Here is a 57,524-nt window from a genome sequence, read left to right as displayed (position 1 = left end):
ATCGGGCAAGATCCTGTCGGGCGGCATCAAGGAAATCGGCGCTGCTTACGTCGCCGATGGCCGCAAGGCCGTTGTCGCGCTGGCTGACGATGCCAATGCTCTGTCGAAGGTAAAGTCGATGCCGGAATTCATCCGCCTCCAGGGTGAGCAGGCCGCACGCAAGCTCGAATCGGTTCAGGCCGCCAACAAGCGCAACCGCGAAGCGCTGCGCGGATTGTTCTCGGGCAAGCTCGCTCCCATGATCAAGGATCGCGTCAAGGCAAACCTTGATCTGTTCCGCAAGGCCGCCTGACCCTGCAGGCACTGAAAACAAGACAGTCGGCCCTTGGGTCGGCTGTTTTTGTTTCGGCCGAGCCTTCTGGCACCCCTGTGCCAATACCACGCTGCGGCCTGGCTCAACCGCTCACAACACCAAACGATCAGTACCGCCTCCCCGGCGCGGGGCCCGCGCCGGCCCGGCGGCAGGCCGCACCCCGCCCCTGGCGCCCCCCCTTTTTTCCGGATCAAGTGCAAGCCGCCGGCTTTACTATGGCTGGTTGACCCTGCATGAAGGGGACCGGTCGCGTAAATCATAAACAAACGGTTGGAATTGCAATTGGAACAAGCAAACCACAACTTGACAAGCCCTTCCGTTTACCACGACTTGCCGCAGTATGGCGCGAGTGAACACCTGATGGGATCTTCAAACAAGGCGTCGGAACTGGCGTTGGATGCGCTTTGCCGCGATCATCGCCGGGCGTCGCAACTGATGAACCTGCTGACCGAACGGCTCGATGGCCTCACTGCCGCGACGTCTTGCGACCTCGAGATCGCCCGAAGCGTTTTCCAGTACATGGTGGACTTCGTGGACGAACGTCACCATGCCCGCGAGGATCAGTTGATAGACCTGATCCGCATGCGTGATCCCGAGGCGGCCGAACTGGTTGGCATGACGGACCTGGAGCACGAGAAACTGCGCCAGGAAGGCAATCGCATTCTCGATGAGCTTTCGCGCACCACCGAAGGTACGTGGAGCACCGATCACCTGGTGGTTCACGCGCTGCATGAATATTCCGACCACCTGCTGGCTCATTTCCGGCACGAGGAGCACAAGCTCTTCGCGGTCGCCAAAAACGCGCTCCGCACCGAAGACTGGCGAACCATCTACGAAACCGGCCTGGCATCAGGAGATCCGGTCTTCGGCGAAGACGTCGAAGACGACTATCGTGCCCTTTTCGACATTTTCGTCAATCAAGTGCGCGAAATAGGATCCCCCGCACCCCGCCACGCCACGGCAACGGCAGCCGTCCTCCTCGAATCGACCACGGCCATCACGAGCGGGATCGGCGCGATCCATTCCGCGCTGCGCAATGGCATGCTCGACGTCATGCGCGCGAACCTGGATGGCGCGCTGTCGCTCTTCAATGCGCGCGATGCGTCAGAATTCCTGAACCGGGCGGTTGGCTGGTCCAAGTCGTCCCTGCGGGAGGCCAACGCCGCGTCCCGGCAGGTCTTCGAGGCCGTGGAACACGCGGCCCGTGCGACGATCGCCCCTGTGGGCGAGGCGATGGATGCGGAATATCGCAGCTTTTCCACCTCCCATCGCACCGATTCGACGGCCGCGAGCTGGCAGGCGCATGTAGTCAATCTGATGCTCCGGGCAACGGTTAAGCGCTTTTCGAGCACGCCGCAGGCCATCAAGTACGAAATTCCCACAAAGAACATCGAAATCCCCCGCACCGCGATCGAACGGTTCATCCCGGAACTCGCCAGCGACGTGCGCGTGGAAACGGTGGAGTTCGATCATTCCTTCGGCGAGTTCATCTCGATCGAGGGGGCAGAGACTCGCTGCACGGTACTGTTCTTCCCCGGCGGCGGGTTCATAATGCGCCCGACCCAGGCCCACCGCCTGATGGCTGCGCGGATGGCGCGCAAGCTTGGGGCAAGGGTCCTGCTCGTTCACTACCGCCTCGCGCCGGAGTACCGGTTTCCAAAGGGGCTCAACGATTGCATCGAGGCTTACCGCTACCTGCTGGCTCAGGGGACGCGGGCCGACAAGATCGTCGTCATGGGCGATTCCGCCGGGGGAGGCATGGCGCTGTCCACGCTCGTGTCGGTTCGCGATGCCGGGCTTCCCTTGCCGCTGGCGGGTGTCCTGCTCTCGCCGGTCTCGGATCTCAGTTACGCCGGCCTGTCGCGGCAACACAACAGCTGGAACGACCCCACACTGCCGAACGACGAGAACCGTTTCATTACCCAAGTCTACCTGGGCGATGAAACGCCTGTCGATCATCCACTGGCATCGCCGCTGTTCTCCGATCTCTCCAGTCTGCCGCCGATCATCATCCAGGTCGGCAGCATCGAGATCCTGCTCGACGACGCCCTGCGCGTGGCCGCCAAGATTCGCGGAACAGGCGGCGAATGCGAATGCGAGGTGTGGCACGACATGCCGCACGACTGGATGCTGTTCGGCATGCTGCCCGAAGCGCGCAAGGCATTGCGGCGAATCGTGAGCTTCATCGAAAAACAGGTCGAGAAGCGGGCGTTGGCGGACTGCGTCGGAAAATAGCCTTCCCGGCTGTTGCCCGCTTCACGCAGCACATGTCGTGCGTCCCGCTTTCCCCGGCGCGGTAACGTGCCCTGTTGCGTCGGAGGGCGAACGCGATGGCGACCCCGGCGTGATTCGAACACGCGACATTCGGTTTAGAAGACCGATGCTCTATCCAGCTGAGCTACGGGGCCCCAATACGCTTCGCAACACGGCTCGCTGGCAGCCCACAGGAGGCTACGTGGGCGCGCGCGAGGCCCCCCATAGCGTGCTTCTGCGCCGGAGCAAACCGCGAGACGTGTGGAAAGTGCGCTTTCGCGGTGCGGCGATGCAGGTTACGCACAGGCCATGAGCACAGCCCCCGACGCACGCCATCATCTTACGCGCATCGACGGCCGGTCCGGCGCGCGCCGTCACTTCCGCTATTTCGACTACGTGATGACCGCCTTCGTGGTGATCCTGCTGCTCTCGAACCTGATCGGAGCGGCGAAGCTTTCGACCATCGGCGGCTGGACGTTCGGCGCGGGCATTCTGTTCTTCCCGGTCAGCTATGTCTTGGGCGACGTGCTGACCGAGGTCTATGGTTATGGCAATGCGCGTCGCTGCGTCTGGGCAGGGTTCTTCGCACTGATCTTCATGGCATTCATGAGTTTCGTGGTCGTCGCCATGCCGCCCTCGTCCGACTGGGGCTGTGCGGCCAGTGCCGATCCGCTCTTCGCCGGCATCGTGGGCACCAACGACGCGGGGACGGTCTGCCAGTCCACCTATGTCTCGGTCTTCGGCAGCACCTGGCGCATCGTGCTCGCCTCGCTGCTCGCTTTCTGGGCGGGCGAGTTCGTCAATTCCTACGTCATGGCGAAGATGAAAGTATGGACAAAAGGCCGGCTGCTGTGGACCCGCACGATTGGCTCGACCGTGTTCGGACAGGCAGTGGACAGCGCGATCTTCTATCCGGTGGCATTCCTTGGCGTCTGGACGTCGCAGTCCATCCTTGTCGTCATGGTCACCAACTGGGCGCTCAAGGTCGCCTGGGAAGCTATCCTGACGCCGTTCACCTATGCCGTGGTCGGCTGGCTCAAGGGCCGCGAGGGCGTGGACGTCTATGACGAGAACATCGACTTTTCGCCCTTCGCCAAGACGGATGCGGTCTGAAACCGCCCACAGGCTCGCATTGGCGGCAATCTGCGGCTAGGCACGCGGGCAATGGCTCTCGACCGCATTCTCCTGTCGCGCTTTCGCAACCACCGCGAAACCCTGGTTGAGGGCACCGCGCAGTTCAACCTGCTGGTGGGCGAGAACGGCGCGGGCAAGACCAATGTACTCGAAGCGATATCGCTCTTCGCGCCGGGACGGGGCCTGCGCCGCGCGGGACTTGCCGACATGCCCGCGCAGGGGCTCGACGGCGGCTTTGCGGTCAGCGCGTCGCTGATGACGCCGGGCGCGGAGCCGGTGCGCCTCGGTACCGGTGTCGCGGCGGAGCGGCCGGGACGCCGCATCGTCCAGGTCAACGGCGCGGAGGCGCCGGCGGTGCGGCTCGCCGAGTGGCTGTCGATCGGTTGGCTGACCCCGGCGATGGATCGGCTCTTCGTGGAAGGCGCGGGCGCGCGGCGTCGTTTTCTCGACCGGCTGGTGCTCGCCGTGCGCCCCGAACATGCGGGCCACGCCACGCGGCTGGAAAGCGCGCTACGCGAACGCAACCGTCTCCTGGCGGACGAAACCGCGCCCGATCCACGCTGGCTCGATGCCATCGAGGCGCAGATCGCCGAAGCGGGCGCCGCGGTGGCTACGGCGCGCGCGGAATTGGTCGGTCGGCTCGAAGCCGTGCTGGCAGTGCTGCCGGAGTCACCTTTTGCCCGGCCTTCGCTGCACTACCAGCCTGGGGGTCCGGTCGAAACCGAGGCGCTTGCCCGCGCCCTGCATGATGGCCGCCCCCGCGACCGCGCCGCGCAGCGCACCCTCACCGGGCCGCATCGAGACGAACTGGCCGTCGCCATGGCCGGAAAAAACCAGCTCGCCGCCGAATGCTCGACCGGCGAACAGAAGGCGATGCTGATAGCCATCGCGCTCGCGCACTCGCAATTGCTCGAGGGGGAGGCAGAGAAACGCCCGCGTCTGCTGCTGCTGGATGAAGTGGCAGCGCATCTCGATCCGCTGCGGCGCGAGGCCCTGTTCGAACGCCTGCGGGCCGGCTCGGCACAAGTCTGGCTGACCGGCACCGAACTCGCCCCGTTCGAAGCGATCGCAGGGGAAGCGGCGATCTGGGAGGTCAGCGCCGGGTCGGTGCGGCGGACTTCATCACCCCCCGCCGACCTCCTCTGAAGCAGAGGAACTCGGGGCAGGCGGTGCCGCGTTTTCCTCCGGCAACGCATCGGCCACATCATCCACCGTCGCCGCGACGATGGAATCGATCCCCAGCGCCGTCGGGTGGACATGATCGGGCTGCATCAGATCAGGCTTGTCGATTACCGGCTGAAGGAAGAACGGCACCAGCGCCGCGTCGTACTTCTGGGCGAGCTGCGGATAGATGGGATTGAACCTGGCCGCGTAGTCCTTTCCCAGATTGGGCGCCGCCAGCATGCCCAGCAGGACCGCCGGGATGTTCTCATCCCTGAGCCGCATCAGGATGGCATCGAGGTTCGCGCGCGTCGTGGCGGGCGGCAGGCCGCGCAGCATGTCATTGCCGCCAAGGCTTATGATGACAAGGTCAGGTTTCTCTCGCTGGCTCTTGAGCGTGAAGTCGAGCCGTTCGAGCCCGGCCGCCGTGGTTTCCCCCGACACTCCGGCATTGGTTATCCGCGCGTTGATGCCGCGCGCGCGCAAGGCCTGCTCCAGCCGGTCGGGATAGCTCTCGCCGTCCTCGAGACCATAACCTGCCAACAGCGAATCTCCGAAGGCCAGGATAGGACGCTCCGGCCCCATGACCGGAACTTGCGGGGGTGCGTCGAGCGCGCTTCCCGTCTGCTCGGGCGAAGGAGACGCGGGCTTGTCGCAGGCGGAAAGGGAAAGCGGGGACAGCAGCAACGCGATTGTCAGGCGGCGCAAGGTTTTCTCCTTGTAGGATCGCGCTTTGCTATCCCATATGGGGCCGGTGACAAGCCCTTCCCATTCCGCAGTCCCCTCGATCGTTGCCAGCGACCTGCGCCTGACCCTCGGGAACGGCGGCGGTGCGGTAGAGATACTCAAGGGCGTCGATCTCACCGTGCCGCAGGGGCAGACACTGGCGCTGCTCGGCCCGTCCGGCTCGGGCAAGTCTTCGCTGATGTCGGTGCTTTCGGGGCTGGAGCGGGCGAGTTCCGGCGCGCTGACAGTGGCGGGCGAGGATTTCGCCGCGATGGACGAGGATGCCCTCGCCCGCGCGCGCCGTGGCCGGATCGGCGTGGTGCTGCAGGCTTTCCACCTCTTGCCGACGATGACCGCTCACGAGAACGTCGCAACGCCGCTCGAACTGGCAGGCATGGACCAAGCCCGCGAGCGGGCGGAGGCGGAATTGACCGCCGTCGGCCTCGGCCATCGCCTCACGCATTATCCCGCGCAGCTTTCGGGCGGCGAACAGCAGCGGGTGGCAATCGCCCGCGCGCTGGCCCCGCGCCCCGCGCTGATCTTTGCCGACGAGCCCACCGGCAATCTTGACGCCGGAACGGGGGCCGCGATCATCGACCTGCTCTTCGCCCGCCGCGAAGAAACCGGCGCGACGCTGGCAATCATCACGCACGATGAAACGCTGGCGCAGCATTGTGAGCGGATCGTGACACTGGCGGACGGAAGGATCGCAAGTGACAGCGGTGGATAAGCGGCCCTCACCGCGCACGCTTGCCTGGCGCACCGCCTGGACTATTGCCCGAAGAGATCTCTCGGCCCGTTTCAAGGGGCTGCGCCTGCTGCTCGTCTGCCTGTTTCTCGGCGTGGGCGCGATTGCCGCGATCGGCACGCTGACCGGCTCGATCGAGCGCGAGCTTGCGGTCAGGGGCAAGCAGATCCTGGGCGGCGACATCGAGCTGCGCGTCTGGCAGCGCGGGCTGACCCCGGCCGAACGCGAGGCGCTGGAGCCGCTGGGCGAAGTCTCCGAAGGCCTCAGAATGCAGGCCATCGCCCAGAAGGGCGACCTGACCGCGCCGGTCGCGCTGAAGGCGGTCGACAAGCGCTGGCCGCTCTACGGCAGGCTCGAACTCAAGGATGGCCGCAATGTCGGCGCGCCGCCCGAAGGAACGGCGTGGATCGCGGAAGGGACGGCGGAGAGGCTCGGGCTCAAGGTCGGCGACACCTTCACGATCGGAGGCCAAGCGCAAAAAGTCGGCGGAATCATCGCCGCCGACCCTGAACAGCTCAGCGAAGGCTTCGCGCTGGGCGACCTTGCGATCTCGACGCTCGATCTGCCCCAGCGTGCCGAAATGACCGCACCCGGCGCGATGTACCGAAGCGCGACGCGGGTAAAGTTCAGCGGCGCGCGCGATCCGGAAGCGGTGGAAAAGGACCTGGAGGATCGCTTCCCCGAAGCCGGCTTCCAGATCCGCACGCGCGACAGGGCCGCGCCCTCGACCGAGCGCTTCGTGCGCCGCATGGGGGAGTTCCTCGTGCTCGTCGGCCTCGCCGCGCTGGTCATTGCCGGCATCGGGATCGGTGGAGGTGTCTCGTCATACCTGGAGGCCCGGCGCACTTCCATCGCCACGCTCAAGGTGCTGGGCGCGACCAGCGGAGACATCGCGCGCATCTACCTGTTGCAGATCGGCGCGGCGGCACTCGCCGGAAGCCTTGCGGGTCTCGCCGCCGGCGTTCTGGTGACACCGCTGCTCGCCGGGGCGCTGGGCACGCTGCTGCCCGTGGCAACCGGCTTTACCGTGTCGCCGGCAGCGCTGGCGACGGCCGCCGCCTATGGCCTGCTCGTCGCGCTCGTCTTCGCCGCGCCACCCCTGGTGCGCGCTCGATCCTTTCCCGCGATGGCGTTGATGCGTGCGCGGGTAGTGCCGCTTGCGGCAGACCGCAAGGCGCTCCTGCTGCCGGTGGGCCTCGGGCTCGGCGCGATCGCGGCGCTTGCTCTCGTGAATGCTGCGCAGCCGCTGGTGACGATGGGCTTTCTCGCCGGGGCCGCGCTGATGCTCGCGGTCCTGGCCTTGCTGGGCCGGGGCATCTCCGCCCTCGCCGCCCGCCTTCCGCGCCCCGCGAACCCGATGCTGCGCGCCGGTCTTGCCAACCTGCATCGCCCCGGCGCCCAGACCGGGGCGCTGGTGACCGCGCTTGGCTTCGGCCTCTCCGCCTTTGTCCTGATCGCCGGTGTGCAGACCAGCCTCGAAGCCAACATCCGCAAGACCGTCCCGGCGCGCGCGCCCGACTTTTTCGTGCTCGACATTCCGCGCGACCGCGCCGGCGCGTTTCGCGATGCGGTGGAGCAGACCGTTCCGGGTGCGGTCCTGCGCATGGTGCCGAACATGCGCGGCCGCATCCTCGCCTATGGCCCCAAGGACCGGATGACCCGCGTCTCCGACCTGGAGGAAATTCCCGAAGGCGGCTGGGCGCTGCGCGGCGAGCGCGGGCTGACGTACTTGGCGAACGTGCCCGAGGGCAGCACCGTCACTGCCGGAAAGTGGTGGAGCGAACTCTATCGGGGCGAGCCGCTGGTCTCGCTCGATGAGGAATTCGCCGATGCCATCGGGCTGGAAGTCGGCGACTACATCACCATCGGCCTGCTCGGCGTCGAGCGCACGGCCAGGGTCGCCGCGCTGCGCCGGATCGACTGGGACACGATGGGCTTCAACTTCGTCCTGGTCTTCTCGCCCAATGCGCTTGCCGATGCACCGCACAATCTCGCCGCGACGATCGAGGTGCCGCCCGGCACGTCCACCGCCGGCCTGCTGCCAAGGCTGGTGCGGGCCTTCCCCGCAACGTCGGTGATCGAAACCGGCGGCATCCTGCGCGACGCCCGCGCGCTGCTGAACCAGATGTCGACCGCGATCCTCGCCGCCGCCTCGGTCGCGGTGCTGGCGGGGCTCGCCGTGCTGTTCGGGGCCATCGCCGCCGCGCGGGCGAGCCGGACCTATGACAACGTGATCCTGCGCGTACTGGGCGCGAGCCGGGCGCAGCTTCTGGCGCTGCAACTGGCCGAGTACGGCTTCATCGCGCTTATCCTCGCCCTTGTCGCGCTGGCGAGCGGCAGCGCGATGGCCTGGGCGGTGATCGTGAAGCTCTTCGAGTTCGACTGGCTGCCCGACTGGCCGCGCATGATCGCCGTGCTCGGCGCGGGCCTCGCCCTGATCCTCACCTTCGCGCTGGCCGGCTCGCTGCCGCTGCTGCGGGCGAAACCGGCACAGGCGCTGAGGGAACTTTAGCGGAACACTTCCTCATGTGAGACGAGCGCGCGCGGATCGCGGGTCTTCCAGACCAGCGTGCCGGCAACCATGTCATGCAGGCCCTGCTTGCGTTCGGTAAAGGCCACCATGATAAAGCCGATGAACAGGATGATCGACGACAGGATCTTGGCGAAATAGCGGCCCGTCGCGCGCCCGAAGCTGATCCGGTTGCCGTTAAGGTCCGTCACCACTACGCCCACCACAAGCTTGCCGAGCGTAGCCTGCAGCGGCGAGCTTTCCATGATCGCGAAATAGAGCCAGGTCAGCACCATGCTGAGCAGGATGCTCATCAGAAGCGCCGCGGAGTAGATGCTCTCCTGGCCGCTTTCCATCATCATCATGCTGGTGCCGATTCCCAACCCGAAAATCCCACTGATGATGCTGATCGCGATGTTCAGAATGATCGTATCGATGATGTAGGCGAGCACTCGCCACCAGAAACCACCATAAGGTTGCATGTTGCCCCCTGTCTTTGCCCCGCGCGAGAATTCGCGCATGGAGGCGGCCGGGTCGTCGCACTGCAGACGCGGCCGCTCCCTGATAGCCAGACAACATAAGGCAAACCCCGCTTCCGGCAAGCGGTGAATTCACGCGAATTTGCGTTTATAATCAAAGGAAAAGGGGGCGCGAGAGCCTCCCGGCCTCGCACCCCTGCGTCAGTCTGCCCGCCCGCGCCTCCTCCCTTGCGCAGGGCCGGCAAGCGCTCCGCCCTCAGAAGCGGTAGCGCGCCGCCACGCCATACGTGCGCGGCTGGTTCGGATAGCCCGAGATCGAGCCGGGCTGCGCCGGGCTGTCGAAGATCTGCAGAATCGTGCGGTCGTCGAGCAGGTTGCGCCCCCAGACCGAAAGTTCGATGCCGTTCGCCATCGCATAGGTCAGCGAGGCATTCACGTCGTTGATGTCCTGCTTGAACTCGCGCGCCGCCTGGATCGCGGCGCTGGCATCGAGGATCGCCCCGGTCGCCGGATCCTTGACCGTCAGGCCTGGCAGGCCCTCGACCAGCATGAAGGGCGCCTCGTAATGATAGTCGCCGCGCAGGATCAGCCTGTCGCCATTGCCGATCTCCTGCGTATACTCGGCCCCGAAAGTCACCGAGAGGGGCGAGTATCCCGGCGGCGTCGTGCCGGTGATGTCGCCCACGCCAGAGGCCGCGAAACTGTCGTATTTGCCGTCGAGGTAAGTCATCGACAGGGTCAGCAGCAGCGGATCGACCGGCCTTGCGGAACCGTCGAACTCAAGGCCGAAGACCGACTGCTTGCCGGCATTGGCAAGGAAGAATCCCGAGCCGGTGAAGATGTTGGACTGGAAGTTCTTGATGGTCTGCTGGAACACCGCGAAGTTGGCCGTGACGAGGCCCCAGTTGCCCTTCAGGCCCGCCTCGTAGACCGTCGAATCCTCCGGATCGGCATAGCGGCTGCCCGAAGTGAGATTGGTGACGGCAAGCCCCTGCGCCCGCAGCGAGGAAAGATCCGCGGGCGTCGGCCGGCTGTCCCGTGAGAGGTTGACCGAGGCCGCCTTGTAGCCAGTCGCAAAGCTCGCATAGACGTTGACCGAGGGCGTCAGGTCATAGGCGAGACGCGCGGTGTAGCTGAAATCGCCATCGCTCACCTTGCCGTCCTCGACCGCGTTGGGCACGTTCATGAACGGCGGAAAGAACTGCAGCGCGCGCAGCGGATTGAGCGGATTGGCCGCTGGATTGTTGGCGTTGGCGGCGGCAAAGGCTGCGGCATCGGCCGGAGGCACGCCTTGCGCCACCGCGCCCTGGAAGAGCAGCGCCTGACGGAACGGTGCGTAGGCCGCTGCATTCAGATCGATACCTGCAAAGACATCGTCGGACGTGGTACCGGTCGCGAAGCGCTTCTTGTCGTGCGTGTAGTTGATTCCGCCCGTCAGCGTCAGGCCCGGCGCGACCTCGAAATCGAGCTGACTGAAGAATGACAATGCCTCGTTCTTGAGGCTGTATTCCTCGGTCAGGCCGGTCCCGGCGGCAAAGAACTGGCCGACGTACCTGGTGGCCAGCGCAGGATCGGCTGCCGCCTGTGCTTCGAGCCCGCCGAATATCAGTTCGAGGTCCGAAGCGTTCTGGTTGCCGATGTTGAGCGCACCCTGCGAAAGGCTCTGCACCAGGATATTGGCGTAAGGGCGCGCGTCGTCGCCCCAGTAGACCTCGTTGTTCTGGTCGATCTTCTCGTTGAAGTAGTAAGCACCCACGAGGCCGCTGAGCCGTTCACCCACTTCGAAGTTGGCGCGCAGTTCCTGGGTGAAGGTCTTGACGCGCAGATCCTGCCAGTTGCGGCCCAGCAGGTCGGCGCTGGTGAAGTCCGAATCCTGATTGGTCAGCGCGTTGGTGCGGCGATAGGCCGTGATCGACGTTAGCTGTACGCCGCCAAGGTCGTAATCGACCTGCCCCGAAAGCCCCCAGTTCTCGATCTTGTTGGAGCTTTCGAAGTTGTAATAGGCAATGTCGTCGAACTTCTCGTCCGGCAGGTTGACGTTGCCGCCGACCGCAAAGATCGCCTGTGTCGGCAGTGCCTGGCGCAGGTTGACCGCCGCGCAGCAGTTCTCGTCGATCTTGCCATAGTCGCCGGTCAGGCGAACTTCGAGATTGTCGAGGTTGTCGAACAGCAGCTGGCCGCGCGCAAACCAGCGGTCGCGCTCATTGGTGCGCTCGCCGGTATTGAGGTTGCGGACGATGCCGTCGCGCTTGTTGATGCCGCCGGCGATGCTTGCCGCGATGTTTTCCGTGATCGGCCCGGTAACGCGGCCCTTGAGCGTCATGCTATCGTAGTTGCCGTAGGTCGCCTCGACGTTGCCGCCCAGATCGAACTGGGGCTTCATCGTCGTGATCGAGATGACGCCGGCGGAGGCGTTCTTGCCGAACAGCGTCGACTGCGGACCGCGCAGCACCTCGATGCGCTCCACATCCGGGAAGTCAGCGATCATCGAGGCCGAGCGCGAGCGGTAGACGCCGTCGACGAAGAGGCCGACCGAAGGTTCGATGCCCGCGTTGTTGGCGCCGTTGCCGAAGCCGCGAATATAGAAGTTGGTGTTCGCGCTGCTCTGCAACTGGTTGACGCGCAGCGAGGGCACGACGGACTGCAGGTCCTTCAGGTCGCGGATCTGCGCCCGCTCGATCGTCTGACCGGTGGTGACGGAGACCGAAACCGGCACGTCCTGCAGCGTCTGCTCACGTTTGGTGGCCGTGACGATGATCTCGTCAAAGGATACGTTTTCCGCAGCCTCGTCCTGCGCCATGGCCGCAGGTGCCCAACCGAACATCGTGATCGCCGCGCCAGCAAGCAGCACCGCGCGCGTCCCGGAAAAAATTACCGGGAATCCCGCCTGCATGTTCTTCATGAATTCCTGCTCCTCAACCGGTCGGGCGGTCTGCGTCTCTGTCCGCGAAGTTCCCACCATCTGTGATAAACGACATTTTAGAATGTCTTGGGGGCAAAACAATCGGCATATGTCTGATGGTAGTGGAGAAGTTCCAGCTTGTGGCAGCCGCGCCACAGGGCCGGTTCGCATCGTGCTGAAACTCGGGAATGCTTGCCGGAACGATCTACATCGGCTAAGGGCGCGCGGATTTTGCGGTGCAACATGAACCGCCGCAAGCAATGCCATTTGGCCCCCTCGAAATGTAAGGCTGCCCATGTCCGCCCCGCTTCCCCTGCGTAATATCGCGATCATTGCGCACGTCGACCACGGCAAGACCACCCTCGTCGATCAGCTCTTCCGCCAGTCCGGCACCTTCCGCGACAACCAGCGCGTGGAAGAGCGCGCGATGGATTCCAACGACCTCGAGAAGGAGCGCGGGATCACCATTCTCGCCAAGCCGACCTCGATCGAGTGGAACGGCTATCGCATCAACATCGTCGACACCCCCGGCCACGCCGACTTCGGCGCCGAGGTGGAGCGTATCCTCTCGATGGTGGACGGCGTGATCCTGCTGGTCGACAGCTCGGAAGGCGCAATGCCGCAGACCAAGTTCGTCACCGGCAAGGCGCTGGGCCTGGGCCTTCGCCCGATCGTCGTCGTCAACAAGATCGACCGGCCCGACGGGCGCGCGAGCGAAGTGCTCGACGAGGTGTTCGATCTCTTCGTCGCCCTCGAAGCCCATGACGAGCAGCTCGACTTCCCGGTGCTCTATGCCTCGGGCCGCAACGGCTATGCCAGCGACGACATCGACGCGCGCGAAGGCAGCCTGGAGCCGCTGTTCCAGCTCATCGTCGACCACGTGCCGGCCCCCAGCCTCGAGGTCGAGGCGCCCTTCAGCTTCCTCGCGACCCTGCTCGACCGCGACAACTTCATGGGCCGCGTGCTCACCGGCCGCGTCCAGTCGGGCGTCATCAAGGTCAATGACCCGATCCGGGCGCTCGACGCCGACGGCAAGGTGATCGAAGCAGGCCGCGCCTCCAAGCTCCTGACCTATCGCGGCCTTGACCGCGTGCCGGTCGACGAAGCCCGCGCGGGTGACATCATCGCCATTGCCGGTCTGGAAAAGGCAACGGTCGCGAACACCATCGCCGCGCCGGAAGTGACCGACCCGATTGCCGCCCAGCCGATTGACCCGCCGACGCTCGCCATGCGCTTTGCCGTCAACGACAGCCCGCTCGCGGGCCGCGAGGGCGACAAGGTGACGAGCCGCATGATCCGCGACCGCCTGCTGCGCGAAGCGGAAACCAACGTCGCCATCCGCGTCACCGAAAGCGCCGACAAGGACAGCTTCGAGGTTGCCGGTCGCGGCGAGCTTCAGCTCGGCGTCGTGATCGAGACGATGCGCCGCGAGGGCTTCGAACTCGGCATCAGCCGCCCGCGCGTGCTGTTCCGCACCGATGAGAGCGGCCAGCGCACCGAGCCTTACGAAACCGTCGTGATCGACGTGGACGACGAATACTCGGGCACGGTCGTCGAGAAGATGCAGCGCCGCAAGGCCGAACTTACGGACATGCGCCCCTCGGGCCTGGGCAAGACCCGCATCACCTTCTCGGCACCCTCGCGCGGCCTGATCGGCTACCACGGCGAGTTCCTGTCGGACACGCGCGGCACCGGCATCATGAACCGCCTGTTCGAGAAGTACGACGTCTACAAGGGCGTGATCGAAGGCCGCCAGAACGGCGTGCTGATCTCCAACGGCACCGGCGAAGCGGTGGGCTATGCCCTCAACTCGCTGGAAGAGCGCGGCATCCTGTTCGTGAAGCCGCAGGAAAAGCTCTACGAGGGCATGATCATCGGCGAGAACGCCAAGCCGGATGATCTCGAAGTCAACCCGATGAAGTCCAAGCAGCTCACGAACTTCCGCTCCACGGGCAAGGACGACGCCATCCGCCTGACCCCGCCGAAGATCATGACGCTGGAACAGGCCATCGCCTATATCGACGACGACGAGATGGTCGAAGTCACGCCGCAGTCGATCCGCCTGCGCAAGGCGATCCTCGACCCGCACGAGCGCAAGAAGGCCAGCCGGAAGAAGGAAGCAGCCTGACCGGGACGCGGCGCGCGGTAAAACCCGGCGTTTTCCGCAGCCGTCCTTCCCGACCCGCTCAGAACGTATAGGCCAGGCCGCCGCCGATCAGCCACTGGTCGGCGTCGCCGCGCAGGGCGGTATAGGGCGTCTCGCTGGCGTCGTTCAGCATGCGCGAGTAGCTGGCGAGAGTGAACAGCGCGAGGCCGCCGTCGCGCAGGTCACCGGACAGGTCCCAGCCGATCAGCACACCGCCAGTGACACTGTCCCATCCGCCCTCGGCCTGGTATTCGGGCAGTCCGCTGGCGGCCGACTGAGCCGGCGTAACCGAATAATAGTAGCGGGCGTAATCGTCGTCGACGTGGCGAGCGCTGGCGAGCAGCGTGACCAGAAGCGCCTTGCTCACCGGCGTCGCATAGGAAATCGACGGCGACCAGATCATGCCCTTGTGGGCTCCCGCCACGTCCCACTGCACGTCGCCGGAAAGCGTCAGTGCATCGTAGGCATTGAGCACCTGATAGGCGCTTACGCCGCCGCTCACACCCAATTCGACGGCGGTGTCGAGCTTGCCTGCGGCGCGGACGACCGGATCCTCGATACGCACCGCCCGGTTGCGCGAGATTGTCGCCACCGGCCCCAGCTGGAAGCCGAAACGGGCGTCCTTCGCGTCGGGAATGAAGTCCAGCGCGACCCCCGCCGGGCGCGGAGATATGGCTATACCGCGGAAACTGCCGCGCACGATCGGTATCGGTGAGACGACATAGTCGTCCGAGCCGTCATAGCTGGGCCCATAGATGGCCCCGGCGCCGACAGTAATATAATCTCCATCGAGCACGCTTTTACCGTCCGCTTCCGACGCAAGGGCCGGGGCGCCGGACATTCCGAACGCCAGGACAAGAGCTGCGAGGCCGGGAAAATGTCGCATGAATCTTTCCTCCCGTATGGCGTCGACAACGTACCGCGAGGAGGGACGTTGCATGCTATCCCGTCCGGCCGCGGCTATGCCCCGTCTTCGGGCAGGCTGTCCTTGCCGTCGCCAAGCTGCCGCTGCATCAGGAAGATGTCGACCCACTGGTCGTGCTTCCAACCGGCACCAGACAGTGTCCCGACCGGCCGGTAACCGGCGCGGGCATGAAGGACAACCGAAGCCGGCTCGCTCGCGGCGATTACCGCGAAGGCCTGACGATAACCGCGCTTCTCGCACTCCTCGACCAGCGAGGACAGCACGCGGCCGCCGATTCCGCGTCCCAGACTATCGGCGCCCACGTAGATCGTCGTTTCGACACTGTAGCGGTAGCCGTTGCGCGGCCCGTAGCGGTGTCCGTAACCGAAACCGATCACGCGCCCGCCCGCATCGTGCACGATCAGGAAAGGGTACCCCGCATCTATGGTATCGCGGATCCGGCGTGCCATTTCGCATTCGTCGGGCGGTTCGGTTTCAAAGGTTGCAGTGCTATTGAGCACATAGTGTGCATAGATCCCGGCTATGGCCGCAGCATCGTCCAGCGAAGCGTCACAGACGGTCAGATCGTCGTTCATCGGCCCGAACATGCCGTAAAGCAGGCACCATGCCAAGTTGCAGTAACCCCGGGGCATTCCTAAACGTGACAACGATGCGACCATTCTCGTGCAATCTGGCGATCCTGGGCGGCGGCCTTGCCGGGGGACTTATCGCCCTCGCCCTGGCGGCAAGGCGGCCTGACCTGCGGGTATTGCTCATCGAGCGGGAGGAGCAACTGGGCGGCGCGCATGTCTGGTCCTTCTTCGCGAGCGATATCGCGCCGGAGCACCGCGCTTTCGTGGAACCGTTGGTGACAGCGCGCTGGCAGGGCTATTCGGTGCATTTCCCCGGCCGTTCGCGCGACCTTGCCTCGGCCTATCACAGCGTGACGAGCGAGCGGCTGGACGCCGTCGTCCGCGCGTCGCTGCCGGCTGGCACCGTGCTCACCGGCAGCGAGGTGCTCGAGGCCACGCCGAAGGAGGTCACGCTTGCCGACGGCACGACGATCGCGGCCGACGCCGTGATCGACGCGCGGGGCGCATCCCGCCTGCCGCACATGGCGGGCGGCTGGCAGAAGTTCATGGGGCAAACGCTGCGCACCGCCGCGCCCCACGGCCTCAAGCACCCGATCGTGATGGACGCGCGCGTGGAACAGATCGACGGCTATCGCTTTGTATATTGCCTTCCCTTCTCCGAGCGGGAGGTCTTCGTGGAGGACACCTACTACGCCGATGGCCCGGCGCTGGACCTGCCTGCCCTGCGCCGCCGGATCGCGGACTACGCCGCGCACCGGGGCTGGCGGGTCGACGAAGTGATCTATGAGGAAACCGGCGTACTTCCGGTGATTGCACAAGGAATTTTCGATGCTTTCTGGAAGGCGAGCGACAACGGCCTGCCCCGCGCGGGGGTACGCGCCGCCCTTGTCCACCCGTTGACCTCGTATTCCTTTCCCGATGCTTTAAAATTCGCCATGCATCTCGCGGCGCTCGACAATCCTTGCGACGAGCGCCTAGGAAAGGTCAGTCATGCATGGGCAGCACAGCACTGGCGCAAGGGGCGCTTCTACCGGATGTTGACGCGCATGCTTTTTGGCGCGGCGCGGCCGCATGAGCGCTGGCGCGTGCTCGCGCGCTTCTACGGCCTGCCGGAAAGCCTGATCGAACGGTTCTATGCCGGCAGATCCACGCCGCTGGACATGGCGCGCGTGCTGGCGGGCAAGCCGCCGGTGCCGGTCGGCGCTGCGCTCGCCAGCCTGGCGGGGCGCGGGAGACCGCTTGCCGACCTCGGCGCCCCGCCCGGGAGCCATGTATGAAGAAAGCCTGCGTGATCGGCGCGGGTTTCGGCGGGCTCGCCCTTGCCTTGCGCCTGCAAAGCGCCGGGATCGAGACGACGATCGTCGAGGCCCGCGACAAGGTGGGCGGACGTGCCTATGCTTGGGAACGCGAAGGCTTCACCTTCGATGCCGGCCCCACCGTCATCACCGACCCGGAGTGCCTGCGCGAGCTCTGGGGGCTTTCGGGCCACGACATGGCCGACGATGTCGAACTGATGCCGGTCTCGCCGTTCTACCGGCTCAACTGGCCGGACGGCACGGTTTTCGACTATTCGAACGACGAAGTGGCCCTGCGACGCGAGATCGCGCGGCTTTCGCCCCACGACCTGGGCGGTTACGAGGAATTCCTGCGTTACGCCGCCGGCGTCTATCAGGAAGGGTACGTCAAGCTGGGGCACGAGGCTTTCCTCAACTTTTCCAGCATGGTGAAGGCCGCGCCGGCCCTGGCCCGCTATCAGGCGTGGCGCTCGGTCTATTCCATAGTTTCGACTTATGTGAAGGACGAGCACCTGCGCCAGGCGTTTTCGTTCCATACCCTGCTGGTGGGCGGAAATCCGATGACGACCAGCGCGATCTACGCCCTGATCCACAAGCTGGAGAAGGACGGCGGCGTCTGGTGGACGAAGGGCGGCACCAACAGGCTGGCGCAAGCCATGGCCGCCCTGTTCGAGCGACTGGGCGGCACCTTGCGGCTTTCCGACAAGGTCGCGCAGATTCACACGCTGGGCGACCACGTCACCGAGGTCGAATGCGAAAGCGGGTGGAAGGAACGCTTCGACGCGATCGCTTCCAACGGCGACATCGTCCATACGTATCGCGAACTGCTTTCGGGCTCCATGCGCGGCAAGACCATGGCGAAGAAGCTGGCGGCAAAGCGCTTCTCGCCCAGCCTGTTCGTCGTCCACTTCGGGCTGGAAGGGGCCTGGCCGGGCATTCCCCACCATACGATCCTGTTCGGCCCGCGCTACAAGGAGCTGCTCGACGATATCTTCGAACACGGCGTCCTGCCGCGCGATTTCTCGATCTACCTGCACCACCCGACCGTTACCGACCCGTCGATGGCGCCGCCGGGCAAGAGCACGTTCTACGCGCTCATTCCCGTAGCCCACATGGGCAAGCTGCCGATCGACTGGAACGAGGTCGGCCCGGAGCTCGAACGCCGTGTCCTTGACGAAGTGGGGCGGCGCCTGATTCCGGACATCTACGACCGCATAGTGACCAGATTCCACTATGCTCCCACGGATTTCGAGGCCGACCTTTCCGCCTTTCACGGCAGCGCCTTCAGCCTGGAACCGATCCTGACGCAAAGCGCCTGGTTTCGCGGCCACAACCGCGACGATCAGCTCAGGAACTTCTATCTCGTCGGCGCCGGCACGCATCCGGGCGCGGGGATTCCCGGCGTCGTCGGCTCGGCCAAGGCGACCGCGAAGCTCATGCTGGAGGAACTGCGTTGACGCCCTCGCCCTCCGGCCCAAGTGTTCCCGCGCAACCGAAGGTTTTCAACTGACATGAAGCGCCTTGCCGTCTACTGCGGCTCCGCAACACCTGCCGATCCGCGCTACATCGATCTCGCGCGCGATGTGGGCGCCGCCCTGGCGCGCGAAGGCATCGGCATCGTTTATGGGGGCGGACGGCTCGGCCTGATGGGCGCGCTCGCGGCCTCCGCGCTGCTGGCCGGCGGCGAGGTAATCGGCGTCATCCCCGAAGCCCTCGTCCGCGACGAGGTCGCCAACCACGATTGCACCGACCTGCACATCGTCGACACCATGCATGAGCGCAAGGCCGCCTTCACCCGCTATGCGGACGGTTTCCTGATCCTGCCCGGCGGCGTCGGCACCATGGACGAGCTGTGGGAAGCGGTCAGCTGGGCGCAACTGGGCTATCACGCCAAGCCGATCGGCGTGCTCAATGCCTTCGGTTTCTACGATGGCCTGCTCGCGTTCAATCTTCATATGGCCGAAGTGGGTTTCGTGCGCCCCGCCCACCAGAGCATCATCATGGCGGAAACCGAACTCGACCTCCTGCTCACGCGCATGCGCGCGCATGAACCGGTCATGCCGATCGTCGGAATGGCGCCGGATACGCTGTGACCGGCGGTGCGAAAGGCTACTGTGCGCTTACCCCGCCCCTCTGAAATGGAGGGGGCTCTGGCGGCGGTCGATCGTTCACAACTCGTCGCTGCGGCCCACCTCTCAATCCGGCGCGGTTCGAAGAGCTTCGCCGCCGCCAGCCGCCTGTTCGACCGCACGACGCGCGAACGGGTGTGGCTGCTCTACGCCTGGTGTCGGGCCTGCGACGACATCGCCGACGAGCAGGACCATGGCGGTCCTGCTTCCCTCGGCCAGGCCGAAACCCGCCTCCCCCCCGAAACGCGCCTGGCGACGATCCGGACGCTTACCCATCGTGCCATGGCCGGGGAGGAGACCGACTCTCCTTCCTTTGACGCCCTCGGCGTCCTGATGCAGGAGGCGCCGTTGACGACGCCGATGGTCGAAGACGTGCTGGCCGGCTTCGCCCTCGATGCCGCCGAATGGCGCCCCCGCACGGAAGCGGACATGCTGCGCTACTGCTATCACGTGGCCGGAGCAGTGGGCGTGATGATGGCCGCCATCATGGGCATTCCCGCCGGGGACGAGGACACGCTGGACCGGGCATGCGATCTCGGCATCGCCTTTCAGCTTGCCAATATCGTCCGCGACGTATGGGAGGACGACGCCGCAGGACGCTGCTACCTGCCCGTCGAATGGCTGGTCGAGGCAGACATCCCGCCCGGCGAAGTGACCAAGCCCCATTACCGTCATGCCCTGGTGCCTCTGGTCAGGCGGGCCTGCGAACTGGCGCGCACATACGAAGCCTCGGCCCGGCTCGGCGCCGCGCGCCTCGCGTTCCGCCAACGCTGGGCCGTGCTGGCGGCGGCGAACATCTACGGCGATATCGCAAGCCAGGTGGAAGCGCTTGGCGCCCACGCGTGGGACCACCGCGTCCACACGAGCCGCGCACGCAAGGCGAAGCTGGTGATCGAAGCATTCCGGCAGGCGAGGCGCGGACCCGATCCGGCTCCGCGCCCCTCCTTGTCACGCCGCGAATTGGCCGCACTCGCCCGTACTTGACGACATCGTCGCAAGCCCCCGCGAGTGCGGGATCGTAGCATTATTTTATTATCACGCCCGACCGATCCGCTATCGCACCGGCCTATCTTCCGGCATCTCGCGGATCGAACCCGAAGGGCCACAACACGATGCGCTAAAGGGCGATTCGCGGTCGCAAGCGCGACATTGTCAGGCAGCATCGAAGGCAACAAGGGCACAGAACAGCGTTTGCCGTCGCCTGCCTCTTGCGTGCGATGGCCTGCTGGGAATTCAACAATATTGGAGCCTATTGGAGCCACCGGCGCGCTAACGCGTTGATTTCCGCACAACTGCCGTGGAGGATATCATGCTGTTCAAGATCGCCGCCGTGTTGGTCGTGCTCTGGCTGCTCGGCCTGATCGTGTTCAAGGTCAGCGGCGCGCTGATCCACGTCCTGCTGGTGATTGCGATCATCGTCGGGCTCGTCCAGCTGTTCCGTGGTCGGCGCGGGCCGCCCTGACCCATGTCTCAGCCCGCGTCTTCGGGGCGATCACCGGGTGCGTAGTAGGCCGCAGGGTAGTTGAGACGACGGAACAGCCGGCCTCGCTCCGAATAGAGAACGCCGCCCAACGCCACGATGCCCGCCACGGTCATCGCCGCGAAGATCGGTACCGCGGTCCCGTCGTAGGCCCGGCCGATGAGGGCACCCAGCGTGGCGCCCACCAGCAGACGCAGGAACGATACCACCGAGGCTGCCGCTCCCGCGGTACGGGCGAAAGGCTGAAGGCTGATCGCCTGGAAATTGGCGCCGATGAAAGACATCATGCACATCCCGATGGTCATGAGCGGCACGAACACCCATAACGTCTCGCTGCCTTCCATCGAAATTCCGAGATGGATCGCGGCGACAACAATGTAGACGATTAGCGCCGTCTGCGAGACGCGGCGGGCGCCGAAGCGCTCGACGATGCGCGAATTGATGAAGTTCGTGCTCGCCATGACCAGCGCCATGCCGCCAAACACCGCCGGGAACATCGTGCCGGCGCCGAAGTGCTCACCCACCAGCTGCTGCGCGCTGTTGATGTAACCAAACAGGGCCGCCTGGATCAGCGCGGCCCCCATGATGTAGCCGACCGCCTCGCGCAAAAGAAGCGCCGAGGTCATGTTACGCGCTACGACAAGCGGCCGGATCTCCTGCCGGAAGTCGGTGTGCAACGTCTCCGGCAGGCGCAACAGCGTCCATATGAGGACAGCCGTTCCCAGTACCGCCATGACTCCGAATATCCAGCGCCAGCCGGCGACAAGCTGGATCGCCTGCCCTAGCATGGGCGCGATCATCGGCACGATCATGAAGGTCATCGCCACCAGAGACTGCGTACGCGCCATCTGGTCGCCTTCGAAGCGGTCGCGCATGACGGTCATCGGCAGGACCATCAGCGCGGCGCTGAAGAATCCCATCATCCCGCGCGCCACCAACAGCAGCGTGAAGTCCGGAACAAGCGCGCAGACCAGCGAGAACACCACGTAGGCGCAAAGCGCAAACACAATTACCGCCTTGCGCCCGAAGCGGTCTGCGAGCGACCCCGGCACCAGCGAGCCGAGTCCTGCGCTGATCAGAAAGACCCCCACGATGAGCTGACGGTCGTTTGCATTCGAAACTGCAAAATCAGCGGAGATCGCGCCCAGCGCCGGCAGCATGATGTCGATGGCAAGCGCCTGAAGCGCCTGCAAGGAAGCCAGCAGCACGACGAATTCCTTACCGCCGAGAGGAAAGTTTTCCTGAGTATTTTGGGGAGAGGACATCGCCGTGTGCAATGCAGCATGCGCGCCCGCGTGACCAGCCGATTTATGCGTTTACAGCCCGGCATGGGCAATGGCACATCCCGCCCCTCGGGTCCTATAGTCGCCCCATGCCATCGCGGGATGCAGAGTCGAGGGAACGGGACGATGAGGCCGACGGCCTGCGCAAGGTGATCCATGTCGACATGGACGCCTTCTTCGCCAGCGTCGAACAGCGCGACGATCCTTCGCTGCGGGGCAAGCCAGTGGCGGTCGGGGGCTCCTCGGGACGCGGTGTAGTGGCTGCGGCCAGCTATGAGGCGCGCACGTTCGGCGTGCGTTCGGCCATGCCGTCCTCGCGCGCGGTGAGGCTCTGCCCGGACCTGATCTTTCGCAAGCCACGCTTTGAGGTCTACCGCGCGGTCAGCCAGCAGATCCGCGCGATATTCCTCGAATTTACGCCCCACGTCGAACCGCTTTCGCTCGACGAAGCCTATCTCGATGTTACCGAGGATCTGAAAGGCATCGGATCGGCCACGCGGATCGCCGAGGAGATTCGCCGCCGCATAAAGGCCAAAACCGCCCTCACCGCGAGCGCGGGCGTTTCGTACAACAAGTTTCTCGCCAAGCTCGCCAGCGACCAGAACAAGCCCGACGGGCTGTGCGTGATCCGTCCCGGAGAGGGCGCGGCGTTCGTTGCCGCGCTGCCGGTGCGCCGCTTCCACGGCGTGGGGCCGCGCGGCGCCGAGAAGATGGCCCGCCTCGGGATTGAAACCGGCGCGGATCTTCGCGCCAGGGACCTGTCGTTCCTGCGTCAGCACTTCGGCAGTTTCGCAGAATACCTTTACCGCGCCGCGCGGGGCGTCGATCTGCGCCAGGTACGGGCGGACCGCCCGCGCAAGTCGGTCGGCGGCGAGCGCACCTTCTTCGAGGACATCACCGGCGCCGAGGCGCTGCGCCAGACGATGGACAACATCGTCGACATCGTCTGGGAACGGATCGAGCGCGCCGAGGCGCGCGGCCGCACGGTGACGCTAAAGCTGCGCTATGCGGACTTTCGCACCCTGACACGTGCCCGCTCGGTCCACCACTTCGTTTCGGGGAAGGAGGAGTTCGGCCGCATCGGCCATACGCTGCTGGAAGAGCTCATGCCCCTGCCCCAACCGATAAGGCTGATGGGCCTTACGCTGTCGGCGCTGGAACGGGAAGACGCGGGCAGCGCGGGTGACGGTCAGCTTTCACTGCTTTGACACCAGACCGGAGGCCGCCACCCATCGCGGCAGAGCCTCGGCCATGGCGGCGGACATCGGTTCCGGCAGCGAATCGAGCGCGAAGAAGCCTGCCGCGACGATTTCTCGTCCATCCGCGACCGGCTGGCCCCCGGTCCGCCCCGCGACCAGATGAACGACGTTGCCGGCTCCATGGTATTCCTCGCTCAGGACGCGCACTTCGCGCGCGTCGGCAAGATCGCAGCCGGTTTCCTCGCGAAGCTCGCGCGCAGCGGCGACGAGCGGGTCCTCCCCGGCTCCCATGCCGCCGCCCGGCGGCATCCATGCGTTCGAACCATAGGAATGACGGATCAGCAGCACCCGTCCCTGAGGATCGAACGCCAGCACACGCACGCCTTCCACGGTGAAATGCCACACTCTCCAGACCTGCCGCCGCGCCCAATGCGCCAGACGGTAGAACAGGCGGTGCAGGGACGCGGGAATCCAGTTCAGCAAAAGCAGATGACCTTTGACCAGGTAGGGATGCGAACGAAGAGCCCCCCCGATTAGCGCCAGATACATCGGAAGTACTCCCCATGATCGTGCTGCCGACGCGGCTTTCCTATTTAACAAGGGGATTCGAGTTGTTTACAAGGCGTTAATAGCGGCAAATTAATCGGGTGCATATGGAATTGCTTGCCGCATCAACCGTTGAGGGTTATTTCCCTGTTTGCGGGTTCGCATCGCCTCCCGTACGCAATGCACGGGAACGGGATGCGAACATGAGGGATTTCTATGGGTTGGGGCTTTCTCCCTTCGACGACATAGTCAATGGCTAAGCGCGCTCATCAGACAGTGCTCATCGTGGCCATGGGCGTTTTCGTCCTGTTGCTGGGCGGCGCTGCGGCATTGCTGTTCTCCATGGAGGGTCCTGCGCCGGCAAGCATCGATTCCTCCGCCCCCGCGATCGTCGAAGCGACCGTTCAACCCCTCGATCAGACAGCCGAGGAACGGGCGTACGAAGCGATCCGCAAGGTACCGCTTGCCCCCGAAACCGCGCAGCGCCCAGCCGACACGGACCAGAAAACCCCCGAATCCGCACAGCGCGTGCAACTCGCGGATCGGCAGAACCACAAGGCCGACGAAGGACTCTTGCCGCCCACGACGATCGCCCTCAACTGCGAGAGATTGAGGAAGGCCTATGCGCACGAAGAACTCGACGAGATCCCCGGTTTCAGAGAGAAGTGCAAGAAATGAGCCCCGGAAAGTTCGCCGTTCTGGCGGCATTGCCCGCGCTGATCGGGTGCAAATCGGCGCATGACTTTCCGCCGAGGGCGGACGTCCAGGCGGTAACCGAAGCCAAACCGATGCCGCCGGCCTCTATCCTGACTGATCCGGGCGCCAGCGATGAATACAATGCCCAGCTCGAGAATTGGGGCGAACGCGTCCGGAGCGCAGGCGTGCGGCTCTGCCGGCACTTTCAGGGCGAGGGTATGCAGATCGATTGTCCGGAGGACTGATTCCCCGCCGGACAACACGCCTTCGATACCACGAAATCTCCGCTTCCGTGGCGGCCGCGCCCGGTTAATTCAGCAAAAGCAGGTCACCTTGTGCCGGGCGGCGCGCAGCAGTCGCGCCACCGGCAGATCGTGCCCGCCCTTCAGCGCGGCGTCGAAAATCGCGCGCTTGTCGGCGCCGCGAATGACGAACATGATTTCGTCGCTGTCGACCAGCGCCGGGATGGTCAGGCTCACCCGGTCGAACGGCGCTTCAGGCGGCAGCGGATCGGGGGTGAGCCGGCGCACGGCGCGGCGATCGTCGGGCCTCGGATCAGTGTTGGGAAAAAGCGAGGCGACATGCCCGTCCGCGCCCATGCCCAGCCACGCCAGGGCGAAGCGCGGCGGCTGCGCATCCTCGGCAAGCGGCACGATTCGCGCGCCCGCGGGCTCCAGCCGGGCACGGATCTTGCCGACGTTCGAGGCGGCGTGATCTTCCTCGACCAGCCGGTCATCGCCGGGCCAGATCGCGATGCGATGCCAGGGCAAAGGCATCTTCGCGAGCCTGTCAAAAATCGGAAACGGGGTTGATCCGCCCGGAACGGTGACCGCGATATCGTCGGGCGTCGTGGCGAGCGCGGCCTTGAGGCGCTGCGCCACCCATTCGGCGATCGCCTTGTCGTTCGAACCTTCGATGATTTCGACCTTGGACATCCCCGCGATCTAGCAGCGCGAAACCGATTTGTCCTGTCTGACGAGACGTTTGCCAGCTGAAGAGCAGAGCTAAGCCAGAATCTCGCGCAGGAACCAGGCGCGCTGTTCGGCCTGATCGGTCCAGTCGTCGACAATCCCGTCGGTCGCGTTGTCACCGGCTTCACCCGCCGCCGCCTTCACCTCCCTCAGGCGTTCCACGTAGCTCAGGTTATCCTCGTGAAGTTCCCTCACCATCGCCATGGCGTCGAGATCGGTCGAGTCCTGCGGTTCGATCCGCGTCCTGGCGGAAATCGCGTCAGGGCTGGTGAGCGTCTTGCCGCCCTGCTTGCGCACGCGTTCGGCCACGAGATCGGTCAGCGCGAAGATTTCGGTCGCGTGTTCGTCGAACAGCAGGTGCAGGTCGCGAAACTGCGGCCCCTTTACGTGCCAGTGAAAGTTCTTGGTCTTCACATAGAGCGCGAAGGTATCCGCAAGCAGGCCGTTGAGGCTGTCGATCAGGGCGGCCTGGACGTTGTCCTTGGAAGTCATGGGTAACCTCGTCATTGTGTGCCGATGATGAAATATGACTGGAAACGCTGATTAAAAGAATGCGTTCGATCAATATTTCCGATCACAGAATCCCGAATTCCGAAAGGAACATCGTGAGCGCCACAAGGACGAGCAAGGCTCCGACAATCCGCCGGGCGCGGCGCGCGGCGGGGCGTTCGAAGAATTCCGGCCAGCCCCACGCGAATGCCACCAGCGCCGCGCCTCCCAGCACACCCCCCGCCCCGGACGCGACAGGCGCGGCCATGCCGACGCTGAGCCCGAAGATGAGAAACCGCGCCGCGTCGGTCACCTGATGGGCGATCAGCACCAGCGCGAAGGCGCCCAGTGAGTTCGTCGGCTCCTTCGGATTGCGGCGCGGCGCCAGCAGCAGCGATTCGACGCCCGCGAAGCCGATCGCGATTCCGGCAAAGATCGCGCGCGCGGGCGGCGGCAGCATGGGGAGCATCCACGTCGCAAGCCAGGCGGCGAACGCACCCGTCAGACAGGCGCAGAGGACCGCCACGATCAGAAGGCCCGGCCGTTTGCCCTGCCGCAGCGCCAGCCCGGCGACGGCCACCTGATCGCGCGCGCCGAGCCCGGCGAAAACCACGGCGACAAGCGTGAGATACAAGGCTGGCATCGGCTTCGGCGTCTCCAATGGTGCTCTACATGCCCGGACTTGCCGCCCGAGGCGAGAGTCCGCACAGGTGCCGCGCCGCTAAAGCGCGCCCTTCTGGCAGGCGACGATCGCCGCGATGACATTGGCGGTATCGGCGGGATCGCGCACGCAGACGGTGTCGAGGCCCATGGCCTTGGCCGGATAGTCGTTGCCGCCGGGAAAGATGGCATCGCCGATGAACAGCATGTCGGCTTCGGCAATGCCGCTGTGTTCGGCAAGGCGCTTCAGGCCCCAGGCCTTGTCGACGCCCTCGTGCGTGACGTCCACCGAAGTCGCCCCGCCCAGGTTCACCGAGACGCCTGGCAAGCGCGCCATCAGTTCGGTCTGGATCACCTTGCGCTTGGCGAAGTCGGGGTCCCAGACTTCCTTGGCATGGAGCGGCGCCTGCTGGCCGAGCGCGGAGAAGGTGATCTGGCTGCCCCGGTCCTCGATCCGCTCGCCCCAGGTCTCCTCCGGAACGAAGCCGGTGACCTCCAGCGCCGCCTCGAAGGCCGCGAGGATCGCCTCCTTCTGCGCTTCGCTGAACAGTTCGGCATAGAGCATGGTCCATGCCCCCTCGCGATGGACGTAGAGCTTGGTCCCGCACGTTGGCATCAGCCACAGGCGCGAGAGGTCCGCATGGACCGGCAGGCGGCTTGCCACCTGCTTGTCGAACTGCGGCCAGTCGCCGCCGGAGATCACCGCGACATGGGCAACCTTCAGAAGCCGCGCCAGGGCATCGGCCATCTCCCCGGTCAGCGGCTGCTTGGAAAGCGCCAGGGTTCCGTCGAGATCGAACGCCACGAGTTTCTTCATCGGGATAGGTCTCTTTACTGGTTCACGGCGCCCGAAAGCTTGCCGACCTTCTGCACGCCGGCGGCGCTGGTGATCATCACATCGTCGCCATCGACGACGACGATGACATTCTCAAGGCCGATCACCGAGACGCGCGGCCCGTCGCTATCGACAAAGACATTGCGACAATCGACGAGTTCGGCCCTGCCGCTGCCGCGCACTGCATTGCCCTCGGCATCGCGTTCGAGCGCATCGTGCAGCGCCTGCCAGTTGCCGATGTCGGACCAGTCCATATCGGCCGGGACCATGGCGGCGCGGCGGGTGTTCTCCATGACCGCGTAATCGACCGAATCGCTCTCGACGGTGGCGAAGACCTGCGGGTCAGGATGGAAACGGGCGCCGTCCTCCCTGCCCCCGGCGACCGCTTCGCGCACGGCGGCGGCGATCCGTGGGCGGTGCGCGGCAAGTTCGGCCATGAAATCGCGCACCCGGAAAGCGAAGATGCCGCCGTTCCAAGCGTAGACGCCCTCGGCCAGGAAAGCCTTGGCACGTTCGAGATCGGGTTTTTCGACGAACTGCGCGGTACGAAAGCCCGTCGCTCCGATCGGCTCGCCGCGCTTGAGGTAGCCGAAGCCGGTCTCGGGCGCGGTGGCCTCGATCCCGAAGGACACGAGCCATCCTTCCCCGGCAAGCTGCGCGGCGGCGCGGGCAGCCTCGGCAAACACTTCGGGGCGGCCGATGTGATGATCGCTGGGGCAGACCAGCATGATCGCATCCTCGGGCAGGCGGCAGGCCGCGAGCGCGATAGCGGCGGCGGTGTTCTTCGCCGCCGGCTCCACGATGATCCGGGCATCCGTGCGCCCGCCGAGTTGCGCCTCGACATGTTCAAGGTGCTGCCGGCCCGTTACCACCACCGGCGGCGCGAAGCCTTTTGACGCAGGACAGCGATCGAGCGTCGCCTCGAACAGCGTCCGCTCACCCACCAGCGGCAGGAACGGCTTGGGCCTGGCCGCCCGGCTGCGCGGCCACAGCCGCGTGCCGCTGCCGCCGCAGAGTATTACCGGAACGATAGTCGGCATGAGGTCAGGTTTACGGATAGTTGATGCAACAGCTCCGGGCGTAATCGGGCACCTGTTGTATTGCAAGCGCCCCCTTGGGGGTATTGAATCCGTCCCGGACGTTTCCCGGCCCCGGTTGTCACGCCTCCGCCCCGACGCCTGCATCGCGCTGGCTGGATTCCGCGATCAGGTGCCGCGAAAGCGTTTCACCCGCGCGGGCAAGGTCCGCGCCGCCCGGCTGCTGGAACAGGCGAAGCCCGAACTGCGGCAGGATCGCGATCAGGTGATCGAAGATGTCGGCCTGGATACCCTCGTATTCGCCCCAGTCGACCGTGTCGGTGAAGCAATAGATTTCCAGCGGCAGTCCCTTCTCGGTGGGGGCAAGCTGGCGCACCAGCAGCGTGGCATTGCCCGCGATGCGGGGATGCGCCTGGACATAGGCCATCACGTAAGCACGAAATGTGCCGACATTGGTGGGCCGGCGGCGGTTGACCGGGCGCTCGTCCTCGTCCTCGCGGATCGCGTGCTTCCCGTTCCATTCGGCCAGCTCCTTCTCCTTCGCCGCCATGTAAGGCTCCAGCAGCGAGAAGCAGCGCAGCCCCTCCCAGGTTTCCCGGTCGAGGAAATCGACCGTGCGCTGGTCGATCAGCAAGGCGCGCATGATCCGCCGCCCGCCCCATTCTCGCACGAAGCGCCAGTTGCGATAAGGCTCGGAGATCAGCTTGTGGGTCGGGATCGTGGTGACGGCCTTGTCGAAATTCTGCACCTTCACGGTGTGCAGGGCGATGTCGATGACGTCGCCATCGGCGTTGAGCTGCGGCATCTCGATCCAGTCGCCCACGCGCAGCATGTCGTTGGAACGCAGCTGGACCGCGGCCACGAGCGAGAGGATCGTGTCGCGGAATATCAGCATGAGCACGGCTGCCAGCGCGCCGAGACCGGAGAGCAACAGGAGTGGCGACTGCCCGATCAGCGCGGCCACGATCAGGATCGCCGCGGCTGCGTAGATTACGATCTTGGCGACCTGGACATAGCCCTTGATCGGCCGGGTCGCGGCATCGGGCTTGAGCTGATAGGCATCGTTCCCGAGTTCGAGCAGATCGCATAGCGCCCGCGCCAGGGTGAAGATGATGAAGGCCTGGGCGGTCACCTGAACGAACACGACCAGCCTGTCCGGAAGCCCCGCGATCACCGGAATGCCCTGGTGCAGGACCACCGCCGGGACGACGTTGGCCAGATGAGTCACCAGCTCGCGCACATCGTTCGCCTCATCGCGCAGCGGCGTGCGCGCGATCATAAGGCCTACCGGGCGCACGACCAGCTTCTTGGCAAACCAGTTGGAAAACCACGCCAGCAGGACAAGTCCTGCCATGGAAGCCAGCGCGAGCGCGAGAGGTTCGCCGGAAAGGTAGCTGCGGATGTGGTCGACTGTCTGGATCGGTGCCTCCCTTGGGACCGTTGGCATGGGCTGACCCGCACTTTTCCGGATCGAGAGGGAGGACAATGGCGTTCGCGGACCGGCATTTCAACTGGCGGCCCCTGGGCGGGGGACGGATCGTTGATGCTGGTGCGGGCGCGATCGACCGTTTGGGCTTGGCCTCGGTGCCAGATGATGCAAAGGTCCGCGCAATGACAGATGAAAGCGAAGGTCTTAAGCTGGCATTGCATACACCAGCCCAGGGTGACCTGCCCCAGCCTCCCCCACTGCGAACGCTTGCGCAGACCGCAATTTTCCTCGATTTCGACGGAACGCTGGTCGATATCGCCGCTCGCCCCGACGCGGTCGAAGTCGCCCATACCTTGCCCGCGCTGATCGAGAGGCTGGACGCCGTGCTCGGCGGACGCGTGGCGCTTGTCAGCGGACGCGCGCTGGCGGCGCTTGACGGGATGCTCGGCCCGCTCGATGTCGCGATGGCCGGATCGCACGGGGGCGAGTTCCGCCCGGCAGCCGGCGACGAAGTTCATCCGCTCGCCGATCCGCTGCCCGAGGGCATTGCCGGTCCGCTCGCCCGCTTCGCCCGCGACAACGGCGACCTGATCGTCGAGCGCAAGCCTTTCTCGATGGCGGTGCACTATCGCGGCCACGCCGGCATGCGCGAACCGTTGCTGGCCATGGCCCGAGATCTGGCGGAAGACCACGGCGCCGGGGTGAAGGACGGCAAAATGGTCGTGGAAGTGGTCATGCCGGGGTCGGACAAGGGCAGCGCCGTGGCGAAATTCATGGAGATGCCGCTTTTTGCCGGGGCCACACCCTATTTCGTCGGCGACGATGTGACCGACGAGGATGCATTCCGGGCCGTCGAGCGCTTCGGCGGCGGCGGGATTCTGGTGGGAGCGATGCGGCGGACTGCCGCGCGCTGGCGGCTCGATGATGTCAGGGCCGTTCACGCCTGGCTCTCGGATGCATTGGAGCTTGCGCCTCCCGGTAAAACCGATGACGAAATGGCAGGCGGATCAGGAGAACCCACCGGATGAGTTCGCTGGAACTGTGGCCGATCGGAAACTGCCAGGTCAGCGGCCTGATCGACGAGACGGGCGCGATCGTCTGGGGCTGCGTGCCACGGGTAGACGGCGACCCGGCCTTTTGCGCGCTTCTGCGCGGCGAGGGCGGACAGGACGCCGGCACCTGGCGTTTCGAGCTGGAAAACCAGGTCGCGGTCAGCCAGCATTACCGGCGCAACGCCCCGATCCTGGTAACCCGTCTGGAAGATGCTGACGGCGGCGCAGTGGAAGTGATCGACTTCTGCCCGCGCTTCCGGCGTTCAGGCCGCACGTACCGGCCGGTCGCCTATACCCGGATCGTTCGCCCCATCGCCGGCTCGCCGCGAATCAAGACCGTGCTCACACCGATGAGCGGATATGGTTCGCAGCTTGCATCGATCACGCATGGATCGAACCACATCCGCTACCTCGTCGAGCGCAATACCCTTCGCCTCACGACCGACGCGCCGGTCGGCTACGTTCTCGACGAAAGGTACTTTCGCCTCGAACGGCCGCTGCACTTCTTCCTCGGTCCCGACGAGCCGTTCAACGGCAATGTCGAGCATGAAGTGGAACGGATGTGCCGCCTGACGCAGGCCTACTGGGCCAACTGGGTGCGCGGCCTCGCCACGCCGATGGACTGGCAGGAAGCGGTGATCCGCGCCGCGATCACGCTCAAGCTGTGCCAGCACGAGGAAACCGGCGCGATCGTCGCCGCGCTGACGACCTCGATCCCCGAAGCGCCTCACTCCGCGCGCAACTGGGACTATCGCTATTGCTGGATCCGCGACGCCTACTACACCGTGCAGGCACTCAACCACCTCGGCGCGCTCGACGTGCTCGAAAAATACCTCGCCTACTTGCGCAACATCGTCGACGATGCCGAGGGCGGCGTGATCCAGCCACTCTACGCGGTCAGCGGCGCCAAGGAAATCATCGAGTGGGAGGCGCAGGATCTTGCCGGTTACCGGGGCATGGGGCCGGTGCGAGTGGGCAATGCAGCCTACTACCAGATCCAGAACGACTGCTACGGCCAGATCGTCCTGCCGTCGATCCAGGCCTTCTCCGATCAGCGCCTGCTGCGCATGGCCAACATGGACGACTTCAGAAGCCTGGAGGAAGTCGGCGAAATGGCGTGGAAGACGCACGACCAGCCCGACGCGGGCCTGTGGGAACTGCGCACCCGTACCGCCGTCCACACCTATTCCAGCGTGATGAGCTGGGCAGCCTGCGACCGTCTCGCCAATGCCGCCGAACACCTGGGGCTCGATGACCGGCAGGCATTCTGGCGCGAGCGCGCCGATACGATCCGCGCGAACATCGACCGGGGGGCCTGGTACCGGATGGAAGGTCCGGACCTCGACGACACCGGCCCCGGGGGGCACTACGTCGCCAGCTTCGGCGGCGATCAGCTCGATGCCAGCCTTCTGCAAATGGTCGAACTGCGCTACGTCCATGCCCAGGATCCGAAATTCAAGGCCACGCTCCACGCGGTACAGAAGGCCCTGCGACGCGGCGAGCACATGCTGCGCTATGCCAACGAGGACGACTTCGGCCTGCCCGAGACGGCCTTCAACATCTGCACCTTCTGGCTGATCGAGGCGTTGCATCGCAGCGGCGAGGACGAAGAGGCCCGGCGCCTGTTCGAGGCCATGCTGGGCCATCGAACCAGGTCCGGCCTATTGTCGGAGGACATGGATTTCGAGACGGGTGAACTCTGGGGGAACTTCCCGCAGACCTATTCACTTGTCGGTATCATCAATTGTGCCGGGCAACTTTCCCGGTCGTGGCGGGACTGGCGCTGACGCGCCAACCTCGAAATCCGCGGAGGCGCTTCCAAAGGGGACGGACACATGAGCAGGCTGATCGTCATTTCGAACCGGGTCTCGGTACCCAAGGCGGCGGGTGCCGCCGGGGCGCAGGGCGGGCTGGCGGTCGCGCTCAATTCGGCGCTGCGCGAACATCGTGGCATCTGGTTCGGCTGGTCCGGCCAGGAGACGGAAGAGTTCACCGGCCATCTCAACATGCAGCGGATCGAAGGCGTCACGACGGCCACAATCGATCTCGAACCCCAGGACATCGACGAATACTACAACGGCTATGCCAACCGCACGCTCTGGCCGCTGTTCCATTACCGCATCGACCTGACGGAATATGATCGCAACTTCGGCGAGGGCTATGAACGTGTGAACGCGCGCTTCGCCGATTCCGTCCTGCCGCTGATCGAGCCGGACGATCTGGTATGGGTTCACGACTACCATCTGTTGCCGCTGGGCTCCATGCTGCGCCAGAAGGGGGTGAAGAACCGCACCGGCCTGTTCCTGCACACGCCCTGGCCGCCCACGCGCCTGCTGGTCTCGCTCCCCTTCCACGAGCGGCTCGTCAGCTCGATGCTGGAATACGACGTAATCGGCTTCCAGACGCAGGAGTGGCTGGAAAGCTTCATCCATTACGTGAGCAAGGAACTCGGCCTGCCGATCACGGAGGACGGGACGATCGACTACGGCGGGCGCCGGATCATCGCCAGGGCATTCCCGATCGGAATCGACTTTGCCGAGTTCGTCGAAGGCGCGAACAGCGCTGAGGCCAGGGAAGCGCACGACCGCCTCAAGGCCAGCGTTCGGGGCCGAAAGTTGATGATCGGGGTCGACCGGCTCGACTATTCGAAAGGCCTGGGCGAGCGTTTCGAAAGCTTCGGCCGGTTCCTTACCGACAATCCGGGCCAGGCCGGCGATGTCGTGCTGCTGCAGATCGCCCCGCCGTCGCGCGGCGATGTCGCCAGCTATCAGCAGATTCGCGAGGATCTCGAGCGCAAGACCGGCCACATCAACGGCGCCCATGCCGATGTGGCCTTCGTGCCGATCCGTTACGTCAACCGGGGCTATCCACGCAGCCACCTCGCGGGCTTCTACCGCGCCGCCGACATCGGCCTGGTGACACCCTTGCGCGACGGCATGAACCTTGTCGCGAAGGAATTCGTCGCAGCGCAGGATCCCGAGGATCCCGGTGTGCTGATCCTGTCCCAGTTCGCCGGTGCAGCCCTACAACTCGCGGATGCCCTGCTGGTGAACCCGCACTCCACGGAGCACGTCAGCGAAACGATAAAGCGGGCGCTCGAAATGCCTCTCGCCGAACGCCGGCAGCGACACGAGAAGCTGCTTGCCTCGGTATGCGACGAGGACGTGCAGCACTGGCGCGAGGAGTTCGTCGCCGCGCTGTTCGGCCAGGCGGAGGGCGGCGGCGCGGATGACACCGGCGCGGATGACACCGGCGCGCACGACAAGGCGGCGTGAACCTTCGAAACGGGACGTGGTACCACTACGGCACCGATCTCGCCCGTGACGCAGCGGCCGCGACCGCGCCGTTGCGCAAGGGGCCGGTCATAACCCGTGCCCACTTGCGCTTTTCAGCCATTGCCGCGCGACGTGGAAGTTGCCGGCAAAGCCTTACCTGCAGGCGACGTTGTCGGCCTTGGGCATTGCGATGAAATTCACGCTGGTCGGCGCGAGACGGACGTTGCCCGATGCCAGTCGCTCGGGCGCGATCTCAGGCAAGGTGTCGTCTGCGCCAAGTTCGAGAGCCTTGCCATTGAGCAGGACGACCCGGCTTTGCAGTTCGGGTGCGCTCAGGGTGTACCGGTCAACCGGACCTTGCACAGCGACATTGGCCGTCTCGTTCTGCAGGTTTATCGCCAGCACGGTCACCCCGCCAGGCACGCCGCGCTGGCAGTGCGCATAGACATGCAGGCCCGGTTCAATCGGGCCGGCATCGAGAATCTTGGTGCCCATCAGGCGCCGCCACATCAACGCCGCCCAATAGTCGGCATTGGGCATGAATGTCTTTTCGTCGATCACGCCGTTGCTGCCGCTGATCAGCGCATGGGTGATGATCGCGTCCAACCCCTGCTTCGCGAGGCGCGCCTGCGTATCGAGGAAGCGGAAAGTCTCGAGGAACGTCGGCTGCCAGCGCGTGCCGCCACAGGCCGCCGCTCCGGTCTCGGTGAGCCAGACAGGCGCGCCGGGAGCATACTTGTCGCGCAGCGCCCTTAACTTCTGGAATTCCTTGTCGGGTCGGGCAAGCCACTGTTCGGTCAAGGCATCGCTGGCGCTCACCCCGGCGGGCGATTCCGGAGGCGCACATCGTTCTGCCAGCGCCCCGTAGAAATGATAGGAAACGATGTCGAACCGCGGTTTCGGAGTCGCGTCCATATATTGTTCAGGGCTGACCTTTTCGAGCGACTCTACCCGGAATGGCACGCCAAGCGCGGCCGTACCAGGACCGGCCAGTTTCAGGTCCGGGGCGACCTCATTCATGGCCTGGCGTAGCGCCGCAAAGTCGCGGGCATAGCTTTCCGGGCTTTCCGGCTCGGTCGTCCGCCCCGGCTCGTGTGCGTTGGGTTCGTTGTAGAGTTCGGCGGCGTAGATCTCGCCGCCGATCGACTTGGTATATTCGACCCACGGGCGGGCATGGACGGGCGTCCACGCCCCTTCGCCGTCACGCACGCCGCCGCTGACGGTAAATCCGGTGACGATCTTCGCATCGACCGCCTGGGCAAAGTCGATTGCCGCCTTCCAGCGCTCGCGCGTCAGGACCGTCTGATAGCCCGCCGGCGGATCGTTGGGCGCCGGAGAATCGCTGTTGTGGAAATAGACCGAGTTCGAGGTCGTCCCGCCATAACGGACGTAGAACGGGCCAAGCGCTGTTGCGAGATTGCGCAAGCGCCGGTTCCCGAGATCGGTCGGCGCGCGCGCTTCGCGGACAGCCTCGAAATTCTCGGCCTGCGGCGCGTCGCCCTCTTCCTTGCCCTCGTCATAGGTTCGCCAGGTCTCGCCGCCCGTCAGGTGCGACATGCCGATCTGGAAGGACTGAAAGCGCTCGTCCATCTCGCGAACCAGCGGGAGCGTCCTGGCGTCGACCCGCACGGTTCTCGTTCCGTCTGCCTCCTCCCCTGCATCGGCAGCCGTAACGCATCCGCCCAGCGCCGCGGATGCAAGCAGGCAGGCCACAGTTCTCGATTTTGAGTGCATTCGCATTGCTGAATTTCCTTTCCGGTTGGCGGCAAGCGGCTTCACGGTACCAGGTCCGCGACGTCCAGCCTGCGGCCGTCATATTCGGCGAACCCGCGCAAGGCCGGTTGACCATCCGCACCATGGTCGAAGACGATCCGCGCAGGCAAGTTGCCGCTGATTGGCCCGAATGTGACGGTAAGGTCCATGCGGCCCGGCTTCGGTCCGCTCAATGCCACCTTGGCGACGTAGGTGGAGTTACCCTGCGGGTTGACCTGCAGCGCCTCGCTTCCCGAGTAGACGCTCTGACCGTCATCGCTGAAATTCACGTAAGTCTTGACGATCTTCGCCGGGGTACGGCGATATTCGATGTGTCCCGACGCGCGGCCATAAACCTTCACGTCGATGTCACGGCTCTGTTTCGCGAATTCCTTTACGACCGACAGATCGGTCTTGCCGTATGGAATGTTGCTCGGCGTCGGCCGCGCGGCGACGGGCGCCGCCGGACGGTAGTCTGGCAGGTGGACAACCTGGATCCGCCTTTCCCCGCCTTCGCGCCGGCCCTCCGGCCACAACGCCTTGGTGCCGTCGGGGTGCCAGGACATGGGCGAATGAAAGACCCACTCCGGGTCCGTGCTCAGGTCGATGCCAAGGTAGCCATCCTCGCTCTTCGAAGCGGCGATATCGATCAGCGCCGGCCCGATGTTGCCGGGGCGTGCGCCCCTCACGCCCGTCACGCCGTATGTATAAGCGAACATGCTCAGCCCCATGTTCAGGCTGTCCGGATAAGGACGGGGCAGAAGACCCAAGATGGCAGGATCCGACCTGGGCGAGAACCGGGTCGTCATCGTGATGCCGAGTCGCTCGTCGGGCGAAAAAATCGTGGTTTCGGTATATCCGGGCGTATCGGTGATCGCCTCCCGCTCGCCCGTGGCAAGGTACTGGACGACCGAGTCCGGAATATCGCGCCGAACCGATCCGACGAGCGACAGCGCCGTGCCGCCATGGACGAACTGCTTTACTTCGCCGCCAAGCACCGGCTGGGGCAGCACCCCGTCCGGATGATCCGGATCGGGCCGGAAGGGATCGAGCGTGCTCACGATCTGCGGCTTCGCGATCACGTACCCCCCATCAGCCCTGCGCAACTCGCCGGTGAAAACGAGTGCGGAATAGTTGGACAGCAGCGTCGTCCAGGCGATCGAACGGTTGTCGGGCGCGACGATCATTTCGGACCAGCGGTGCCCCACGTGCTCACCATCGGCGATTTCCGCCGGATAGGTCACGGGCAGCAGCTTGGGATCGGTGCATTTTTCCAGCACGGCGGTACATTCGAGGATAAAATCGCCCAGGAAGATGCGCTTGTTGTCCGGAAACACCATGAACCGGATGCCGTTGTCCTTGGGACGCTCTGGTATCCGCCCGGCGAAGAAGGGCCGGAACCCGGTGCCGTCATCGTTCATCGTCGCGAGCTTCCGATCGCGGTCATCGGCGTTGTCGTCATCCGTGTAGGAAACCAGCACCTTGCCCGACGGCGTATAAGTCGCACTGCGAACGGAAAGGTCCGGGTCGAACGGGATGGTCGTGACCTCGACTCGGCCAATCGATACGTCGCTGCCTTGCGTGGCCGTGCCTGCCTCGGCATGGGCGCAAGCCGACAAGATGGAAATCGTGGCCGTGGCCGCGGCGACACGAATAGAATTTCTTAAAGGCATCTTGCTCTCCCGTTATCGGAAGGAACAGTGTCACGCGCATCCGTTCCGATTGACGAGGCAGATGACGGCCGGCCGTTCACCGGCAAGCCAAATTGCGTTACGCGGCGTTTTGACTTGTCAACGGCCCGGAAATGCAGGCATTTGCCACTTGACGCTTCGTAAATTGGCGAGAGGGGCGAGACATTTCCGCACGGCGCATCCTGCTCGAAATCTGGGCTATGCTGGTTCTCTCCTGCATTGTCGGCTTCATGGGGCCATTCGGCACCTATGCGGATGACAGTCTCGCAGGCCGAATAGCCCATTGGTGGATGCTGCTGATGGGAGCCTATCTTCTGACCCGCCCTGCCATTGCCGGTCTCCATGCCCTTGCAAGGAAAACGGATCTGCCGGGTACGGCCGTGACCTTTTGGGGCGTGGTCGTTGTCAGCGCGCCACTCGCGATAGTTTGGCGGGACATCGGGAAAAACGAATTCCGCGGGCTGGACGGTTACACCGGACTGCTGCCTTTTTCGTTGCTCTGCGCTCTGGCCGTGCTGGGAGTGACGCGGTGGGCCAAAAGCGCGGACCACCGGATGCGGGCCGGCAAGCGGCTACGTCTCGAAACCGCGCGGGAACATGCGCAATCAACTCCCGGCGGCAACGGGCATTCAAAGCCCCCGGCCGTGCTCCGCTCCCGGCTTTCACCAGGGTTTCAAGGGCCGGTCCTCGCCCTGCAAAGCGAAGATCATTATGTTCGCGTGCATGGCGAAAACGGGAGCGAACTGCTCCTGATGCGCCTTCGCGACGCCATAGCCGAAATGGCGGGTGTTGAGGGCGAACAGGTACATCGCAGCTGGTGGATAGCCAGACACGCGATTGCCACGGCAGAGCCCGCTGGCCGAAGCTGGAAAATCATCCTGAAGAACGGTGCGGCGGCGCCAGTCGCAAGGGACTCGGTGGAACGCCTCCAGACGGCGGGCATTCTGCCCTCCCATACCAAGGTGCAGTGATCTCGGCTGCATCGGGCTGCGGGCGTTCCGGTAAGCGCGAACCTCCGACCCTCAGCTTGCGGGCACGACGCGTTCGCCCAGTTCGGTGAAGAGCGCGGTATAGCAGGTGCCGACGTCCTGGGCGTCGCTCGGGGTCAGTTCCCCGCTCTCGGCGGCGGCGCCTACCTTGCCGAGGAAGGCCATCGGATCGTCGGCCTCGATGTCGTAGATCGCGAGAAATTCGTTCTCGTCGCTGCCCATCAGCTTTGCCGCCAGCTTGTAGCGCTGGGCGCCGGCCAGGCCGAACTTGTTTACCAGTTCGGGCAGATGCACGTTGTTGTACCAGTCGTGGTACTCTTCTTCCCGGCCGGGCAGCGGGCGGGTTAGCGCAACGAGCTTCATCTTCGGCATGGCATCCTCCTGATTGTTCTGATGGCAACATTCGTCATCGGCGGAATCGACACAAGCGCGTGCCATCTGACGCGGGACAAGTATCGCCCCGCCGGAATCAGTCCTACTGCAGGAGCTGGCTGGCCGCCGCGTATTCGGCAAAGCGCTCCGGCGTCCCGACCGGTACCGGCGCCGCGTCCTGCACGCCGCAGTCGCCGCGGTAGTCGCGCGGATTGGCGCCGAACACACGCTTGAACATACGGCTGAAATGCGCAGGGCTCTTGAAGCCGACGCCATAGGCAATCTCGCTGATCGAGATATCGCGCGGATCGGAATTCGCGAGCCAGTCCTTCGCCTTCGCCAGCCGCTGCTCCCACACCAGTTCGGAGAACGAAGTCTCGCGCCGGCGCAGCAGGAACGAGATGTAGCGCGGGCTGATCGCGCAGCCCCTGGCGACCATCGTGGTCGAAAGCTGCGGGTCGGACAGGTGTACCTCGATGAAGCGCAGCACTTCCTCCAGCCGCCTGTCGGCGATCGACTGGCGCACCGGCTGCAATTCCTCGCTGGCCCGCATGGCGTTGCCGATCAGGCCGAGCGCGGTGTCGACCAGCAGCCGCAGCGAATCCTCGCCAAGTCGGCCGTCATCCTCGAAAGCGCGGGTCAGAAGGTTTTCGGCAACCGCCAGTTCGGGGCGATCGGCCGGCATGAACAGGCCGACACTGAAATCGTGCTGGATATGACCGCGCAGTATGTGCGTAGGCACGGTGACGTGCAGCATTTCATGCATGCCCTCGTTGTCCGTTCTGCACTCGATGAAGAACGGCGACATCGACTGCGTGATCGCGAAGTCGCCGGACTTCGCCGTCTTGTTGCCGCACTGGTTCGAGAAAGCGAGTTCGCCGCGCCTCACGAACCAGAGCACCGAAAGATCGGTCGCATCCTCGCGAATATGCTGGCGAGAGCGGCGGAAGAACAGGTTCGTGGCGGACTGCTGGCGGATGAGCGAGATCGGGCCCACCGCCTTGCGTTCGGACCGAACGTCGACATTCGACGCATGTTCGATCCAGAAATCGCCGCGATAATATTCCTGGTCACGCGTGCCACGAAACTTGTGCTGACATTCGAGGTAATTGCGACTGTCGAACGAGAACAGTGTCTCAGCCATGGGTCTCTCCGCGTTGCGGGGGCCTGTTTATGCTAGCGCCCGCTTGTTTGACCGGCAGCCATTGCCGTCCGGGTCAATCATCACTTTACCACCGAAATGGGCCATCACCCTACAGGCTGCGCGAAATGATCTGCATTACACGCATTGCCGGCCGTGCTTTTCGCCCCGCGCAGAGACGATTCAGCCCTCGCGCCCCTTCTTCGAGAGCCGCCATTCGGGCGGATACTTGGCGTCGTGTCCCTTCACCACCTGGCCGATGCCCTGCTGGAATGTGTTCCCCTTGCCGAGATTCACATCGTGCTCGGTATCGTCCCGCATCAGCGGCAGCATGCCTTCGAGCCAACCCGTGAGCAGGCTGCCCATGTATTCGCCGCGGTATTGCTTGTAGGCCTCAATGAAGGTCTTCTGCGCGACCACTACGTCCGTCGGTCGCGTGATCGAACAGGCGTGAGCATATTTGGCGGTTTCCGCTTCAAGCTGCTCGCGCGGGACCACGCTGTTCACGAAGCGGTTGGCGGTGAACATCTCCTGCGCCGTGAACGGGCGCCCGGTGAACAGCATCTCGCTGAAAGCGCGCAGTCCGACGGTTTCCAGCCACTGCCACATGCGCGGCCCCCATCCGGCGTAGCGGAAAGACGGATGACCGAACAGCGCATCGTCCGAAGCGACAATGATGTCGGCATCGGCGCACTGGTAGAAGTGCCAGCCGTAGCAATAGCCCTTCGCCTCAATGATCGAGATCTTCTTGAACTCCTGAAGCGGACGATTGCCCGAACGCGCCTTGGAGTAATAGTCCGTGAGGCCGTGAAGGTAGCGGAACGAGCCCGGCGGAGGGTACTTCACCTCTGGATCATCAATCTCGAGATCGACCAGGAATCCATCGCCCGGCTTGGGATTGAGATAGAGATCACCGTGCTCGTCAAGGTCTCCGCCGCTGCCCAGGTTGTCGCCGGCGCCGCGAATGACCAGCACCTTCACGTCGTCATCGATGTTCGCCTTGAACACCAGCTCACCGAAGCGGGCGCGCATTCCGATGGTGGCGGTGTTGTGCTTGTCGAGCCGGTTGAACGTGATCGTCGCAATCTTCGTCGCCGGGTCCTTCTCGTAAAGGACGTGTTCTTCGGCGGCCCGCTTGTGGTCGGCTATCGTCTTCATGCGTACCTCTCCCGGCGGTTTACAGCCTGATTGTGCTTTCCCTTCTGCTGCCACAGGCAAGCGGAAGGGTATTGGCAATTCGCGCGGCGTTCTCGATACTGGGCGCCAAAAGGATAATGCCGCAACGTCCTTCACGCGAAAGGGACCCGGATGGCCCGGAACAGCTTCTTCAGTCTCGACGGCCCGCTCGACGTCGCACCGGGCGGGGGCCAAGTGCGCGCGGCGAACTTTTCCGGCCTTGCCAATGTTGCGCGCAGCCATGGGCGTGATGCGCGCGGAATCGTGGAGCGTCACGGCATGGAGGCGCGGGTGCTTACCGATCCCGAAAGCCTGATAGCCCCGCAGCAGGTCGCCGACACGCTCGAATATTGCAGCTCGATCTTCGACGATCCGCTCTTCGGTCTCCACTTCGCGACGATGCAGGATCCGGAAGTCTTCGGCTGCGTAACCGCGCTCTGCCGCGCCGCGCCTACGGTGCGCGCTGGCATCCGCTGCCTCATCGACTTTCTTCCTGCCGTTCATGCACCCGACTGCGAGGTGGTGCTAATCGAAGGACGCGAGACGGCCGAACTGACCTGGCTGGTCAACACGGACATCGGTATCAACGACCAGGCAAATTATCAGGCGGCGATGCTGAACCTGAAACTGCTCCAGGCGATCGGCGGCCCCTCGTTTCGCCCCAGCTGGGTGAGCCTTTCCGCCGATGCGCGCGCAAGCGATCTGCCGGAAATCGAAAAGACGCTGGGCTGCCGCGTCGTGAGCCAGTCAAGCCGCAATTCGGTAGCCTTCCCGGTCCGCACGCTGGAACAGCCCGTGCCCAGCGCCAACCGGCTGCTCTACAAGCTGCTTGGCTCCTACCTGCAGCGCGTGAAGTCCGAGCACAGCCAGTCGATCGTCGACAAGGTGGAAAGCTTCATTCGCGGCTCGCTGGCGCGGGGCAGTTGCTCGATCGAGCGCTGCGCGGAGAAAGTCGGCATGTCGGTGCGGACGCTCCAGTCACGCCTGTCGGATGAAGGCACGCGCTTCTCCGAACTGGTCGAGGCACAACGCGAAACACTCGCCAAGGCCCACCTGGCCGACCGCCGCATTTCGCTGGATGAGATCGCCGACCGTCTCGGTTACGGCGAGCAGACCAGCTTCGGGCGGGCGTTCAAGCGCTGGACGGGCATGACGCCGCAGCAGTTCCGGGCCGGCTGCTGAGGCAGGTTCGTTGGGGAGGTTGGTCGCCCTTCCCGGTCACTCCATCAACAGCACCACCCGCCCCGCCGCCGTGCCCGAGAACGCTTCGTTCATCGCCGCGACATAATCCGTAATCGCATGGCGCGCCGCGATTGCGGGATTGAACTTCCCCTCGCCCGCCAGTTCCATCACCTTGCGGCGCATCGCATTCGCTTCCTGCGGACGCTTGAGCGCGTGGTCGCGCATCTGCACGCCGACGAGGCTGGCGCTCTTGAGCAACGCAAGGTTGGTCCTGAGCGAGGCGATCCCGGCGGTGAAGCCGATCACAAGGTGGCGTCCGTCATAGCCGAGGCAGCGAAAGGCGGGCTCCAGCGCATCGCCGCCCACGGGATCGAAGACTATGTCGACCGGCTTGCCATCGTTCGCCGCGATGACCTGCTCGCGCCAGTCCTCCACCCCGGTGGTGACGACGGCATCCGCGCCTCCGGCCAGCGCGGCCGCCTGCTTTTCCGGACTGGAAGCCGAGGCAATGACCTTGAGGCCGAGGTGCCTGCCGATCTGGACCGCCGCGAAGCCCGTTCCCCCGGCAGCGCCCAGCACCAGCAGCGTCTCACCCGGTTTCGCGCGCGCCCGGTCAGCGATTGCGTAGTACGCAGTCTGATAGTTCACCGAAAAGACGGAAGCGACCTCGAAAGACATCGCCTCGGGAATCCTTGCCATGTTCGCGGCGCGAAAAGTGTTTGCCTGGCAGAACAGGCCGCCCAGGCCGCCGCAGAACACACGGTCCCCCACGGCAAGGTGGTTGACGCCCTCGCCCACGGCTTCAACCACGCCCGCCGCTTCGCTGCCAGGAATGAAGGGCAGCGGGGGATGAAACTGGTACTTGCCCATGGCAGTGAGCACATCGACGTAGGAGACGCCCGCCGCCTTGATCGCGACGCGGACTTCGCCTTCGCCGGGTGTGCCGGGGTCGAATTCTTCGAGGACGTAGTTTTCAGGCGGGCCGAACTCATGGCCGATGACGGCTAAGGGCATGCGAAATCTCCCAATCCTCTCCCCACGGAGAAAGCCTAGTGCTGCCCCCCGTCGCAGCGCACCAGCGAGCCCGTCACGTTCACCGACGCGGGGCTTGCCAGGAACAGGGCGGCGGTGACGATCTCATGCGGGTCGGCGGCGTGGCCGCGCGGGATGGGGATGGCCCCCTTCCCCTTGTCCGGCCATGCCTCGACGATGTCGGTGCGGAAGGCTCCGGGCGAGAGCGTGTTGACCCGCACCTTGGGCGCATATTCCCAGGCAAGGCTCTTGCTCATGGCATTGAGCGCGGCCTTGGACGAGCCGTAAGGAATGGTCTTCGGCAAAGGCATCATGGACCCCGATGACGAGACGTTGATGACGCATCCACTCCCGTTCTCATCGGCATGCTCGGCCATGCGATGCGCCATCAGGCTGGCGATACGGAACGGTCCCTTGAAGTTGAGGTTCACGACCGAGTCGAAAAGCTTCTCGCTCACCTCGTGGCTGGGCATTGCCGGGCTCATGCCCGCATTGTTCACAAGGATATCCACATGGCCGAATGCGTCCCAGGCCTTCTCGACGAGCCGGGTACATTCGTCCCATCGCCCGACGTGCGCCGAGAGCGCCAGCGCCCTCACTCCGAGGGCGCGGCATTCCTCGGCCACCGTTTCGCAGTTCTCCAGCTTGCGGCTGGCGATGATCACGTCCGCGCCGCGCGCCGCGAAAGCCTTGACCATCTGGTAGCCCAGCCCGCGCGAGCCCCCGGTGACCAGCGCCACCTTCCCGGTAAAATCGAACAGCGGGTCCATCTCAGGCCTCCCGCGCATCAGGATAGCGTTCGAGCGCCTTGGCCGTGCGCGTCGGAATGTGCTCGCTGGGGAACATGCCATCCGCCGGCTTCGCGCGCTTGAGATAGGCGCGGGCGAGCTGCGAGCGGTGGGCGTCTGTCGGACCGTCGGCGAAGGCGAGCGCCATGTTTCCGGCGTACCATTTGGCGAGCGGCATATCGAGCGAAATGCCCAGTGATCCATGCACCTCCAGCGCGCGGCCGACGACGTTCGCATAGACCGACGCCATCGCCACCTTGCACATGCCGATGTGCTTGCGCGCCGCCCCGTGCTTCATCCGCCCGGCCTCGATCTCGTCGATCATCCACGCGGTCTTGAGCACCAGCAGGCGGAACTGTTCAAGCTCGATGATCGAATCGGCGATCTTGGCCTGCACAAGCTGGTGCTCGCCCAGCATCTTGCCCTTGGTTTGCCGCGACACGGCTCGCTCCAGCATCATGTCGAGCGCGCGATTGCACATGCCGACGGTGCGCATCGCGTGGTGGATGCGCCCGCCGCCAAGACGCGCCTGAGCCACCTTGAAGCCTTCGCCCGGATTGCCGAGCATATGGTCGAGCGGCACGCGCACCTTGTTGTAGCGGATGTGCGCGTGGTGTCCGTTGTCGGGATCGGTGTCGCCGACGATGGCGACGTTGCGCAGGATTTCGATCCCCGGCGTGTCGGCGGGGACGACGAACATGCTCATCCGCTCCGTCAGCGGTGCATCGGGATCGGTGACCGCGATGACGAGCAGGAAGCTGGCGAACCGGGCGTTGGAGGAAAACCACTTCTCCCCTTCGATCACCCATTCATCGCCCTCGCGCGTGGCCTTGCAGGTGAACACATCGGGATCGGCGCCGCCCTGCGGCTCGGTCATCGAGAAGCACGAGACGATCTCGCCCGCCATCAGCGGCCCGAGGTACTTCTCCTTCTGCTCGGGCGTGCCGAACAGCGCCAGGATCTCTGCGTTGCCCGTATCGGGGGCGGCGGTGCCGAAAACCACCGGTGCCCAGTTCGAGCGCCCGATGATCTCGTTCATCAGCGCCAGCTTGACCTGCCCATAGCCGGGGCCGCCGAGGTGCGGCCCCAGATGGCAGGCCCAGAGGCCCTGCTTCTTCACCTCGTCCTGCAGCGGCTTCAGGTGTCGTCTGGCCGCCTTGTAGCCGGGATCGAACTGCGCGCCCTGTTCGGGAAACAGCAGGTCCATCGTCTCGCATTCCTCGCGGACGAACGTATCCATCCAGTCCAGCCTGGCCTGGAATTCGGGTTCGATGCTGAAATCGATCATGATATCCTCCGGATTTCCGCGGCTGTTTCCTTGAAGACGTTTTCGACGATGCGCGCGAAGAAGCGCCCGGTTTCCTTGGGCAATATCCCGGCTTCGGCCTGAGCCACCTTGTATTCGAGCAGGCAGCCGGACTTGAAACGCGACAGGATCGAGAACCAGCGGAAGTCGCCGATATTGCGCCCGGTCCCCGCGCAGTAGTAGCGCGCCAGTTCCTGCTTGGTCGGGAAGTGCTCGGGGTTGTTGAGCGCGGTGGCGAATTCCCTTCCCGGATTTTCCTCGTCGCGCATACTGCCGGTGAACCAGCCGATGTCGATCATCGGATCGCCGATGGTCGAAAGCTCCCAGTCGATCATTGCGGCGAGCCGCGCGGGCGGTCCGTGGCGGAACATCATGTTCGGCGTGCCGACGTCGCCATGAATGATGCCGCGCACTTCCTCCGGCAGGGTGCTGGAGCGCAGCCACTGCTCGGTCAGCGCGTAGCCCTCGAGCTTGCGGCCTTCGTAGCCATAGCGCTCCTTGTAGGAGGCAAGCTGACCCGCCCAGCGGTCCACCTGCCTTTCAAGGAACCTGCCCGGCTTGCCGTAATCGCCAAGACCGATCGCCTCATAATCGACATTCGCGAGCTTCACGAGGCCGTCGACGATGACGAAGGGAATGCCGTATTCGTAAGGCATCCGATCGAAGGGCGGTTCGTTGTGAATCTTCTCGTCGCGCAGGTTCGGTGCCCAGCCTTCGACTTTCTCCATCACGTAGAACGGCGCGCCCACCACGCTGTCGTCGGGGCAGGAACCGTAGCAGACCGGGTGCGGCACATCCGTCCCGTTGAGCGCGGTGAGGATGCGCGCCTCGCGCAGCACGCCCTTTTCCGCGCCAGGCGGCGGGACTTCGGGCGGGCGCCGCATGACCATCGGCTTTTCGCCCCGGTCGAGCGTGAGCACCACGTTGGAAGTGCCGCCCGAAAGCAGCGAAGTCCTGAGCGGCCCCTTGCCCAGTTCCGGGACATGGACGTCGAGCCATTCGGTAAGCGGACCGATGGGCGCAAGCTTGTCGAGATCTGCTTCCATTACCGATTCCCGTTCAGCGGGCGCGTAAACGCGCCTCGAGTTGTCTGCGAATGGCCCGCAACGCCTCCGTGGTCCCGCGAACGTCGTCGAGATCGAGCGCGGGGATCAGATCCTCGGCGATCGTGTCCGCGCGCTGATCGATCGCGCGTTTGACATCAATGCCCCGCGGGGTGGGATGCAGCAGCGGCGCCCGCTTGTGATCCGGATTGTCCGCCATCTCGATCAGCCCGGCATCGCGCAGCGAATTGGCCGCGCGCTGCACAAGTTGGCGCGCCTCTCCCATCGAACGCCCGATCTGGGCAACGGTCGGCGCCCGCTCCGCCTCGACCACCGCGTTGAGGACCATTTGCTCGGAATCGTTGAGGGCACTATCCTGACGCGCCGCGGCGAACACGCTGCGCAGCCGGCTGTTCAGGCGGATGGTTTCATCCACCAGCCCGACAAGCGGGTGACGCGAATCGAATGCTTCGGCTTCCATGACACGATCATGTCAATATGACACGATCGTGTCAATATTAATCAGACTCGATTCCCTCCAGCATGGCCCGGGCGAGGTGAAGGAACGTGACGGTGTCCTCCTGTGCCGAGGGGATTGCCTTCCGGTAGGTGGCAAAGCCGTGGATCAGCCCCTTGCCTTCATAATAGCTCGTGGGGACGCCGGCCTCCACCAGCCCGGCAGCGTATGCACGGCCTTCGTCTCGCAGCGGATCGAGCGAAGCGGTCACGAGCACGGTGGGCGGAAGGCCAGCAAGATCGCCCAACAACGGTGAAGCGCGCTGGTTCTCGGGATCTGCCGCATAGTATCCGGTAAACAGATCGATAGAACTGCTGTCCAGTCCGTAACCGTTGCCGAAGAGGTCATGCGACGCATAGCGCTTCGAAAAATCCGTCACCGGATAGATCGGCAATTGCATGACCACCGGCAAGGCGGCCGGCTTGTCGCGGAGCGCGGCGGCTGTGATCAGCGTGATGTTGCCACCGGCGCTGTCGCCGCTCAGCACGAGGCCGGTAAACTCGCGCTCGAAGGCCTTGGCGTTGGCGGCGATCCAGCGCGCTGCCGCCTCGCCATCGTCAAGGGCGGCTGGCCAGGGGTTCTCGGGCGCGAGCCGGTACTCGACCGAGACCACCGGCAGGTCGAGCCGACGCGCTATTTCCGCAGCGAGTCCGTCGTGGGTATCAATGCTGCCCACGACAAAGCCGCCGCCATGGTAGAACACGACGACGGGCGATGCGCCGCGCTCTGCACGAATGTCGTAGAGGCGCAGCCGGATTTGTCCTGCCGGGCCGCGCATTTCAACGTCTCGCTGCACCGCGAGTTCGCCGACCGGCAGGTCGCCCATGGACATCGCCGCCATGGCGCTGGGAGGCATCTGACGGATCTTTTCGAGCATTTCGCGGGTCAGCTCGGGCCGGGGAGCCGCCCTCATCGCCTCGAGGTAAGCCTTCACGTCAGGTCGGACATATGGCGTCCCGGATGCCGGTGAGGCAGCCACGGGGGCCACCGCGGCATCTTTCGCGGCCGCGAGCGAGGGGCTCAGCGTCATGGCGCAGAGCGCCGCGCAGGCGGTAAGGCGCAGGCATCGGCGAAGGGCGATCCGGGAAACGTGCATCGGCGTTCTCTCCTCAGGCCACCGCGACGGCATTGCCGTACAGCTTTCTCAGTTCATGCTTTGCGAGCTTGCCCGAAGGCAGACGCGGAAGTTCCTTCACGAATTCGTATTCGCGCGGCGCGGTGACGGCCGAAATACGCCCCCCGCACCAGTCGCGCAGCGAGGCTTCCAGCTCCGGGCCGGCGTCGGCCCAGTCCTTGGGCTGGACCACCGCCTTGACCTTCTCGCCGTATTCGGGATCGGCGACGCCCAGCACCGCGACGTCGAGCACTTGCGGATGGACGATCAGGCAGTCCTCGATCGCCTGCGGATAGATGTTCACCCCTCCCGAGATGATCATGAAGTCCTTGCGATCGGTCAGGTAGAGATAGCCATCCTCGTCGAGCCGGCCGATGTCGCCCACCGCGAACCAGTCCGGGTGCTGTGGGTGCGAGGCGCTGCGCGTCTTCTCCGCATCGTTGAGGTAGTTCACCGACCGGCCCGGCATTGCTTCGAAATAGACGATGCCGGATTCGCCCGGCGGCAGCTCGCGGCCTTCCTCGTCGCAGATATGGATCGGTCCCAGCGACGAACGGCCGACCGAGCCGGGCCGTTCGAGCCATTCCTGCGAGGTGATCGCGGTAGCGCCGACACCTTCGGTGCTGCCGTAGTATTCAAAGATAATCGGCCCCCACCAGTCGATCATGCGCCGCTTGATCTCGACCGGACACGGCGCGGCCGCGTGAATCGCCAGACGCAGGGAAGACATGTCGTACTGCGCCCGCACGTCGTCGGGCAGGGCCAGCTTGCGCACGAACATCGTCGGCACGAACTGGGCGATATTGACCCTGTAGCGCTCGATCGCGGCCAGGACGCCCTCGGCATCGAACTTGCGCTGCGTGACGAACGTGCCGCCGAGGCGCTGCGCGGTGACCATGCCGGACAGCGGCGCGCCGTGATAGAGCGGGCCGACATTGAGCGAGACCAGCGGATCGAGCTCCTGATAGATAGGCAGGGCGCCTTCGAGCGCGTTGAACTCGTCGATCGGCCCCGGCGTGAACGGCAGGACGATGCCCTTGGGCCGGCCGGTAGTGCCGCTCGAATAGATCATGTGAAAGCCGGATATCTCATCCGCCACCGGCTCGGCGGGCATCGACGCCAGCACTTCGTCAAGCGAGACGGCACCTGTCATGGCCCCCTCGCCCGGCGGGTCTCCGGCGAAGAACACATGCGACACGCCCGGGGCCAGTTCCGCCCGGTCGCGCGCCAGCGCACACGGCGTCTCGCCGATCGACGCGGAAAGGAACAGCACTTTCGCCCCGGCATCGCCGACGATGTAGCTGGCCTCGGAGGGCCTGAGATGAGTCGAAAGCAACGTGACGAAGCAGCCGCAACGCGTCGCGCCCCAGTAGACCTTGGAAAATTCGGGCGAATTGCGCAGCATCACCGCTATCCGGTCGCCCGGACGCAGCCCCAGCGAGCGGAGCAGTTGCGCGACGCGGTTCGAACCTTCGTCGAGTTCCCGATAGCTGAGCGTTTCCCCGGTGTCGGCAACGATCATTGCCAGAGCATCAGGCGTGGTCCGCGCGTGGCGGGACGGGTGGTGGCCCGGCATACTATCGTTTCTCCCTCGAACGACCGAAGCGTCAGCCGCCTTTGTTCATGGATGGATCAGTATACCCCGCCCTGCTCCTCCGCAAAGTCCCGGGTGTCGCCCGTCGCGGCCGCCGCCGCCGCCTCGCGGGTCTCACGGGCCTCACGAATATAAGCGATAAGGGCATCGCGCCGGCGGGTGAATTCGTCCTCAGCGGTATACTGGCGCGGCTCCGTGTCTGGCTTGAACGCTTCCCAGATTACCGAGGCCTTTGCCTCGTCTCCGGGCTCCACGCCCATCACCTGCTTGCCGGTCACGCGGTCGATCCGGACCATGCGGATACCGGCCGGCGCGATGAACGGCCGGTCGCTCCAGCGCGGCTTTGTGGCGAGGACGACATCCTTGAATATCGGTGCGGCGATGCGCCCGCCTTGCGCATAGCCGCCCAACGAACGCGGCGAATCGTAACCGAGGTAGACGCCGCCGACGAGATCCTGGGAGCCGCCCATGAACCACACGTCGGTGGGACCGTTGGTAGTTCCTGTCTTGCCGAACAGCGGCAGGTCGAGATCACGCAAACGCACGGCGGTACCGCGTGTCACCACACCTTCCAGCATGTGGACCACCTGATAGGCGGTCTCGGCGTCGATCACCTGCTTGCCCCGCCGCTCTATACGCGGCATCGGCTTGCCGTCCCACTCCGCCATGTTGCAAGTGTCGCAGCGCCGCTTGTCGCCGCGCCAGATCACCTTGCCATTGCGGTCCTGCACGTAGTCGATGACCGTGGCGGGATACTGCACGCCGTTATTGGCCAGGGCCGAATAGGCGTTCGCCATGCGCGCCACCGTCGTCTCGCCCGCGCCGAGCGCGAAGGAGAGATAGGGCTTGTAGTCGCCGATGCCGACATGGCGGAAGTTATTGACCACGCGCGACATGCCCGTGTCGTTGGCGATACGCACCGTCATCAGGTTGCGCGACTGTTCGAGGCCCCAGCGCATCGTGTGGGTGCCGCCGCCCTCGCCGCCGAAGTTGCGGAAGCACTTCTCACCCAGGGCCCCGCCCTGGTAGACGCAGAAGGTACCGTCGAGCACCTGCGTCGCAGGCGTCATGCCGTATTGCAGCGCCGTCGCGTAGACGAAGGGCTTGATCGTCGAGCCGGGCTGGCGTTCCGCCTGCGTCGCGCGGTTGAACGAGGCGAGGCCGGAATCGAAGCCGCCCTGCATGGCGATGATGCGACCCGACCAGGGCTGCTCCATGAGCATGCCGCCCGAAACCTCGGGGATCGTGCGCACCGCGTAAGTTCCGGCGGAAACCGGCGCGGCGGCCACGAAGTCGCCCGCCTTGGCCCGCTCGGGAACGTTGGTCAGCGCCGAGGTGCTGCCATCCGAAAAGCCGATCCGGCCTTTGCCGTCGGCGGCGTCGAGGATCACGCCGACGCGCCAGTCCTTGTAGTCAACCGTCTTGTTGGAGACGATCAGCTGCGTCTGCCAATTCTCCAGATCCTTGATCTGGGCGATCGGCCCCGCCCAGCCACGATTGCCGTGATAGTTCAGCAGCCCCTTGCGCAACGCGTCGCGCACCGCATGCTGCACTTCGGAATCAAGCGAAGTACGCACCCAGAGCCCGCCGGCATAGACGCTGTTCGGCCCGTCCTCGGCCTTCTCGCCATAGCGCTCGATCAGGCGGCGGCGCACCTCTTCGACGAAATAGCCGTTGGCCGGATCGTAGTCGTTGCCGCGCTGGGCGACGAGACCGAGCGGCTGCGCCTTGGCCGCTTCGGCTTCCTCCCGCGTGGCCCAGCCATTGCGCACCATCTGGTCAAGCACCCAGTTGCGGCGCTCTATCGCGCGTTCGACGTGCTGCTTGCGTCCATAGACTTCGGGCGCGCGCGGCAGGATGGCGAGGAAGGCCGCCTGACTGAGCGTCAGCTCGTCGACGTCCTTGTCGAAATAGGCCCGCGCGGCGGCCTGGACGCCGAAGGAGCGGCGCCCCAGCGGGATTTCGTTGAGGTAGAGTTCGAGTATCTGCTGCTTGTTCAGCACGCCCTCGATGCGGCGTGCCACGATCATTTCCTTGAGCTTGCGGGTGACCGAATACTCGTCGCCGATCAGGATGTTCTTGGCTACCTGCTGGGTAATGGTGGAACCGCCCTTGGCGCGCTCGCCGCTGCCGTATTTGGAGACATAGTCGACCACCGCGCCGACGAAACCGCCGAAGTCCACGCCGCCGTGGCTCCAGAACGTACGGTCCTCGGCCGAAAGGAATGCGTTTACCAGCGGACGAGGGAAATCGACGTAACGTAGCTGGACGCGGCGCTCGCGCGCATAGCTGTGGATGACCTCGCCATCGATGCCCCGCACCATGGTCGGCAGCGGCGGCTGGTATTCGAGCAGCTTGTTGGCATCCGGCAGATCGTGGCTGAGATAGACCCAGAAGCCGACCATGCCGACAAGCCCGGCCAGGCACAGATAGCCGATGCGGCGCAACCCCTTGCGGGTACGCCAGGCGGTGCGGAATGCGGCCAGGCGACCCGAAGCTTCCCTGCGGATACGGAAAGTCGCGTCTTTGGGCTGCTGATCGCCGCCCGGCTCGTTCGTCTCGTCGCTCATTGCGCCAGCCCTCTAGCATGAGCCCTTCGGGAAGCGCCAGAGAGTCGTTGCCCCGTGCCGCCCCCAGGAGCGCGGTTCAGACGCCGGCGCGCCGCGCGAGGTAGGCGCGGATGGCGCGGGCAGTCGCCTTTGCGATGGTCTGCTGCCCTGCCGCGGAACCCAGGAATTGCGCGTCCTGCTCGTTGTTGATGTAGCCGGATTCGAGCAGGATGGAGGGGATGTCGGGTGCCTTGAGCACCGCGAGCGCCGCCGTCTCCACGCGCTCCCGGTGCAGGCCGACCTGCGCCTCGGCAAGCTCGCGCAGCATCAGCGAAGCGATCTCGTTCGAACTTGCCAGGGTATCGCGCTGCGACAGATCCAGCAGGATCGCGCTCACGTGCGCGTCAATATCGGAAAGCGTCACGCCGTTGAGCCGGACGGAGGTATCGTCGGTCGCGGCGAAGCGCCGCGCGGCCTCGTCCGTCCCCTTCTCCGAGAGGATGTAGACGCTCGCCCCTCGCGCGGAATCGTTCTCCGCGCTGTCGGCGTGGATCGAGACGAACAGGTCGGCGCCGAGACGACGCGCGATGTCCGGCCTGTCCGCCAGCGAAATGAAGCGGTCGTTGTCGCGGGTCAGCGCCACCCTGATGCCGCCGTCTTCAAGGAGGCGGTCGCGGATCGCGAGCGCAATCTGCAGGGCAACAGACTTTTCCTTGAGCCCCCCCTGCCCCGCCCCCGGATCGAAGCCGCCGTGCCCGGGATCGAGGACGACCAGCGGCCGGCTCGCATCGGCCGGCCCTTCAACTTTCGGCAGGTCCGCCGGCGCGCCGATCTGCGGCATGTCGAAGCGGATGACATGGCCGTAGCCCAGCGCCTGCCGGTACAATTCGTGGTCGACGACGAATGCCGCAAGCGCCAGTGCCAGAGGCACCGAAAGAATGACGACCAACTGAAGGGCGCGCAACATGACGATTCACTAAGTGCGGTTCTCCCGCCGGACAATCCCGCAACCGCGCGCTTTTCCCCCATTTTTAGTAGGGAAGCGTTAACCATGATTGTGGCAGGACTGACCAGTGGCAAGTAACTTGCCGTGCAAGGCCATGAATGCTAGGCCATTTCAACCCGGAGCCATCAAGCCTTCGGTCCTCGCAAATCCGGACATGAACCCCCAGATGGGTGCCGGACAGGACCGACGATGCTGAAACTCCGGTCGTCAGAACCGGAAATTCATCCGGATCCAACAGGTTGACGCGAGACATGAGAAGCCAGTTGCCGCTTTGCCAGCCGATGCCCGCGAGGGCATGGGCGGTCTGGCCGCAATTCAACGCGTGTTCGAATTCGCCACGCGGCCTCGCTCTCGCAGACACAATGACCACAAACGGGGCGCTGGATTGCCCCGATTTCATGCTTACCCCTGCCCGACACACGCAGAGCCTCGCCGTATTTGGCCGAGCGCTCCACGTGCCGCCGGGCATTTTCGAACAGAACCGCGCCTCCACGGCTGATCCGGCCGGGTCAAGGCGCGCATGGAGATCACGTAATGGCAACGCGCATGCTAATCGATGCGCGCCACCCGGAAGAAACGCGGGTGGCGGTACTCAAGGGAAACCGCATTGAAGAGTTCGATTTCGAATCGACCGAACGCAAACAGATAAAAGGCAACATCTACCTGGCGAAGGTCACCCGTGTGGAACCTTCGCTCCAGGCGGCGTTTGTCGACTTCGGCGGGAACCGTCACGGCTTCCTGGCCTTCAGCGAAATCCACCCCGACTACTACCAGATCCCCAAGGAAGACCGCGAGGCGCTGCTGGCCGAAGAGGCCGCCCACGCCGAGGAGGAAGCCGCGCTGCGCGCCAGCGAGGGTGACGACGGGGATGACGATTCCGCTTCCGACGGCGATGCCGATGGCGAGGGCGAGGATTTCGACTCCGACGACTACGAAGGCGGTGGCCTGACCGAAGTCGACACCTCCGAGAAGGACCATGTCGCGACCATCGAGGCCGGCAATGTCGAGAACGGCTTCGATCACGGCGATGGCGAGGATGAGGCCGAGACGGACTCGTCGGAAAACGATTCCGAGGGTCCGCGCCGCCGCGGCCGTCGCCGCCAGAGCAAGGGCCGCTCCAAGGAAGCGGACGAATTGCGCGCCAAGCGCATGGCGCTGCGCCGCCGCTACAAGATCCAGGACGTCATCCACCGGCGCCAGGTGCTGCTGGTGCAGGTCGTCAAGGAAGAGCGCGGAAACAAGGGCGCGGCGCTGACCACCTACCTCAGCCTCGCTGGCCGCTACTGCGTGCTGATGCCCAATTCGAGCCACGGCGGCGGTATCAGCCGCAAGATCAGCTCGGCCAGCGACCGCAAGCGCCTGAAGTCGATCATCTCCGAACTCCAGCTTCCGCGCACCATGGGCTGCATCGTGCGCACGGCAGGCCTCCAGCGCACCAAGACCGAGATCAAGCGCGACTTCGACTATCTCGCCCGCTTGTGGGACGAGCTGCGTGAAATGACGCTGAGGTCCGCCGCGCCGACGCTGATTCACTCGGACAGCGATCTCATCAAGCGCGCCATCCGCGACATCTACAATCGCGACATCGAGGAAGTCGTGGTCGAGGGCGAGGAAGGCTACCGCGCCGCCAAGGACTTCATGAAGCTGCTGATGCCCAGCCATGCGCGCAAGGTGAAGCCCTATTCCGACCCGGTTCCGCTGTTCCAGCGCTACGGCGCGGAAGACCAGCTTACCGCGATGTACGATCCTGTCGTGCAGCTCAGGTCCGGCGGCTACATCGTCATCAACCCGACCGAGGCCCTGGTCTCGATCGACATCAACTCGGGCCGCGCCACCAAGGAGCACGGGATCGAGGGAACGGCCGTTTCGACCAACCTCGAGGCGGCGCACGAGATCGCCCGCCAGCTGCGCCTGCGCGACATGGCCGGCCTTGTCGTCATCGACTTCATCGACATGGAGTACGGCTCCAACGTCCGCAAGGTCGAGAAGGCGATGAAGGAAGCCCTCAAGAACGACCGGGCGCGCATCCAGGTCGGCCGCATTTCCAGCTTCGGCCTGATGGAAATGAGCCGCCAGCGCCTGCGTACCGGCGTGCTCGAGGCGACCACGCGTTCCTGCCCGCACTGCGACGGCACCGGCCTCGTGCGCACCGCCAGCTCGGCGGGCCTTTCGGCGCTGCGTCTGATCGAGGACGAGGCGGCCAAGGGCAAGGGCGTGGTCGTGACGCTCTTCGCCAGCACCGAAGCCGCGGTCTACCTGCTCAACGCCAAGCGCGCGGACCTGGCCGACATTGAAATGCGCTACGGCGTCACTGTCGAGGTCATTCCCGAGGGCGAGAACGAGGGCGCCAAGATGCGCGTCGTCTCCTCAGGCCCGCGCAACGAATTCGTGCCGCGTTTCGAGCCGATCGCCGTCGACGTCGAGGATGACGACCTCTCCGAGGAAGAGGACGACGAACTCGAACTCGAAGAGGCCGATGCTCGCGCCGAGGGTGAAGGCCGCCGCAAGCGCCGCAAGCGCCGCCGTGGTCGCAGCCGCGACCGCCGCGACGAGCAGCCCGCCGGTGAAGGCGAGGAAGGCGAGGAAACTGCCGAGGCCATGGAGAGCGAGGGCGAGGAGGCCCCCGCCAGCGCCGATGCGGAGGAAGGCGAGGCTCCGCGCAAGCGCCGCCGCCGTGGTGGCCGCCGCCGTCGCGGACGCCGTGGCGACGAGCACGGCGAGCACGGCGAGCAGCTCGAGGCCGGCGAAGGCGAGGAACAAGCTGCCGAACGCGAGCAACCGGAAGCCGATGCAGAACCGGCCGTAGAAGCGGAAGAAGCTCCCGCGCCAAAGAAGCGTACACGGCGCAAGAAAGCCCCCGAAGCCGAGGCACCCGCCGAAGCCGAGGCACCTGCAGCAGCCGAAACACCGGCGGAAGAGGTCGCTGCGGAGGAAGCTCCGGCAAAGCCGAAGCGCACCCGGCGCAAGAAGGCCGAACCCGAAGCCGAAGCACCGGCAGAGGAAGCCGCTGGCGATCAGGCGAGCGTCGAGGAAGCTCCGGCCAAACCCAAGCGCACGCGGCGCAAGAAGGCCGAAGCGGAAGTACCGGTGGAGGAAACCGCTGGCGATCAGGCGGCCGTCGAGGAAGCCCCCGCCAAGCCCAAGCGCACCCGGAGAAAAAAGGCGGAGGCTGATCCGGTCGAGGAATCGTCGGTCGTCGATGCCGCTCCTGCCGCCGAAGCAGCCCCATCCGAAGAGACGGCGGTTACGGCTTCGAACGACACCGAATCCGAAAGCGCAGAATCGCCGCGTCGCGGCTGGTGGCAGCGTACTTTCGGCGAATAAGGCCCGTCACCCCGGACTTGTTCCGGAGCCGGCGGCTGTTGTTTACGCGCGAGGGCGCGCCGAGCGACAGCCACCGGCCCCGGACGAGCCAAATGACGTAAACGGTGCTTTTTCTTGATATTTTGAACCGAATGGGTTATATACCCCAGCCATCCGGCGGGGCAGGTACAACCCTTCCGGTGTGCCGGGTCGGCGCTGCGGGCCGGGGCTCGAGCTGTCCAAGCCGTGGCCGCGCAAGCAGCGCCCAGAAAGACCGGGCAGGTTCTTCGTGGCTCCGGCATCCGTCCCCCTCCATCCGGGGACGCACCCGGAAGCCCCAGGGCGCCGACCGTCGCGAGCCCGCTGCGACGCCCTTCGAACCCGTCCATGAAATACCCAGGCCGAGCCGGACTGCCGCTGTCGCTAGCCGGCCACTCGCCAGTGACGACCGCAAACACCCGCGCCCCCGCAAGGGCGCCCCAGCGCCGGCCCGATGTTTTCCTGGCCCCGAGCGTTTTTCCCTTCGGCGTTATCCCGCATTCGCCAGCGGGCGTTCTGCCGTGTCCGTCCGCCTCGCGCGGGCAAGGACCGGCATCGGCCCTTCCCCCTCGACGGTCACCCAGGGGAATCGGGTGAATGAGTTTTCACGAGATGAGGCTGACGAGGAAGTCCTCGTCCCAGCTGGCGGCCAAGCGCTTTGATGTCATGGATAGCTTGGTCGGATG

General features: G+C 64.9%; 48 protein-coding genes and 1 tRNA gene (1 of these 49 running past the window's edge). 21 read left to right on the top strand and 28 right to left on the bottom strand.

Annotated features, from left to right (window positions below):
- Together IEX32_RS12675 and IEX32_RS12670 are read left to right on the top strand one after the other, a co-directional pair.
- Positions 1–292 carry the 3' portion of a phasin family protein gene (locus IEX32_RS12675; protein WP_188771902.1) on the top strand. Its footprint begins 149 nt before the window's first position, so only the last 292 of its 441 coding nucleotides appear in the window; its start codon lies beyond the left edge, outside the window; it ends in the stop codon at positions 290–292.
- A 381-nt stretch (positions 293–673) separates the two neighbouring features.
- Positions 674–2,548 (top strand): alpha/beta hydrolase fold domain-containing protein, encoded by a 1,875-nt coding sequence (locus tag IEX32_RS12670; protein ID WP_188771901.1) that lies wholly within the window; start codon positions 674–676, stop codon positions 2,546–2,548.
- A gap of 96 nt (positions 2,549–2,644) precedes the next feature.
- On the opposite strand, the gene IEX32_RS12665 is transcribed toward IEX32_RS12670, so the two are convergent.
- Positions 2,645–2,721, bottom strand: a tRNA-Arg gene (locus tag IEX32_RS12665).
- A 154-nt stretch (positions 2,722–2,875) separates the two neighbouring features.
- On the opposite strand from IEX32_RS12665, the gene IEX32_RS12660 reads away from it, so the two are divergent.
- Both IEX32_RS12660 and recF read left to right on the top strand, forming a co-directional pair.
- Positions 2,876–3,679, top strand: coding sequence for a queuosine precursor transporter (locus tag IEX32_RS12660; RefSeq protein WP_188771900.1), 804 nt, complete (start codon positions 2,876–2,878; stop codon positions 3,677–3,679).
- A 51-nt stretch (positions 3,680–3,730) separates the two neighbouring features.
- The gene (recF, locus tag IEX32_RS12655; RefSeq protein ID WP_188771899.1) at positions 3,731–4,846 is read left to right on the top strand and encodes a DNA replication/repair protein RecF; all 1,116 of its coding nucleotides are present in this window, start codon (positions 3,731–3,733) and stop codon (positions 4,844–4,846) included.
- Here the strand turns inward: recF and IEX32_RS12650 are convergent.
- Entirely contained in the window at positions 4,823–5,569 is a 747-nt protein-coding gene (locus IEX32_RS12650; RefSeq protein ID WP_188771898.1) for an arylesterase, read from the bottom strand. The genes recF and IEX32_RS12650 overlap by 24 nt on opposite strands.
- A 37-nt stretch (positions 5,570–5,606) precedes the next feature.
- Here IEX32_RS12650 and IEX32_RS12645 point away from each other — a divergent pair, with 37 nt between their 5' ends.
- Positions 5,607–6,317, top strand: coding sequence for an ABC transporter ATP-binding protein (locus IEX32_RS12645; RefSeq protein WP_188771937.1), 711 nt, complete (start codon positions 5,607–5,609; stop codon positions 6,315–6,317).
- Positions 6,310–8,847 (top strand): ABC transporter permease, encoded by a 2,538-nt coding sequence (locus IEX32_RS12640; protein WP_188771936.1) that lies wholly within the window; start codon positions 6,310–6,312, stop codon positions 8,845–8,847. Before IEX32_RS12645 ends, IEX32_RS12640 begins: the two co-directional genes overlap by 8 nt.
- Here IEX32_RS12640 and IEX32_RS12635 read toward each other — a convergent pair.
- Both IEX32_RS12635 and IEX32_RS12630 read right to left on the bottom strand, forming a co-directional pair.
- Positions 8,844–9,326, bottom strand: coding sequence for an RDD family protein (locus IEX32_RS12635; RefSeq protein WP_188771897.1), 483 nt, complete (start codon positions 9,324–9,326; stop codon positions 8,844–8,846). The two genes, IEX32_RS12640 and IEX32_RS12635, sit on opposite strands and share 4 nt — an antisense overlap.
- A 253-nt stretch (positions 9,327–9,579) precedes the next feature.
- The gene (locus IEX32_RS12630; RefSeq protein WP_188771896.1) at positions 9,580–12,225 is read right to left on the bottom strand and encodes a TonB-dependent receptor; all 2,646 of its coding nucleotides are present in this window, start codon (positions 12,223–12,225) and stop codon (positions 9,580–9,582) included.
- 295 nt (positions 12,226–12,520) lie between these two features.
- Between IEX32_RS12630 and typA the strand changes: the two genes are divergently transcribed.
- Positions 12,521–14,353, top strand: coding sequence for a translational GTPase TypA (gene typA, locus IEX32_RS12625; protein ID WP_188771895.1), 1,833 nt, complete (start codon positions 12,521–12,523; stop codon positions 14,351–14,353).
- A 58-nt stretch (positions 14,354–14,411) separates the two neighbouring features.
- Here the strand turns inward: typA and IEX32_RS12620 are convergent, their stop codons facing one another.
- Together IEX32_RS12620 and IEX32_RS12615 are read right to left on the bottom strand one after the other, a co-directional pair.
- Positions 14,412–15,257: a MipA/OmpV family protein gene (locus IEX32_RS12620; protein WP_188771894.1), complete on the bottom strand. Its 846-nt coding sequence runs from the start codon at positions 15,255–15,257 to the stop codon at positions 14,412–14,414.
- A gap of 74 nt (positions 15,258–15,331) precedes the next feature.
- A complete protein-coding gene (locus tag IEX32_RS12615; RefSeq protein WP_229736356.1) occupies positions 15,332–15,907 on the bottom strand; it encodes a GNAT family N-acetyltransferase in 576 nt (191 codons plus the stop codon).
- A 38-nt stretch (positions 15,908–15,945) separates the two neighbouring features.
- Between IEX32_RS12615 and crtY the strand changes: the two genes are divergently transcribed.
- From crtY to IEX32_RS12590, 5 genes are all read left to right on the top strand, one after another.
- Positions 15,946–17,145 (top strand): lycopene beta-cyclase CrtY, encoded by a 1,200-nt coding sequence (crtY, locus tag IEX32_RS12610; protein WP_188771934.1) that lies wholly within the window; start codon positions 15,946–15,948, stop codon positions 17,143–17,145.
- Entirely contained in the window at positions 17,142–18,620 is a 1,479-nt protein-coding gene (locus IEX32_RS12605) for a phytoene desaturase (RefSeq protein WP_188771893.1), read from the top strand. The genes crtY and IEX32_RS12605 overlap by 4 nt, the downstream gene beginning before the upstream one ends.
- A gap of 54 nt (positions 18,621–18,674) precedes the next feature.
- On the top strand, positions 18,675–19,256 hold the full coding sequence (locus tag IEX32_RS12600) for an LOG family protein (protein WP_188771892.1): 582 nt from the start codon (positions 18,675–18,677) through the stop codon (positions 19,254–19,256).
- A 45-nt stretch (positions 19,257–19,301) separates the two neighbouring features.
- A complete protein-coding gene (locus IEX32_RS12595) occupies positions 19,302–20,276 on the top strand; it encodes a phytoene/squalene synthase family protein (protein ID WP_188771933.1) in 975 nt (324 codons plus the stop codon).
- A gap of 325 nt (positions 20,277–20,601) precedes the next feature.
- A complete protein-coding gene (locus tag IEX32_RS12590) occupies positions 20,602–20,754 on the top strand; it encodes a lmo0937 family membrane protein (RefSeq protein WP_188771891.1) in 153 nt (50 codons plus the stop codon).
- Positions 20,755–20,762: 8 nt separating this feature from the next.
- Here IEX32_RS12590 and IEX32_RS12585 read toward each other — a convergent pair whose 3' ends face one another.
- On the bottom strand, positions 20,763–22,037 hold the full coding sequence (locus IEX32_RS12585) for a multidrug effflux MFS transporter (protein ID WP_188771890.1): 1,275 nt from the start codon (positions 22,035–22,037) through the stop codon (positions 20,763–20,765).
- A gap of 107 nt (positions 22,038–22,144) precedes the next feature.
- Here IEX32_RS12585 and dinB point away from each other — a divergent pair, with 107 nt between their 5' ends.
- Positions 22,145–23,263, top strand: coding sequence for a DNA polymerase IV (gene dinB, locus IEX32_RS12580; RefSeq protein ID WP_188771889.1), 1,119 nt, complete (start codon positions 22,145–22,147; stop codon positions 23,261–23,263).
- Here the strand turns inward: dinB and IEX32_RS12575 are convergent.
- The gene (locus IEX32_RS12575; protein WP_188771888.1) at positions 23,252–23,803 is read right to left on the bottom strand and encodes an NUDIX domain-containing protein; all 552 of its coding nucleotides are present in this window, start codon (positions 23,801–23,803) and stop codon (positions 23,252–23,254) included. The two genes, dinB and IEX32_RS12575, sit on opposite strands and share 12 nt — an antisense overlap.
- Positions 23,804–24,052: 249 nt before the next feature.
- Between IEX32_RS12575 and IEX32_RS12570 the strand changes: the two genes are divergently transcribed.
- Together IEX32_RS12570 and IEX32_RS12565 are read left to right on the top strand one after the other, a co-directional pair.
- Positions 24,053–24,478: a hypothetical protein gene (locus IEX32_RS12570; protein ID WP_188771887.1), complete on the top strand. Its 426-nt coding sequence runs from the start codon at positions 24,053–24,055 to the stop codon at positions 24,476–24,478.
- The gene (locus tag IEX32_RS12565; RefSeq protein WP_188771886.1) at positions 24,475–24,741 is read left to right on the top strand and encodes a hypothetical protein; all 267 of its coding nucleotides are present in this window, start codon (positions 24,475–24,477) and stop codon (positions 24,739–24,741) included. Before IEX32_RS12570 ends, IEX32_RS12565 begins: the two co-directional genes overlap by 4 nt.
- A 69-nt stretch (positions 24,742–24,810) precedes the next feature.
- Here IEX32_RS12565 and IEX32_RS12560 read toward each other — a convergent pair whose 3' ends face one another.
- The 6 genes from IEX32_RS12560 to IEX32_RS12535 form a co-directional block, all read right to left on the bottom strand.
- Positions 24,811–25,431, bottom strand: coding sequence for a 6-phosphogluconolactonase (locus IEX32_RS12560; RefSeq protein WP_188771885.1), 621 nt, complete (start codon positions 25,429–25,431; stop codon positions 24,811–24,813).
- A gap of 69 nt (positions 25,432–25,500) precedes the next feature.
- The gene (locus IEX32_RS12555) at positions 25,501–25,959 is read right to left on the bottom strand and encodes a Dps family protein (protein WP_188771884.1); all 459 of its coding nucleotides are present in this window, start codon (positions 25,957–25,959) and stop codon (positions 25,501–25,503) included.
- Positions 25,960–26,041: 82 nt separating this feature from the next.
- Complete coding sequence (locus IEX32_RS12550) at positions 26,042–26,599, bottom strand: hypothetical protein (protein ID WP_188771883.1); 558 nt, start codon at positions 26,597–26,599, stop codon at positions 26,042–26,044.
- 78 nt (positions 26,600–26,677) lie between these two features.
- Entirely contained in the window at positions 26,678–27,433 is a 756-nt protein-coding gene (locus IEX32_RS12545; RefSeq protein ID WP_188771882.1) for an HAD-IIB family hydrolase, read from the bottom strand.
- A 14-nt stretch (positions 27,434–27,447) separates the two neighbouring features.
- Positions 27,448–28,491: a mannose-1-phosphate guanylyltransferase gene (locus IEX32_RS12540; RefSeq protein WP_188771881.1), complete on the bottom strand. Its 1,044-nt coding sequence runs from the start codon at positions 28,489–28,491 to the stop codon at positions 27,448–27,450.
- A gap of 118 nt (positions 28,492–28,609) precedes the next feature.
- On the bottom strand, positions 28,610–29,935 hold the full coding sequence (locus IEX32_RS12535; RefSeq protein WP_188771880.1) for a mechanosensitive ion channel family protein: 1,326 nt from the start codon (positions 29,933–29,935) through the stop codon (positions 28,610–28,612).
- A 164-nt stretch (positions 29,936–30,099) separates the two neighbouring features.
- Here IEX32_RS12535 and otsB point away from each other — a divergent pair, with 164 nt between their 5' ends.
- The 3 genes from otsB to otsA are packed head-to-tail and all read left to right on the top strand — an operon-like array spanning position 30,100 to position 34,244.
- Positions 30,100–30,945, top strand: a complete 846-nt coding sequence (gene otsB / locus IEX32_RS12530) for a trehalose-phosphatase (protein WP_188771879.1) — start codon at positions 30,100–30,102, stop codon at positions 30,943–30,945.
- Positions 30,942–32,756, top strand: a complete 1,815-nt coding sequence (locus tag IEX32_RS12525; RefSeq protein ID WP_188771878.1) for a glycoside hydrolase family 15 protein — start codon at positions 30,942–30,944, stop codon at positions 32,754–32,756. Before otsB ends, IEX32_RS12525 begins: the two co-directional genes overlap by 4 nt.
- A gap of 48 nt (positions 32,757–32,804) precedes the next feature.
- Positions 32,805–34,244: an alpha,alpha-trehalose-phosphate synthase (UDP-forming) gene (otsA, locus tag IEX32_RS12520; RefSeq protein WP_188771877.1), complete on the top strand. Its 1,440-nt coding sequence runs from the start codon at positions 32,805–32,807 to the stop codon at positions 34,242–34,244.
- A gap of 153 nt (positions 34,245–34,397) precedes the next feature.
- Here the strand turns inward: otsA and IEX32_RS12515 are convergent, their stop codons facing one another.
- Both IEX32_RS12515 and IEX32_RS12510 read right to left on the bottom strand, forming a co-directional pair.
- Positions 34,398–35,984 (bottom strand): glycosyl hydrolase family 79 N-terminal domain-containing protein, encoded by a 1,587-nt coding sequence (locus tag IEX32_RS12515; protein WP_188771876.1) that lies wholly within the window; start codon positions 35,982–35,984, stop codon positions 34,398–34,400.
- A 35-nt stretch (positions 35,985–36,019) separates the two neighbouring features.
- Positions 36,020–37,669: a hypothetical protein gene (locus tag IEX32_RS12510; protein ID WP_188771875.1), complete on the bottom strand. Its 1,650-nt coding sequence runs from the start codon at positions 37,667–37,669 to the stop codon at positions 36,020–36,022.
- Positions 37,670–37,887: 218 nt separating this feature from the next.
- Between IEX32_RS12510 and IEX32_RS12505 the strand changes: the two genes are divergently transcribed.
- Positions 37,888–38,658, top strand: a complete 771-nt coding sequence (locus IEX32_RS12505; protein WP_188771874.1) for a LytTR family DNA-binding domain-containing protein — start codon at positions 37,888–37,890, stop codon at positions 38,656–38,658.
- 51 nt (positions 38,659–38,709) lie between these two features.
- Here IEX32_RS12505 and IEX32_RS12500 read toward each other — a convergent pair whose 3' ends face one another.
- The 3 genes from IEX32_RS12500 to IEX32_RS12490 all read right to left on the bottom strand — a co-directional run bounded on the left by IEX32_RS12500 (position 38,710) and on the right by IEX32_RS12490 (position 41,347).
- Positions 38,710–39,048 (bottom strand): hypothetical protein, encoded by a 339-nt coding sequence (locus IEX32_RS12500; protein WP_188771873.1) that lies wholly within the window; start codon positions 39,046–39,048, stop codon positions 38,710–38,712.
- Positions 39,049–39,151: 103 nt separating this feature from the next.
- The gene (locus IEX32_RS12495; protein WP_188771872.1) at positions 39,152–40,192 is read right to left on the bottom strand and encodes a helix-turn-helix domain-containing protein; all 1,041 of its coding nucleotides are present in this window, start codon (positions 40,190–40,192) and stop codon (positions 39,152–39,154) included.
- A 180-nt stretch (positions 40,193–40,372) separates the two neighbouring features.
- Positions 40,373–41,347, bottom strand: a complete 975-nt coding sequence (locus IEX32_RS12490; protein ID WP_188771871.1) for an enoyl-CoA hydratase/isomerase family protein — start codon at positions 41,345–41,347, stop codon at positions 40,373–40,375.
- Positions 41,348–41,497: 150 nt separating this feature from the next.
- Here IEX32_RS12490 and IEX32_RS12485 point away from each other — a divergent pair, with 150 nt between their 5' ends.
- The gene (locus tag IEX32_RS12485) at positions 41,498–42,547 is read left to right on the top strand and encodes a helix-turn-helix transcriptional regulator (RefSeq protein WP_188771870.1); all 1,050 of its coding nucleotides are present in this window, start codon (positions 41,498–41,500) and stop codon (positions 42,545–42,547) included.
- A 36-nt stretch (positions 42,548–42,583) separates the two neighbouring features.
- On the opposite strand, the gene IEX32_RS12480 is transcribed toward IEX32_RS12485, so the two are convergent.
- The 9 genes from IEX32_RS12480 to IEX32_RS12440 all read right to left on the bottom strand — a co-directional run bounded on the left by IEX32_RS12480 (position 42,584) and on the right by IEX32_RS12440 (position 53,457).
- Positions 42,584–43,561: an NADPH:quinone oxidoreductase family protein gene (locus IEX32_RS12480; RefSeq protein WP_188771869.1), complete on the bottom strand. Its 978-nt coding sequence runs from the start codon at positions 43,559–43,561 to the stop codon at positions 42,584–42,586.
- A 35-nt stretch (positions 43,562–43,596) separates the two neighbouring features.
- Positions 43,597–44,349 (bottom strand): SDR family NAD(P)-dependent oxidoreductase, encoded by a 753-nt coding sequence (locus IEX32_RS12475; protein ID WP_188771868.1) that lies wholly within the window; start codon positions 44,347–44,349, stop codon positions 43,597–43,599.
- A 1-nt stretch (position 44,350) separates the two neighbouring features.
- Positions 44,351–45,655, bottom strand: coding sequence for an acyl-CoA dehydrogenase family protein (locus IEX32_RS12470; protein ID WP_188771867.1), 1,305 nt, complete (start codon positions 45,653–45,655; stop codon positions 44,351–44,353).
- Positions 45,652–46,719 carry a phosphotransferase family protein gene (locus tag IEX32_RS12465; RefSeq protein WP_188771866.1) on the bottom strand — a complete coding sequence of 356 codons (1,068 nt, stop codon included), beginning with the start codon at positions 46,717–46,719 and terminating at the stop codon, positions 45,652–45,654. Before IEX32_RS12465 ends, IEX32_RS12470 begins: the two co-directional genes overlap by 4 nt.
- A gap of 13 nt (positions 46,720–46,732) precedes the next feature.
- Entirely contained in the window at positions 46,733–47,152 is a 420-nt protein-coding gene (locus IEX32_RS12460) for a MarR family winged helix-turn-helix transcriptional regulator (RefSeq protein WP_229736355.1), read from the bottom strand.
- Between the two features lie 82 nt (positions 47,153–47,234).
- Positions 47,235–48,329 carry an alpha/beta hydrolase gene (locus IEX32_RS12455; protein WP_229736354.1) on the bottom strand — a complete coding sequence of 365 codons (1,095 nt, stop codon included), beginning with the start codon at positions 48,327–48,329 and terminating at the stop codon, positions 47,235–47,237.
- 13 nt (positions 48,330–48,342) lie between these two features.
- Positions 48,343–49,923, bottom strand: a complete 1,581-nt coding sequence (locus IEX32_RS12450) for an AMP-binding protein (protein WP_188771864.1) — start codon at positions 49,921–49,923, stop codon at positions 48,343–48,345.
- 56 nt (positions 49,924–49,979) lie between these two features.
- Positions 49,980–52,511, bottom strand: coding sequence for a penicillin-binding protein 1A (locus IEX32_RS12445; RefSeq protein ID WP_188771863.1), 2,532 nt, complete (start codon positions 52,509–52,511; stop codon positions 49,980–49,982).
- A gap of 76 nt (positions 52,512–52,587) precedes the next feature.
- The gene (locus IEX32_RS12440) at positions 52,588–53,457 is read right to left on the bottom strand and encodes an N-acetylmuramoyl-L-alanine amidase family protein (RefSeq protein WP_188771862.1); all 870 of its coding nucleotides are present in this window, start codon (positions 53,455–53,457) and stop codon (positions 52,588–52,590) included.
- A gap of 573 nt (positions 53,458–54,030) precedes the next feature.
- Here IEX32_RS12440 and IEX32_RS12435 point away from each other — a divergent pair.
- Positions 54,031–56,820, top strand: a complete 2,790-nt coding sequence (locus IEX32_RS12435; protein ID WP_188771861.1) for an Rne/Rng family ribonuclease — start codon at positions 54,031–54,033, stop codon at positions 56,818–56,820.
- The last annotated feature ends 704 nt before the right edge of the window (positions 56,821–57,524 follow it).

Source organism: Novosphingobium endophyticum (assembly GCF_014640675.1).
Classification (GTDB): domain Bacteria; phylum Pseudomonadota; class Alphaproteobacteria; order Sphingomonadales; family Sphingomonadaceae; genus Novosphingobium; species Novosphingobium endophyticum.
This window is presented reverse-complemented; position numbering and strand designations above follow the sequence as displayed.

Bases quoted from the DNA above. Each gene is read 5' to 3' on its own strand.
- IEX32_RS12645 (WP_188771937.1), top strand. From the start codon at position 5,607: ATGGGGCCGGTGACAAGCCCTTCCCATTCCGCAGTCCCCTCGATCGTT.
- IEX32_RS12590 (WP_188771891.1), top strand. From the start codon at position 20,602: ATGCTGTTCAAGATCGCCGCCGTGTTGGTCGTGCTCTGGCTGCTCGGC.
- IEX32_RS12510 (WP_188771875.1), bottom strand. From the start codon at position 37,669: ATGCCTTTAAGAAATTCTATTCGTGTCGCCGCGGCCACGGCCACGATT.
- IEX32_RS12635 (WP_188771897.1), bottom strand. From the start codon at position 9,326: ATGCAACCTTATGGTGGTTTCTGGTGGCGAGTGCTCGCCTACATCATC.
- IEX32_RS12620 (WP_188771894.1), bottom strand. From the start codon at position 15,257: ATGCGACATTTTCCCGGCCTCGCAGCTCTTGTCCTGGCGTTCGGAATG.
- recF (WP_188771899.1), top strand. From the start codon at position 3,731: ATGGCTCTCGACCGCATTCTCCTGTCGCGCTTTCGCAACCACCGCGAA.
- IEX32_RS12475 (WP_188771868.1), bottom strand. From the start codon at position 44,349: ATGGACCCGCTGTTCGATTTTACCGGGAAGGTGGCGCTGGTCACCGGG.
- IEX32_RS12525 (WP_188771878.1), top strand. From the start codon at position 30,942: ATGAGTTCGCTGGAACTGTGGCCGATCGGAAACTGCCAGGTCAGCGGC.
- IEX32_RS12455 (WP_229736354.1), bottom strand. From the start codon at position 48,329: ATGCACGTTTCCCGGATCGCCCTTCGCCGATGCCTGCGCCTTACCGCC.
- IEX32_RS12500 (WP_188771873.1), bottom strand. From the start codon at position 39,048: ATGCCGAAGATGAAGCTCGTTGCGCTAACCCGCCCGCTGCCCGGCCGG.
- IEX32_RS12540 (WP_188771881.1), bottom strand. From the start codon at position 28,491: ATGCCGACTATCGTTCCGGTAATACTCTGCGGCGGCAGCGGCACGCGG.
- IEX32_RS12670 (WP_188771901.1), top strand. From the start codon at position 674: ATGGGATCTTCAAACAAGGCGTCGGAACTGGCGTTGGATGCGCTTTGC.
- IEX32_RS12490 (WP_188771871.1), bottom strand. From the start codon at position 41,347: ATGAAGACGATAGCCGACCACAAGCGGGCCGCCGAAGAACACGTCCTT.
- IEX32_RS12440 (WP_188771862.1), bottom strand. From the start codon at position 53,457: ATGTTGCGCGCCCTTCAGTTGGTCGTCATTCTTTCGGTGCCTCTGGCA.
- IEX32_RS12585 (WP_188771890.1), bottom strand. From the start codon at position 22,037: ATGTCCTCTCCCCAAAATACTCAGGAAAACTTTCCTCTCGGCGGTAAG.
- otsA (WP_188771877.1), top strand. From the start codon at position 32,805: ATGAGCAGGCTGATCGTCATTTCGAACCGGGTCTCGGTACCCAAGGCG.
- IEX32_RS12450 (WP_188771864.1), bottom strand. From the start codon at position 49,923: ATGCCGGGCCACCACCCGTCCCGCCACGCGCGGACCACGCCTGATGCT.
- IEX32_RS12515 (WP_188771876.1), bottom strand. From the start codon at position 35,984: ATGCGAATGCACTCAAAATCGAGAACTGTGGCCTGCCTGCTTGCATCC.
- IEX32_RS12470 (WP_188771867.1), bottom strand. From the start codon at position 45,655: ATGATCGATTTCAGCATCGAACCCGAATTCCAGGCCAGGCTGGACTGG.
- otsB (WP_188771879.1), top strand. From the start codon at position 30,100: ATGACAGATGAAAGCGAAGGTCTTAAGCTGGCATTGCATACACCAGCC.
- IEX32_RS12465 (WP_188771866.1), bottom strand. From the start codon at position 46,719: ATGGAAGCAGATCTCGACAAGCTTGCGCCCATCGGTCCGCTTACCGAA.
- IEX32_RS12600 (WP_188771892.1), top strand. From the start codon at position 18,675: ATGAAGCGCCTTGCCGTCTACTGCGGCTCCGCAACACCTGCCGATCCG.
- IEX32_RS12660 (WP_188771900.1), top strand. From the start codon at position 2,876: ATGAGCACAGCCCCCGACGCACGCCATCATCTTACGCGCATCGACGGC.
- IEX32_RS12550 (WP_188771883.1), bottom strand. From the start codon at position 26,599: ATGCCAGCCTTGTATCTCACGCTTGTCGCCGTGGTTTTCGCCGGGCTC.
- crtY (WP_188771934.1), top strand. From the start codon at position 15,946: ATGCGACCATTCTCGTGCAATCTGGCGATCCTGGGCGGCGGCCTTGCC.
- dinB (WP_188771889.1), top strand. From the start codon at position 22,145: ATGCCATCGCGGGATGCAGAGTCGAGGGAACGGGACGATGAGGCCGAC.
- IEX32_RS12505 (WP_188771874.1), top strand. From the start codon at position 37,888: ATGCTGGTTCTCTCCTGCATTGTCGGCTTCATGGGGCCATTCGGCACC.
- IEX32_RS12605 (WP_188771893.1), top strand. From the start codon at position 17,142: ATGAAGAAAGCCTGCGTGATCGGCGCGGGTTTCGGCGGGCTCGCCCTT.
- IEX32_RS12595 (WP_188771933.1), top strand. From the start codon at position 19,302: ATGGAGGGGGCTCTGGCGGCGGTCGATCGTTCACAACTCGTCGCTGCG.
- IEX32_RS12445 (WP_188771863.1), bottom strand. From the start codon at position 52,511: ATGAGCGACGAGACGAACGAGCCGGGCGGCGATCAGCAGCCCAAAGAC.
- IEX32_RS12565 (WP_188771886.1), top strand. From the start codon at position 24,475: ATGAGCCCCGGAAAGTTCGCCGTTCTGGCGGCATTGCCCGCGCTGATC.
- IEX32_RS12570 (WP_188771887.1), top strand. From the start codon at position 24,053: ATGGCTAAGCGCGCTCATCAGACAGTGCTCATCGTGGCCATGGGCGTT.
- typA (WP_188771895.1), top strand. From the start codon at position 12,521: ATGTCCGCCCCGCTTCCCCTGCGTAATATCGCGATCATTGCGCACGTC.
- IEX32_RS12480 (WP_188771869.1), bottom strand. From the start codon at position 43,561: ATGCCCTTAGCCGTCATCGGCCATGAGTTCGGCCCGCCTGAAAACTAC.
- IEX32_RS12535 (WP_188771880.1), bottom strand. From the start codon at position 29,935: ATGCCAACGGTCCCAAGGGAGGCACCGATCCAGACAGTCGACCACATC.
- IEX32_RS12560 (WP_188771885.1), bottom strand. From the start codon at position 25,431: ATGTCCAAGGTCGAAATCATCGAAGGTTCGAACGACAAGGCGATCGCC.
- IEX32_RS12435 (WP_188771861.1), top strand. From the start codon at position 54,031: ATGGCAACGCGCATGCTAATCGATGCGCGCCACCCGGAAGAAACGCGG.
- IEX32_RS12485 (WP_188771870.1), top strand. From the start codon at position 41,498: ATGGCCCGGAACAGCTTCTTCAGTCTCGACGGCCCGCTCGACGTCGCA.
- IEX32_RS12555 (WP_188771884.1), bottom strand. From the start codon at position 25,959: ATGACTTCCAAGGACAACGTCCAGGCCGCCCTGATCGACAGCCTCAAC.
- IEX32_RS12495 (WP_188771872.1), bottom strand. From the start codon at position 40,192: ATGGCTGAGACACTGTTCTCGTTCGACAGTCGCAATTACCTCGAATGT.
- IEX32_RS12545 (WP_188771882.1), bottom strand. From the start codon at position 27,433: ATGAAGAAACTCGTGGCGTTCGATCTCGACGGAACCCTGGCGCTTTCC.
- IEX32_RS12575 (WP_188771888.1), bottom strand. From the start codon at position 23,803: ATGTATCTGGCGCTAATCGGGGGGGCTCTTCGTTCGCATCCCTACCTG.
- IEX32_RS12630 (WP_188771896.1), bottom strand. From the start codon at position 12,225: ATGAAGAACATGCAGGCGGGATTCCCGGTAATTTTTTCCGGGACGCGC.